Annotated in this window: 50 protein-coding genes and 1 pseudogene (2 of these 51 running past the window's edge); 14 read left to right on the top strand and 37 right to left on the bottom strand. The window is 73.4% G+C overall.

The window, feature by feature from the left end:
- A protein-coding gene (locus ACZ514_RS05895) for a LuxR C-terminal-related transcriptional regulator (protein ID WP_468174787.1) crosses the window boundary here: on the bottom strand, positions 1–96 show its start. It extends 600 nt beyond the left edge of the window; only the first 96 of its 696 coding nucleotides appear in the window; its start codon is at positions 94–96; the stop codon falls past the left edge of the window.
- Positions 93–1,388 (bottom strand): PspC domain-containing protein, encoded by a 1,296-nt coding sequence (locus tag ACZ514_RS05890; RefSeq protein WP_468174790.1) that lies wholly within the window; start codon positions 1,386–1,388, stop codon positions 93–95. The genes ACZ514_RS05895 and ACZ514_RS05890 overlap by 4 nt, the downstream gene beginning before the upstream one ends.
- Before the next feature lie 131 nt (positions 1,389–1,519).
- Between ACZ514_RS05890 and ACZ514_RS05885 the strand changes: the two genes are divergently transcribed.
- Complete coding sequence (locus tag ACZ514_RS05885; RefSeq protein ID WP_469124215.1) at positions 1,520–2,815, top strand: PspC domain-containing protein; 1,296 nt, start codon at positions 1,520–1,522, stop codon at positions 2,813–2,815.
- A complete protein-coding gene (locus tag ACZ514_RS05880; RefSeq protein ID WP_468698861.1) occupies positions 2,802–3,026 on the top strand; it encodes a hypothetical protein in 225 nt (74 codons plus the stop codon). The genes ACZ514_RS05885 and ACZ514_RS05880 overlap by 14 nt, the downstream gene beginning before the upstream one ends.
- On the opposite strand, the gene ACZ514_RS05875 is transcribed toward ACZ514_RS05880, so the two are convergent.
- The 4 genes from ACZ514_RS05875 to guaA all read right to left on the bottom strand — a co-directional run bounded on the left by ACZ514_RS05875 (position 2,990) and on the right by guaA (position 7,397).
- A complete protein-coding gene (locus ACZ514_RS05875) occupies positions 2,990–3,478 on the bottom strand; it encodes a DoxX family protein (RefSeq protein ID WP_468698859.1) in 489 nt (162 codons plus the stop codon). The genes ACZ514_RS05880 and ACZ514_RS05875 overlap by 37 nt on opposite strands.
- 19 nt (positions 3,479–3,497) lie before the next feature.
- A complete protein-coding gene (locus ACZ514_RS05870; protein WP_468174802.1) occupies positions 3,498–4,754 on the bottom strand; it encodes a hypothetical protein in 1,257 nt (418 codons plus the stop codon).
- A gap of 94 nt (positions 4,755–4,848) precedes the next feature.
- On the bottom strand, positions 4,849–5,634 hold the full coding sequence (locus ACZ514_RS05865; protein ID WP_468174805.1) for a class II aldolase/adducin family protein: 786 nt from the start codon (positions 5,632–5,634) through the stop codon (positions 4,849–4,851).
- Between the two features lie 170 nt (positions 5,635–5,804).
- On the bottom strand, positions 5,805–7,397 hold the full coding sequence (guaA, locus tag ACZ514_RS05860) for a glutamine-hydrolyzing GMP synthase (RefSeq protein ID WP_468174808.1): 1,593 nt from the start codon (positions 7,395–7,397) through the stop codon (positions 5,805–5,807).
- Between the two features lie 257 nt (positions 7,398–7,654).
- Between guaA and ACZ514_RS05855 the strand changes: the two are divergent.
- Positions 7,655–7,966 (top strand): annotated as a pseudogene (locus ACZ514_RS05855) (chorismate mutase); the annotation flags it as partial.
- Between the two features lie 283 nt (positions 7,967–8,249).
- On the opposite strand, the gene ACZ514_RS05850 reads toward ACZ514_RS05855, so the two are convergent.
- From ACZ514_RS05850 to ACZ514_RS05820, 7 genes are all read right to left on the bottom strand, one after another.
- Complete coding sequence (locus ACZ514_RS05850) at positions 8,250–9,869, bottom strand: COG1361 family protein (protein WP_469124214.1); 1,620 nt, start codon at positions 9,867–9,869, stop codon at positions 8,250–8,252.
- 181 nt (positions 9,870–10,050) lie between these two features.
- The gene (locus ACZ514_RS05845) at positions 10,051–11,829 is read right to left on the bottom strand and encodes a GMC oxidoreductase (protein ID WP_469124213.1); all 1,779 of its coding nucleotides are present in this window, start codon (positions 11,827–11,829) and stop codon (positions 10,051–10,053) included.
- Positions 11,830–11,838: 9 nt separating this feature from the next.
- Positions 11,839–13,470, bottom strand: a complete 1,632-nt coding sequence (locus ACZ514_RS05840; protein WP_468174817.1) for a succinic semialdehyde dehydrogenase — start codon at positions 13,468–13,470, stop codon at positions 11,839–11,841.
- 103 nt (positions 13,471–13,573) lie between these two features.
- On the bottom strand, positions 13,574–15,208 hold the full coding sequence (locus ACZ514_RS05835; protein WP_469124212.1) for a serine/threonine-protein kinase: 1,635 nt from the start codon (positions 15,206–15,208) through the stop codon (positions 13,574–13,576).
- Positions 15,209–15,322: 114 nt separating this feature from the next.
- Entirely contained in the window at positions 15,323–17,980 is a 2,658-nt protein-coding gene (locus ACZ514_RS05830; RefSeq protein ID WP_469124211.1) for a protein kinase, read from the bottom strand.
- 60 nt (positions 17,981–18,040) lie between these two features.
- Complete coding sequence (locus ACZ514_RS05825; protein WP_469124210.1) at positions 18,041–20,560, bottom strand: serine/threonine-protein kinase; 2,520 nt, start codon at positions 20,558–20,560, stop codon at positions 18,041–18,043.
- A 247-nt stretch (positions 20,561–20,807) separates the two neighbouring features.
- Positions 20,808–22,514: a glycerol-3-phosphate dehydrogenase/oxidase gene (locus ACZ514_RS05820; RefSeq protein ID WP_469124209.1), complete on the bottom strand. Its 1,707-nt coding sequence runs from the start codon at positions 22,512–22,514 to the stop codon at positions 20,808–20,810.
- Between the two features lie 254 nt (positions 22,515–22,768).
- Between ACZ514_RS05820 and ACZ514_RS05815 the strand changes: the two genes are divergently transcribed.
- Together ACZ514_RS05815 and ACZ514_RS05810 are read left to right on the top strand one after the other, a co-directional pair.
- The gene (locus ACZ514_RS05815; protein ID WP_468174832.1) at positions 22,769–23,998 is read left to right on the top strand and encodes a nucleotide sugar dehydrogenase; all 1,230 of its coding nucleotides are present in this window, start codon (positions 22,769–22,771) and stop codon (positions 23,996–23,998) included.
- Between the two features lie 158 nt (positions 23,999–24,156).
- On the top strand, positions 24,157–24,630 hold the full coding sequence (locus ACZ514_RS05810) for a hypothetical protein (RefSeq protein WP_468174834.1): 474 nt from the start codon (positions 24,157–24,159) through the stop codon (positions 24,628–24,630).
- A gap of 72 nt (positions 24,631–24,702) precedes the next feature.
- On the opposite strand, the gene ACZ514_RS05805 is transcribed toward ACZ514_RS05810, so the two are convergent.
- The 4 genes from ACZ514_RS05805 to ACZ514_RS05790 form a co-directional block, all read right to left on the bottom strand.
- Positions 24,703–25,827: a GuaB3 family IMP dehydrogenase-related protein gene (locus tag ACZ514_RS05805; protein WP_468174837.1), complete on the bottom strand. Its 1,125-nt coding sequence runs from the start codon at positions 25,825–25,827 to the stop codon at positions 24,703–24,705.
- Positions 25,828–25,971: 144 nt separating this feature from the next.
- Positions 25,972–27,471, bottom strand: a complete 1,500-nt coding sequence (gene guaB / locus ACZ514_RS05800; protein WP_468174840.1) for an IMP dehydrogenase — start codon at positions 27,469–27,471, stop codon at positions 25,972–25,974.
- 147 nt (positions 27,472–27,618) lie between these two features.
- Positions 27,619–28,248: a sigma-70 family RNA polymerase sigma factor gene (locus ACZ514_RS05795; protein ID WP_468174843.1), complete on the bottom strand. Its 630-nt coding sequence runs from the start codon at positions 28,246–28,248 to the stop codon at positions 27,619–27,621.
- A gap of 342 nt (positions 28,249–28,590) precedes the next feature.
- Positions 28,591–29,202 carry a response regulator transcription factor gene (locus ACZ514_RS05790; RefSeq protein WP_003948568.1) on the bottom strand — a complete coding sequence of 204 codons (612 nt, stop codon included), beginning with the start codon at positions 29,200–29,202 and terminating at the stop codon, positions 28,591–28,593.
- A gap of 379 nt (positions 29,203–29,581) precedes the next feature.
- Between ACZ514_RS05790 and ACZ514_RS05785 the strand changes: the two genes are divergently transcribed.
- On the top strand, positions 29,582–29,908 hold the full coding sequence (locus tag ACZ514_RS05785) for a WhiB family transcriptional regulator (RefSeq protein WP_388934733.1): 327 nt from the start codon (positions 29,582–29,584) through the stop codon (positions 29,906–29,908).
- A 157-nt stretch (positions 29,909–30,065) separates the two neighbouring features.
- Here the strand turns inward: ACZ514_RS05785 and ACZ514_RS05780 are convergent, their stop codons facing one another.
- Positions 30,066–30,974: a LysR family transcriptional regulator gene (locus ACZ514_RS05780; RefSeq protein WP_468174846.1), complete on the bottom strand. Its 909-nt coding sequence runs from the start codon at positions 30,972–30,974 to the stop codon at positions 30,066–30,068.
- 162 nt (positions 30,975–31,136) lie between these two features.
- Here ACZ514_RS05780 and ACZ514_RS05775 point away from each other — a divergent pair, with 162 nt between their 5' ends.
- Positions 31,137–31,910 (top strand): SDR family NAD(P)-dependent oxidoreductase, encoded by a 774-nt coding sequence (locus ACZ514_RS05775; RefSeq protein ID WP_468174848.1) that lies wholly within the window; start codon positions 31,137–31,139, stop codon positions 31,908–31,910.
- Positions 31,911–31,990: 80 nt separating this feature from the next.
- Positions 31,991–32,704 carry an ester cyclase gene (locus ACZ514_RS05770; protein ID WP_469124208.1) on the top strand — a complete coding sequence of 238 codons (714 nt, stop codon included), beginning with the start codon at positions 31,991–31,993 and terminating at the stop codon, positions 32,702–32,704.
- Positions 32,705–32,797: 93 nt separating this feature from the next.
- Here ACZ514_RS05770 and groL read toward each other — a convergent pair whose 3' ends face one another.
- Together groL and groES are read right to left on the bottom strand one after the other, a co-directional pair.
- Positions 32,798–34,426 (bottom strand): chaperonin GroEL, encoded by a 1,629-nt coding sequence (groL, locus tag ACZ514_RS05765; protein ID WP_468174854.1) that lies wholly within the window; start codon positions 34,424–34,426, stop codon positions 32,798–32,800.
- Between the two features lie 132 nt (positions 34,427–34,558).
- Positions 34,559–34,867: a co-chaperone GroES gene (gene groES, locus ACZ514_RS05760; RefSeq protein ID WP_030230757.1), complete on the bottom strand. Its 309-nt coding sequence runs from the start codon at positions 34,865–34,867 to the stop codon at positions 34,559–34,561.
- A gap of 721 nt (positions 34,868–35,588) precedes the next feature.
- On the opposite strand from groES, the gene ACZ514_RS05755 reads away from it, so the two are divergent.
- Positions 35,589–36,989 carry an FtsW/RodA/SpoVE family cell cycle protein gene (locus tag ACZ514_RS05755; RefSeq protein ID WP_469124207.1) on the top strand — a complete coding sequence of 467 codons (1,401 nt, stop codon included), beginning with the start codon at positions 35,589–35,591 and terminating at the stop codon, positions 36,987–36,989.
- Positions 36,990–37,647: 658 nt separating this feature from the next.
- Here ACZ514_RS05755 and ACZ514_RS05750 read toward each other — a convergent pair.
- Complete coding sequence (locus ACZ514_RS05750; protein ID WP_388934747.1) at positions 37,648–37,956, bottom strand: putative quinol monooxygenase; 309 nt, start codon at positions 37,954–37,956, stop codon at positions 37,648–37,650.
- 106 nt (positions 37,957–38,062) lie between these two features.
- Here ACZ514_RS05750 and ACZ514_RS05745 point away from each other — a divergent pair, with 106 nt between their 5' ends.
- Positions 38,063–38,383, top strand: a complete 321-nt coding sequence (locus ACZ514_RS05745) for an ArsR/SmtB family transcription factor (RefSeq protein WP_469124206.1) — start codon at positions 38,063–38,065, stop codon at positions 38,381–38,383.
- A 649-nt stretch (positions 38,384–39,032) separates the two neighbouring features.
- Complete coding sequence (locus tag ACZ514_RS05740; protein ID WP_468175744.1) at positions 39,033–40,082, top strand: aldo/keto reductase; 1,050 nt, start codon at positions 39,033–39,035, stop codon at positions 40,080–40,082.
- A gap of 45 nt (positions 40,083–40,127) precedes the next feature.
- Here the strand turns inward: ACZ514_RS05740 and ACZ514_RS05735 are convergent, their stop codons facing one another.
- Both ACZ514_RS05735 and ACZ514_RS05730 read right to left on the bottom strand, forming a co-directional pair.
- Positions 40,128–40,997: a polysaccharide deacetylase family protein gene (locus ACZ514_RS05735; protein ID WP_469124205.1), complete on the bottom strand. Its 870-nt coding sequence runs from the start codon at positions 40,995–40,997 to the stop codon at positions 40,128–40,130.
- Between the two features lie 14 nt (positions 40,998–41,011).
- Positions 41,012–41,959, bottom strand: a complete 948-nt coding sequence (locus tag ACZ514_RS05730) for a polysaccharide deacetylase family protein (protein ID WP_468175738.1) — start codon at positions 41,957–41,959, stop codon at positions 41,012–41,014.
- Between the two features lie 90 nt (positions 41,960–42,049).
- Here ACZ514_RS05730 and ACZ514_RS05725 point away from each other — a divergent pair, with 90 nt between their 5' ends.
- Positions 42,050–43,222 (top strand): class I SAM-dependent methyltransferase, encoded by a 1,173-nt coding sequence (locus tag ACZ514_RS05725; protein ID WP_468175735.1) that lies wholly within the window; start codon positions 42,050–42,052, stop codon positions 43,220–43,222.
- Positions 43,223–43,226: 4 nt separating this feature from the next.
- Here ACZ514_RS05725 and ACZ514_RS05720 read toward each other — a convergent pair whose 3' ends face one another.
- The 5 genes from ACZ514_RS05720 to tsaB form a co-directional block, all read right to left on the bottom strand.
- Entirely contained in the window at positions 43,227–43,889 is a 663-nt protein-coding gene (locus ACZ514_RS05720; RefSeq protein WP_469124204.1) for a hypothetical protein, read from the bottom strand.
- Positions 43,890–43,981: 92 nt separating this feature from the next.
- Positions 43,982–44,257 carry a hypothetical protein gene (locus ACZ514_RS05715; RefSeq protein WP_388934762.1) on the bottom strand — a complete coding sequence of 92 codons (276 nt, stop codon included), beginning with the start codon at positions 44,255–44,257 and terminating at the stop codon, positions 43,982–43,984.
- Positions 44,254–45,414 carry a tRNA (adenosine(37)-N6)-threonylcarbamoyltransferase complex transferase subunit TsaD gene (tsaD, locus tag ACZ514_RS05710; RefSeq protein WP_469124203.1) on the bottom strand — a complete coding sequence of 387 codons (1,161 nt, stop codon included), beginning with the start codon at positions 45,412–45,414 and terminating at the stop codon, positions 44,254–44,256. The genes ACZ514_RS05715 and tsaD overlap by 4 nt, the downstream gene beginning before the upstream one ends.
- The gene (gene rimI / locus ACZ514_RS05705; RefSeq protein ID WP_468175726.1) at positions 45,407–45,928 is read right to left on the bottom strand and encodes a ribosomal protein S18-alanine N-acetyltransferase; all 522 of its coding nucleotides are present in this window, start codon (positions 45,926–45,928) and stop codon (positions 45,407–45,409) included. The genes tsaD and rimI overlap by 8 nt, the downstream gene beginning before the upstream one ends.
- Positions 45,925–46,587: a tRNA (adenosine(37)-N6)-threonylcarbamoyltransferase complex dimerization subunit type 1 TsaB gene (gene tsaB, locus ACZ514_RS05700; RefSeq protein ID WP_468698809.1), complete on the bottom strand. Its 663-nt coding sequence runs from the start codon at positions 46,585–46,587 to the stop codon at positions 45,925–45,927. The genes rimI and tsaB overlap by 4 nt, the downstream gene beginning before the upstream one ends.
- A gap of 135 nt (positions 46,588–46,722) precedes the next feature.
- Here tsaB and ACZ514_RS05695 point away from each other — a divergent pair, with 135 nt between their 5' ends.
- A complete protein-coding gene (locus ACZ514_RS05695; RefSeq protein ID WP_468175722.1) occupies positions 46,723–47,280 on the top strand; it encodes a L,D-transpeptidase in 558 nt (185 codons plus the stop codon).
- Positions 47,281–47,411: 131 nt separating this feature from the next.
- Here ACZ514_RS05695 and ACZ514_RS05690 read toward each other — a convergent pair whose 3' ends face one another.
- From ACZ514_RS05690 to ACZ514_RS05650, 9 genes are all read right to left on the bottom strand, one after another.
- Positions 47,412–47,588: a hypothetical protein gene (locus ACZ514_RS05690; RefSeq protein WP_468175720.1), complete on the bottom strand. Its 177-nt coding sequence runs from the start codon at positions 47,586–47,588 to the stop codon at positions 47,412–47,414.
- Positions 47,589–47,853: 265 nt separating this feature from the next.
- Complete coding sequence (gene tsaE, locus ACZ514_RS05685) at positions 47,854–48,408, bottom strand: tRNA (adenosine(37)-N6)-threonylcarbamoyltransferase complex ATPase subunit type 1 TsaE (protein WP_468175718.1); 555 nt, start codon at positions 48,406–48,408, stop codon at positions 47,854–47,856.
- Entirely contained in the window at positions 48,365–49,540 is a 1,176-nt protein-coding gene (locus tag ACZ514_RS05680) for an alpha/beta fold hydrolase (RefSeq protein ID WP_468175716.1), read from the bottom strand. Before ACZ514_RS05680 ends, tsaE begins: the two co-directional genes overlap by 44 nt.
- A gap of 56 nt (positions 49,541–49,596) precedes the next feature.
- Positions 49,597–50,733 (bottom strand): alanine racemase, encoded by a 1,137-nt coding sequence (gene alr / locus ACZ514_RS05675; protein ID WP_468175713.1) that lies wholly within the window; start codon positions 50,731–50,733, stop codon positions 49,597–49,599.
- A gap of 139 nt (positions 50,734–50,872) precedes the next feature.
- On the bottom strand, positions 50,873–52,279 hold the full coding sequence (locus ACZ514_RS05670; RefSeq protein ID WP_468175710.1) for an NAD(P)H-hydrate dehydratase: 1,407 nt from the start codon (positions 52,277–52,279) through the stop codon (positions 50,873–50,875).
- A gap of 145 nt (positions 52,280–52,424) precedes the next feature.
- Positions 52,425–52,793, bottom strand: coding sequence for a holo-ACP synthase (locus ACZ514_RS05665; RefSeq protein ID WP_468175707.1), 369 nt, complete (start codon positions 52,791–52,793; stop codon positions 52,425–52,427).
- A gap of 24 nt (positions 52,794–52,817) precedes the next feature.
- Positions 52,818–54,680 (bottom strand): glutamine--fructose-6-phosphate transaminase (isomerizing), encoded by a 1,863-nt coding sequence (gene glmS / locus ACZ514_RS05660; RefSeq protein ID WP_468175703.1) that lies wholly within the window; start codon positions 54,678–54,680, stop codon positions 52,818–52,820.
- Between the two features lie 156 nt (positions 54,681–54,836).
- Positions 54,837–55,610: a hypothetical protein gene (locus ACZ514_RS05655; RefSeq protein WP_468698802.1), complete on the bottom strand. Its 774-nt coding sequence runs from the start codon at positions 55,608–55,610 to the stop codon at positions 54,837–54,839.
- On the bottom strand, positions 55,607–56,380 hold the full coding sequence (locus tag ACZ514_RS05650; RefSeq protein ID WP_469124202.1) for a hypothetical protein: 774 nt from the start codon (positions 56,378–56,380) through the stop codon (positions 55,607–55,609). The genes ACZ514_RS05655 and ACZ514_RS05650 overlap by 4 nt, the downstream gene beginning before the upstream one ends.
- Before the next feature lie 305 nt (positions 56,381–56,685).
- On the opposite strand from ACZ514_RS05650, the gene coaA reads away from it, so the two are divergent.
- On the top strand, positions 56,686–56,937 hold the 5' portion of the coding sequence (coaA, locus tag ACZ514_RS05645) for a type I pantothenate kinase (RefSeq protein WP_388934800.1). The gene runs 768 nt beyond the window's last position; 252 of the gene's 1,020 nt are visible here — the first part of the coding sequence; the start codon lies at positions 56,686–56,688; the stop codon falls past the right edge of the window.

The raw sequence follows: 56,937 nt of genomic DNA, 5'->3' as shown, positions 1-56,937 counted from the left end.
GGCCTGGACGCCGGTGCGGAACATCCGGTGGTCGTCGACGAGCACCACCCGGACCCTCCTGCTCGCGCCGCCGGTGGTCGCGTTGTCCTCGGTCATGCTGTCTTCGCCGCCCTCTCCGTCTCCAGCTCGACTACCGTGCCGCCGTCGGGCGCGGACCGCAGCACCGCGGTCCCCCCGTTGCGCTGCATCCGGCCGATGATCGATTCTCGTACGCCCATGCGGTCGTCCGGTACCGCGTCCATGTCGAAGCCGGGACCCCGGTCGCGTACGGACACGAACACCGTCCCGCCCTCGACCTCCGCGTACACCTGCACGGGGCCGCCGTCGCCACCGTACTTGGCGGCGTTGACCATCGCCTCGCGCGCGGCCTGGACCAGTGCCCCGAGCTTCTCGTCGAGGGGGCAGTCGCCGACCACGACGACCTCGATCGGGACGCCGTGGTGATCCTCGACGTCGGCGGCGGTCTTCTTCACGGCCTCGGCGAGGGTGGCCGGCTCCTCCGCCTCCTCCTTGCCGGTGCCCTCGGGCCGGTAGAGCCAGTTGCGCAGCTCCCGCTCCTGGGCCCGGGCGAGGCGGCGCACCTCGCCCGCGTCGTCGGCGTTGCGCTGGATCAGGGTGAGGGTGTGGAGCACCGAGTCGTGCACGTGGGCGGCGACCTCGGCGCGCTCCTGGGCGCGGATGCGCATCAGGCGCTCCTCGGAGAGGTCCTGGGTCATGCGGATCAGCCAGGGCCCGGCCAGCAGGGCGATGCCGACGAGGACGGCGAGGACGGCGGTGAGCAGGTTGCCGAGCTGGGCAGCGGAGCCGCGTACGACGATGAAGACGGTCAGGCCCACACCGACCAGCACGACCCCGGCGAGGGCGCGGGCGGCCTGCAGGAGGCCCTTCTGCCGTCCGGCGGCGGCGCTCCAGTGGGCGCGGCGGGCGTTGTCGGCCTGGCGCCAGACGAGGACGACGCCGGCCCCGACCAGCAGGGTGGGCCAGATGTAGCGGCCGTTCTCGCCGCCGACGCGCAGCTGGGAGACGAAGATGCCCGCTCCGACGGCCAGCGCGATCAGGCCGGAGACGGCTCCCTTGTCGGGTTTGCGCAGCCGGCGGGTGCCGTCGGCGAGGGTCTCGAAGAAGGAGTGGTGCCCGGTCTTGCCGCCCTGGCCCAGCGGTACGAAGACCCAGAACGCCGCGTAGAGCAGTACGCCGAGCCCGTCGCCGAACATGAACATGCCGAGGAAGGCGAGCCGGACCCAGAGCACGGGCAGCCCGAGGTGCCCGGCGAGACCGCGCGCGACCCCGCCGAGCATCCGGCCGTCGGCGCTGCGGTAGAGCCTGCGCTGCGGGACGTCCTCCGGGTCGGGTGCGTGCGGGATGCGGGGAGCGGCGGCTGCGGGCATGGCACCAAGGGTCACACGCCCCGACGCGCCCCGGCATCAGGGCATCCCCCCAATCCGGCCGGGGTGATCTCAGGGTCGCGCCAGGGTAGGACCCGGTGCCGCGGGCCCGCACCGCCCGTCACCATGGACGCATGACCGACGTACACGACGCCCCGCCGGCGGCTCCCGGGGCACCGGCCCCCGCCGAGCGGCCACCCCTGCGCCGCAGCAAGCGCGACAAGGTCCTCGCGGGCGTGTGCGGCGGTCTCGGCCGGTACTTCGACCTGGACCCGGTGGTGTTCCGGATCGTGCTCGGGGTGCTCGCCGTCACCGGCGGCGTCGGCCTGATCTTCTACGGCTTCGCGTGGCTGCTGCTGCCCCTGGAGGGCGACGAGGACAGCGAGGGCAAGCGGCTGCTGACCGGCCGGGTCGAGGGCGCCACGCTGGCCGCCGTGTTCAGCGCGCTGGTGGGCTGCGCGCTGTTCCTGTCGATGCTGGACAACGGGGTGATGGGCGCCTTCTCGGTGCTGGTCGTCCTGGCGCTCGGCGGGGCCTCGTACTGGTCCCGGCGCCACCGCGACGCCGCCGCGCCCGAGGCCCAGGCCCCGGCCGCCCACCGTCCGGCACCGCCCGAGACGCAGGCGCCGCCGGTGCCCGGCAGCCCTTCCTGGTGGCGGGACCCGCTGGTCAAGGACGGCACCACCGGCCCGGTCGGCTCGACGGGCTACCTGTGGGGGCCGGACGACGCCGTCCCCGCCGGGGACCGGCCGGGCCCCGCCCCGCACGTCCCGCGGCCCGGGTCGCCCGCGCCGCCGCGCGGCGGCATCGGAGGCCGGGTGTTCGTCCTGGCCCTGCTGGCGGGAGGGGCCGGTACCGCCGCGGTGTGGGAGGGCAGCACGCTCGGGCACGCCCTCCAGGTCGGGCTGGCCTGCGCGCTCGCCGTCTTCGGTCTGGGCCTCGCGGTCAGCTCCGTCAAGGGCCGCACGGGCTTCGGCACGGTCCTCCTCGGCCTGCTCACCGCCGGCCTGCTCGCGGGTGCGGCCGCCCTGCCGCGCGAGATCGGCACCGACTGGCGGGACGTGGCCTGGCGCCCGGCGGCGGTGGCCGACGTACGGCCCGCCTACGCGGCGGGGACGGGGCTGGCGACCCTGGACCTGAGCCGCCTGGACGTACCCAGGGGCGCCACGGTGGCCGTCCGGGCGTCCATCGAGGCGGGCCGGCTGAAGGTGGTCCTCCCCCGGGAGGTCACCGCGAACGCGGACGTCTCGATCCGGCTCGGTGACATCGAGCTGCCCGGGGAGACCGGCCCCGGCATCCGGATCAGGAGCGAGGGGGAGACCCGGCGGGCGACCCTGCCCCCGGCCGCCGGCACCGAGGCCGGCGGGACGATCGAGCTGCGCCTGCACGCGGGCGTGGGACAGGTGGAGGTGGCCCGTGCGGCGTCATGAGTTCCAGCCGGGACGGCTGCTGGCGGGGCTGGTCCTGACCGCCGCGGGCGTGCTCCACCTGCTCGACGCGTCCGGCGGGACGGACGTGCCGTGGTTCCTGGTGGTCCCGTTCGCGCTGGGCGGGCTGGCACTGGCCGCCCTGGTCGGGATGGTCACGTACGCGGTGCGCCGGGATCAGCGCGACCGGATCACCGAGTCGAACGACCAGTAGGGCGCCCCCGCGAGGACCAGCGGGGTCCAGGCCATCAGGTAGGCCAGGTCGTTGCCGTAGTAGTACGGGGTCACCGCCCAGGAGACGGTGAGCCACAGGCTGAGCGAGATCAGCAGTCCGCCGGCGGCGGCGAGCCGGGTCAGCACCCCGGCGAGCACGCCGAGGCCCACGAGGAGTTCCCCGATGGCGATGGCGGCGCCGAAGCCGACGGGGGCCTTCAGGGCCAGGTCGACCAGGGCGGGGATCGCGGAGGTGTCGCGCACGCCGCGCATCATCTCGCCGACCGAGCCGCTGCCGGCCTCGGCGAGGAAGCCCCCGGCCGTCAGCTTGTCGATGCCCGCGTAGACGAAGGTCACGCCGAGGAAGATCCGCAGCGGGAGGAGCGCGTAGCGGGTGGCCTGCTCCTTGAGCGGGGTGGTCCGCTGCCCGGATGGGGCGTCAGTTCGGGTCACGCCCCCATGTCTACCCCGTTCACTCGGCCACGTCGATGACGCAGCGGTTGGATTCCACCCCCGCCGCCGTGACGACCTGCACGTCCACCCGGCCGGGCTCCACCTCCGCCGGCACGGGGACGGTGAGCACCGCGTCGGAGGGGTTGGTGAACCCGCCGGCCACCGGGACCAGCGGCACGTGCACGTGGACCGCGCCGATCCGCACGACCAGCCGGGCGAGCATCTCCGGGGTCTGCGCCCCGGGAGGCACGAAGCCGACGCCGCGGATCTCGATGTCGTCACCGGGACGGACGGCCGCGTCGATGTCCCCGGGCTCGCGCCTGCGGACCACCGAGAGCACCAGCGGGCGGCTCCCCTCGGCGTACTTCGCCGCGAGGTACACGGCCGCGGACAGCGCCACCAGCAGGGCCAGCGCCCACGGCAGCTGTGGCAGCCGGTCGGGGAAGCGGGCCAGCGACACCGCCGCGTAGGCCAGCACCACGGTGGAGACGAGCACGTACTGCGCGTCCGGGAAGCTGCCGCGGCCGTCGTCGTCCGTGAGCAGGTCCACCCCGCGCGGGCGGTCCGCCGGCAGCTTCTGCAGCCGCTGCCCCAGGATGCGTACGGAGACCACGCGGCGCACCAGCACCGCCACCCCCGAGGTCAGCGCGACCACCGACAGCAGCGGCAGCGCCCGCCCCAGCGCGAACCCCTGGTACAGGGCCTCGCGCTCGGGGCCGGGTGAGGAGGCGGCCAGCCGCAGTGCGGGCAGCAGGGCCGCGAAGGCGGTCAGCACCAGCCAGGCGCTCGGCACCGCCTTGGAGGTGGACAGCCGGTTGTCCTCCCCGACGACGGGGGCCAGCAGTCCGCCCCGCAGCGACTGGGCGCGGGCGGCGGCGGTGAGCAGTCCGGCCAGGGCCAGCGCGGCCAGCAGCGCCGCGGTGCGGGCGGTGGACCAGCCGGTGCCGAGCGCGGTGCCGACCTGGACCACCAGCAGCAGCCCGGCGGCGATCCACAGGGCGAGAACGGCCCGCCGCGAGAACAGGTACAGCCAGGAGTGCCCGGCCTCCCGGCCCCGGTCCGCGACGGTCCGGGCGGACAGGGCCAGCTCGTCGGACACCCACTGGCGGGAGGCGCCGAGCGAGTGGGCCACCGCGGCCGGCACCCCCTGCCCGGCGGCGAACTCGTCCCGTTTCTCGAGGAAGGCGGCGACCGCTCTGCGGTGCCCCTCCCGTGCGCAGTCGTCGCAGGCGCAGACGGCGGTATGGGTACTCCGGGACATCTCTTGGACAGCCACGTGCGTGCCGCCTCTCTGAACTTCGGTGCAATGCCAGCGAATTGTGCACCACTGCGACAGTGCTCCGGATTGCGCACGATGTCAGAGCAGGTGATTAACGGTTCATGATGTTGACGCCACCCTCCGTGACGGTCTGCCACAGCGGCTGGTAGCTCACCCACGCGGCGAGGTCACCGCCGAACCGCTCCCGGGTGGCCACGGCGGCGCGGTGGCCGACGGGGACCGGTTTGCCGGCGGCCCGCGCGATGAGCTGCGCCTGGGCGGCCCGCTCCGCCGCGATGAACCACCAGACGGCCGCGTCCACCGAACCGCCGACCGTCAGCAGCCCCTGGTTGCGCAGGATCAGCGCCTTGTACGGGCCGAGGGCGCGGGCGGTCCGTGCCGGGTCGGGGACGCCGTCCCCCGGGTACTCGTCCAGCAGCGCGTGGTCCTCGTAGAAGGCGCAGGCCTCCTGCGTGACCGGGGCCAGCAGCTCGCCGAGGCAGGCCAGCGCCCTGCCGTACGGGCCCTGGGTACGGACCACCGCGACGGCGTCGGGGCGGGCCCGGTGCACGGCGGCGTGCACGGCGAAGGCCAGCTCGTTGAGCCGCCGGCCGCCCTCCCGGACCCGCCCGTCGCCGTCGGCCAGCAGCAGGTCCTCCGGGCGGAGGCCGGTGAAGGCCCGGCCGAAGGGGTTGACCCAGTAGCAGTCGTCGTATTCGGGGTCCCGGGCGGTGACGTGCCCGCCGACGCCGTCCTCGTACCCGAGGCGCCCCAGCAGCCGCAGCGCCCCGGCGAGCCGCTCCTTGCGGTGGGCGCGCTCCTCGGCCGGGTCCTCGTACGCGGGCGGCATCTCGAAGGCCAGCCGGTCCACCGGCACGGGTACGGGCTGGTCCGGCATGCGTGCCTCCTCCGGGTCGCGGGCCGCGTGGCCGTGCGCCGGGGCAAGCTACCGGCGCGGCCCCGAAGTGACCAGAGGCAGGCCCGGGAAAGCCCCGGAAGGCCCCGGGAAAGGCGGGAGCCGCCGCCCCCCGAAGGGGGCGGCGGCTCCGTCGGCACCGCGGGCGGGGACTACTCCCACTCGATGGTGCCCGGGGGCTTGCTGGTGCAGTCCAGGACCACGCGGTTCACGTCCGGCACCTCGTTGGTGATGCGGGTCGAGATCCGGGCCAGCACCTCGTACGGCATGCGCGTCCAGTCCGCGGTCATGGCGTCCTCGGAGGAGACGGGGCGCAGCACGATCGGGTGGCCGTAGGTGCGGCCGTCGCCCTGGACGCCCACGCTGCGGACGTCCGCGAGCAGGACGACCGGGCACTGCCAGATCTCCCGGTCCAGGCCGGCGGCGGTGAGTTCCTGGCGGGCGATGGCGTCGGCCTCGCGCAGCAGGTCCAGGCGCTCCTTGGTGACCTCGCCGACGATGCGGATGCCGAGGCCGGGGCCCGGGAAGGGCTGGCGCTGGACGATCTCCTCCGGCAGGCCGAGTTCCTGGCCGACCATCCGGACCTCGTCCTTGAACAGCTGGCGCAGCGGCTCGACGAGCTCGAACTCGATGTCGTCGGGGAGGCCGCCCACGTTGTGGTGGGACTTGATGTTGGCGGTGCCGGTGCCGCCGCCGGACTCGACGACGTCCGGGTACAGGGTGCCCTGGACGAGGAAGGCGACCGCCGGGCCGTCCTCCTGGAGGATCTCCATCTGGGCCTGCTCGAAGACGCGGATGAACTCGCGGCCGATGATCTTGCGCTTGGTCTCCGGGTCGGAGACGCCGGCCAGCGCGTTCAGGAAGCGCTCCTGGGCGTCGACGACCTTCAGCTGGACGCCGGTGGCCGCGACGAAGTCCTTCTCGACCTGCTCGGTCTCGCCCTTGCGCATCAGGCCGTGGTCGACGTACACGCAGGTCAGCTGGGAGCCGATGGCCTTCTGGACGAGGGCCGCGGCGACCGCCGAGTCCACGCCGCCGGACAGGCCGCAGATGGCGCGCTTGTCGCCGACCTGCTCGCGGATGGCCGCGATCTGCTCCTCGACGATGTTGCCGGTGGTCCAGGTGGGCTTCAGGCCCGCGCCCCGGTACAGGAAGTGCTCCAGGACCTGCTGGCCGTGCGTGGAGTGCATCACCTCGGGGTGGTACTGCACGCCGAACAGGCGCTTCTCGTCGTTCTCGAAGGCCGCGACCGGGACGACGTTCGTCGACGCGGTCACCGTGAAGCCCTCGGGGGCGGCGGAGCAGGCGTCGCCGTGGGACATCCACACCGACTGGTTCTCCGGGGTGCCCTCGAAGAGGGTGGAGCCGCTCTTGGAGACGGCCAGCGGGGTGCGGCCGTACTCGCGGGCGCCGGTGTTGTCGACGGTGCCGCCGAGGGTCGTCGCCATCAGCTGGAAGCCGTAGCACATGCCGAAGACCGGGACACCGGCCTCGAAGAGGCCGCGGGCGTCGTCCAGGCGCGGGGCACCCTCCTCGTACACGGAGGACGGCCCGCCGGAGAGGATGATCGCCTTGGGCTCCTTGGCGAGCATCTCGGCCACGGGCATCGTGCTGGGCACGATCTCGCTGTAGACCCGGGCCTCGCGGACGCGGCGGGCGATGAGCTGGGCGTACTGGGCGCCGAAGTCGACGACGAGAACCGTGTCCGGGGCGCTGTCGTGGGCGGCGGAGGGTGCTTCTGGCACGGGACGGCCTTCCGGCGGAAGAGGGTGTGTTTTGTCGATTCTAACGGGGGGCGGCACCTCCCTTTCGTCTCACCATCCGAACCCGGTTGGCCGGGAGCGGGGGCCCGTGGTCATAATCCGTACCGTGCGCAAGCAGCTGAGCTTCCTCTTTACCTATGGCACCGGCCGGTCCGGTCGCCATGGGTCCGTGTGATGCTCGCTTGAGCCGCTGACTTCCCAGAGCGCCCCGGTCCGACAGGACCGGGGCGCTCCGCGTTTCCGCTCCTGCCGGGCCACCGCCCACCACCCACCACAGGAGAGATGCCATGAACACGATCACCACCACCCCCGAGCAGCTGATCGCCGGTTCCCGCGAGCGCATCGACGCCCTCGACGACCGGATCATCGGGCTGATCCAGGAGCGGATGGCCGTCTCGGCCGTGATCCAGGAGGCCCGCATCGGGGCGGGCGGGCGGCGGGTGCACCTCTCGCGCGAGATGGAGGTGCTCTCCCATTGGAGCGACGCCCTCGGCAAGCCCGGGACCGCCCTCGCGATGACCCTGCTGGAGCTGTGCCGCGGCCGCGTCTGACCGCGCGGGCGCCCGTTCGTCACCCGTCCGGGCCGTGACCGGCCCGGGGAGCCTTCGTTGGGGAGGTTGTCCGTGCCAGCCAGGCGCGGGACGCAGCACCACGCGTGGATCCACGGGAGCGATGAGGCGCGACGCCCGACGGCGCGCGTCGTGGGACCTCGCTCCCCCGTGTGGCCGGACCGCAGGGGACAGCGGCCCGGTCACCCATGAGAACGGCCGGTCCGGGGGACGCCCCGGGCCGGCCGTTCGTCTTTCCGTCGTCCGGGTGCCGCCCGCTACGCCCTCACGCGTGCGCTCCGCCACCGCTGCGGCGGCGGAACGACAGGTAGAGCGCGGCGCCGACCGCGACCAGCCCGGCGCCGGCGACGCCGACCAGGCCCGCCGTGCTGCCGGTGGAGGCCAGCGGGCCGCCGCCGCGGCCGGCTGCGGCCGAGGCACCGGCGCCTGCGGTGGATCCGGTGGTGCCGCTCGGGCTGGCCGAGGCGCTCGCCGAGGTGCTCGCCGAGGGGCTGCCGGAGGTGGAGGCGCTCGGCGACGTCGTGGGGGTGACCGCCGGGTTGGCCGTGAAGGCGGCCTGGTTGTTGGCGAGCACCGGGTCGAAGCCGTGCTTCTCGAGCTCGCCCTTCTCGCCGAGGCGGCCGACGGTGACGGCGCCCTTGGCGTCCTTGACCGCCTTCTCGATCCTCAGCTCGAAGGGGAACGTCAGCTTCTCGTTCTCCAGCACGGACCTCCCGGTGGCGCAGCGGTACTGCGCCGGCTGCACGGCGCGGCAGGCCGCCGGAGCCGTGAGGACCTTGACGCCCTTCGGGAGGGCCACGTCGATCACGGCCGCGGGGCCGGTGCCGGTGCCGGTGACCCAGGCGGGACCGTTGTTGCGTGCGGCGACGACGGCCTTGACCTGGCTCCCGGCGGCGCCCTTGACCGTGAGGGGCTCGGCCGCGAAGTCGGCCCGGTTCGGCACGGCGAGCGTGAGGACGCGCTTGTTGTCGGCCGGGTTGAGGTCGGGCCCGTACGGGGACACGGCGGCGGGCGCGGCCTTCTTGCGGGCGACGAGCTTGCGGCCGGAGGCGGTGGGGCCGTTGGCGGCGGGGCCCTTGGCGTCGGTGTCCGCCGCCTGCTTGGGGGAGCGCGCCGGGTAGATGCCGTAGCCGAACCGCTCGTCGAGGGCGTGCGGGCCGGCCTTCAGGTGCAGCGGGCTGTCGCCGGCCAGTTCGTAGGCGGCCTTGGCCTCGAACTCCCCCTCGACGGTGCAGACGGCGGTGGTCGAGGTGCGGGTGGTGCGGTAGGTGCAGTTGTCATACCGCTCCGGGAACTCCAGCCCGTGGGTGGCCTCCAGTTCCAGGACCACCCCCTTCGCCGGCTGCGTGCCCTCGTTGCTGAAGACCAGGGGCAGGGCCTGGCTGTCGCCCGGCTTCGGGTCCGTCTTCAGGTCCAGCTTCCGCATGACCAGGTCGGGGCCGCCCACCGAAACGGTGGTCGAGGCGGGGGTGATGGTGGCCCCGGCCGCCGTGCCGGTCACCGTGAGCTCGCCCGAGGCGCCGTCCTTGGCGTCCTTCACGGCGACGGCCTCCAGGTCCACGCCGGCGTGGGGGCCCGTGTCCTTGCAGACGAGGGTGGTCCCCTTGTCCTCGCACTTCTTGCCCCCGGCCGCCTCCTTCACGGACGCGACGCCGGCGAGCCCGGTCAGGTCGAAGGTGAGGGTGGACGCGCCGCCGAAGGCGTCGGCGTCGAGCAGTCCGTAGTGCAGGGTCACCGGCTGCGGGGAGCCCGGCCGCAGGGCGAGGGCGGCCGGACCGGACAGGCGGAAGACGGGGTCCGCGGTTTCGGCGGCCATCGCGGCGGGGGTGGTCAGCCCCACGGCCACCAGGCCGCACGCGGCCAGCAGGGAGATGCGCTGTCTCATGCCCCCCTTGACCCCCGGACCGCCGTCGCGGTTGCGCACTTGGGTGTGTGACCGACACCACAGACCACCGCAAAGGATTCCGGTACAACCTTTTTCGGCGACCGCCAGTCCACTCATGTACCGCGGTGAGTACCGCGCTCGGAGGGGGAGCGCGGTACTCACCGTCGTGACCTTGCCGGTGTCAGTGCCCGGGTTCCGGTTGCCGGGGCGGGACTTCGGGGACCGCGAGGAAGGGCAGCCGCAGCGCGCCGAAGGCCTCCTTGGGCACGGCCGGACGGATCGGTTCCACCGCCTCCAGCCGCTGGTACGCCGCCCCCTGCGCGGGCCGCCGGTCCGCCTCGCCCTTGTTCGGCCAGTACGACATCGCCCGCTCCGCCTGCGCCGTGATGGTCAGGGACGGGTTGACCCCGAGGTTGGCGGAGACCGCCGAACCGTCGACCACCGAGATCCCCGGGTACCCGTACAGCCGGTGGTACGGGTCCACCACGCCGTCCTCCGCCGAGGCGCCGATCGGGCAGCCGCCGAGGAAGTGCGCGGTCAGCGGGGTGCCCATCAGCTCGCCGATGTTGCTGCCCGGGAAGCCGTTGATCTCCTCGGCCAGCAGGGTCGCCGCCCGGGTGGCCTCCGCGATCTGCACCGGGTTGGGCGCGCCGTGGCCCTGGCGGGCGGTCAGCAGGCCCTTTCCGGGGCCGCCGGGCCTGCGGTAGGTGGTCAGCGAGTTGTCCAGGGACTGCATGACCAGGCCGATGATGGTCCGCTCCGACCAGCGCCGGTTCGACAGGGAGCGCAGCAGCTGCACCGGGTGGGTGGCGGTGCGGGCGAACCAGGCCCGTACCCGGTGCCGGGCGTGGGGCACCTGGAGGATCGTCAGGAACCCCATGGCGTTGGAGCCCTTGCCGTAGCGGACGGGCTCGATGTGGGTGTCGGCGTCGGGGTGCACGGACGAGGTGATGGCCACGCCCCGGGTGAAGTCCGCCCGGGCACCGCCGTGTCGCCTGCCGTAGCGGCGGTCGTCGGTCTGGGCCCCGACCAGGCCCTCGGAGTTGGTCCGGGTCAGGTCGCCGAGCCGGCCGGAGATCCGGGGCAGCTCGCCGAGGTCCTTCATGGTGTGCAGCAGGGTCTGGGTGCCGTACGTGCCCGCCGCGACCACCACGTACTGGGCGCGCAGCACCCGGGCGCGGCCGGTGCGGCGCCGGTCGGTGGGGACGGTGCGGATCCGGTAGCCGCCGTCGGGGTGCTCGGCGAGCGCGGTGACGGTGGTCATGGGGTGGATGACGGCGCCGGCCCGCTCGGCCAGGTACAGGTAGTTCTCGTTGAGGGTGTTCTTCGCGCCGTGCCGGCAGCCCGTCATGCACTCGCCGCACTCGGTGCACGCCTTGCGGGCGGGTCCGGCGCCGCCGAAGTACGGGTCGGCGACCTCCTGGCCGGGGCGGACCTTCGGCTGCCCGCCGGCGTCCTCGCCGTCACCGAAGAAGACGCCGACCGGCGCCATGTGGAAGGAGTCCCCGACGCCCATCTTCTCCGCGACGGCCTTCAGGTGGACGTCGGAGGGGGTGAGCGTCGGGTTGAGGCGCACGCCGAGCATCCGCTTGGCCTGCTCGTAGTACGGGGCGAGTTCCGTCCGCCAGTCCGTGATGGAGGCCCATTGCCGGTCCTCGAAGAAGGCGGCGGGCGGCACGTACAGGGTGTTGGCGTAGTTGAGCGAGCCGCCGCCGACCCCGGCGCCCGCGAGCACCATCACGTTCCCGAGGAGGTGGATGCGCTGGATCCCGTACAGCCCGAGGGCGGGGGCCCACAGGTAGTTGCGCAGGTCCCAGCTGGTGCGGGGCAGTCCCTCGCGGGTGAAGCGGCGTCCTGCCTCCAGGACGCCGACCCGGTAGCCCTTCTCGGTGAGGCGCAGCGCCGAGACGGAGCCGCCGAAGCCCGATCCGATGACGATGACGTCGTAGTCGTACGGCACGGATGCCCCTTAGCGCAGTCGGAGGGCCTTGAGGACCTTGAGGCTGGTGGTCATGAAGCGGGCGTACTGCTCGTCGTCCATGCCGAGCGAGGGCGCCATGGGGAGCAGCCGCTGGTGGGCGACGGTCTGCGCCTCGGTGTACTTGAGGATGCCCTCGGAGCCGTGGCGGCGGCCGAGGCCGGATTCCTTCATGCCGCCCATGGGGGCCTGGGCGCTGCCGTAGGCGGGGGCGTAGCCGTCGTTGATGTTGACGGTGCCGGTGCGCAGCCGGGCGGCGACCGCGTGGCCCCGGCGGGCGTCCTTGGTCCAGACGCTGGCGTTGAGTCCGTAGGGGGTGGCGTTGGCCCGGGCGACGGCCTCGTCCTCGTCGGTGAAGCGGTAGACCGAGACGACCGGGCCGAAGGTCTCCTCGGCGCAGACCGCCATGGGCGCCTCGACCCCGTCGAGGATGGTGGGCTCGTAGAAGAGCGGTCCGATGTCGGGGCGGGCCACGCCGCCGGCGACGAGGGTGGCGCCCTTGGCGACGGCCTCGTCCACGTGCCGCCGTACGGTCTCCAGCTGGCGTTCGCCGACGAGCGAGCCCATGTCGGCGCCGTAGGCGAGGGAGTTGCCGAGCCGCATCGCCTTGGTGCGGGCGGCGAAGCGCTCGACGAAGGCGTCGGCTATGGAGTCGTGGACGTAGAGGCGCTCGATGGAGATGCACAGCTGGCCGGCGGAGGAGAAGCAGGCGCGGACGGCGCCGGCGGCGGCCTTCTCCACGTCGGCGTCGTGCAGGACGAGCATGGCGTTCTTCCCGCCGAGTTCGAGGGAGACGCCGACCAGGCGGGCGGCCGCGCCCCGCGCGACCTCGCGGCCGGTGCGGGTGGAGCCGGTGAAGGACACGTAGTCGGCGTGCCGGACCACCTCGGGGCCGACGACGGGGCCCTCGCCGAGGACGACCTGGAAGACCTCGGCGGGCAGCCCGGCCTCGATGAGCAGGTCGCGGGCCCACAGGGCGGTGAGCGCGGTCTCGGTGTCGGGCTTCATGACGACGGCGTTGCCCGAGACGAAGGCGGGCAGGGCGTCGCCGACGGACAGTTCGAGGGGGTAGTTCCAGGGGGCGATCTGGCCGACCACGCCGCGCGGCTGGCGGAGCTCGGTGACCTTGGTGAGGGTGGGCATGGCACCGGTGTGGCCCTTGGGGCGCAGGTACGAGGGCGCCTTGCGGCCGTAGTGGCGGGCGGCCACGGCGACGGCCTGGACCTCCTCGTGGGCGTGCAGGCGGGCCTTGCCGGTCTCCAGCTGGATGAGGTCGAGGACCTCGGCCTGGCGGGCGAGGACCAGGTCGTGGAAGCGCAGCAGTACGGCGGCCCGCCGGCGCACGGGGACCGCGGCCCAGGCGGGCTGGGCGGCGCGGGCCCTCGCGAAGGCGGTGGCCACGTCCTCGGGGGTGGCCTCGGGCAGGTCCGCCAGCACGGCCCCGGTGAAGGGGGTGTGGTTGGCGGTACGGCCGGAGCCGATCACTCCGCGGGTGAGCCGGGTGACCAGGTCGGGGGTCACCACGTCGGCGGCGGTACGGGCGCCTGCCGGGGCCGGGGCGACCGGGTTGGTGGGCTGCGGTGCGGTGCGGAGGGGGGCGGCGGGGGCCTGCGAGTCCGTCATGGCCGTGAGCGTATTGCGCGGGCGCACCTTTGGGTACCCGTGGGTAACCGGATTTTGCCAAATCTGCCAGTGATCGCTGGCAGGATGGCCGGGGGCGGTCGGCTCAGCTCCCCTTCGGGGCCGGCTCCCAGCCGCTGAGCACGATGTCGAACTGCTGGCGGGTGGTCGCCCAGTCGGCGGTGGGGCCCGACATGTAGATCGCGTACTCGGTGCCGTTCGGGGCGACGTACATCTGCTCGATGGCCCGCCGCGGTCCGGCGTGCACGCCCTTCTCGGTCCACGTGAAGTCCCACAGCACGGCGTCGGTGCTGTCCCGGAAGGTGTTCGGGTTCAGCTTCTGCCGCTTGTAGTCCGTCCGCTTCTGCACCTGCTTCTCCAGGTCCAGCACGTGCGCGTACGGGTCCTTGTAGTCCGGGGTGCGGTCCGCCGCGATCCGGATGAAGTGCTTGCCGTTGTCCGCCGTGTAGTCGATCTGGTTGCCGTCCGTCTGGCGCGTCCAGCCCTGCGGCACGAACAGCGTGAAGCCCGACGGGTCCACGACCTCGTTCCACCCGGCCGGCGGCCCGGCCGGGTCCTTGTGGCCGGCCTGCCCGCCGGTGGCACCCGCGCCCTTGTCCGAGCCGCCGCCCCGGCCCGCGTCCCCGTCGTCACCGGTGTACTTCAGCAGGCCGAAGACGGCGCCGCCGCCGAGCAGCGCCGCCACCAGCGCCACCACGGCCACCCGCCGCAGCCGGCCCGGCGGGCGCCCGGCGGGGGCCGCCGGCCGCTCGGGCAGGGCGGTGGTGGCGCCCTGCGCGGGCGCGGGGGCGGGCTCGGGCTCGGATGCCGGGGGCAGGGCGGCCCGGGCGGAGGCCCGCTCCTCGCCGCTCACCGCGCGGGTGGGCACGTACGCCTGGGCGGCCTTGGGCTCGCGGCCCTCCATCGCCTCCAGCAGCATCCGCTCGGCCTCCGCGGCCGAGGGCCGCTCGGCGGGGTCCTTGCGCAGTAGCGCGGTGATGACCGGGCCCAGGGGGCCGGACTGGCGCGGCACGGGCGGCTCGTCGTTCACCACGGCCTGGAGGCTGGAGATCGGCGAGGTGCGGCGGAAGGGCGAGCGGGCCTCGACGGCCGTGTAGAGGGTGGCGCCCAGCGACCACAGGTCGGAGGACGGGTCGGGGGCGCCGCCGGTGACCCGCTCCGGGGCCAGGTAGTCGATGGAGCCGACGAGTTCACCCGTACGCGTGATCGAGGAGTCCCCCTCGATCGCGGCGATCCCGAAGTCGGTCAGCAGCACCCGGCCGTCCTTGGCCAGCAGCACGTTGCCCGGCTTCACGTCCCGGTGCAGCACGCCGACCGCGTGCGCCGCGCGCAGCGCGCCCAGCACGTGCAGGCCGATCCGGGCCGCCTCGCGGGGCTCGATCCGGCCGGCCGCCTTGGCCGCCTCCGCGAGGGAGGGACCGTCGATGTGTTCCATCACGATCCACGGCCGGTCGTCGTGCTCCAGCACGTCGTGGACGGTGACGACCGCCGGATGCTGGATCCGGGCCGCCGCCCGCGCCTCCTTCTGCGTACGGGCGTGCAGGACCTCCCGGTCGGCCTGGGCGACGTACAGCCCCGCCGTCAGTTCCTTGACCGCGACCGTCCTGTGCAGCAGCTCGTCATGCGCGCGCCACACCTTCCCCATGCCGCCGCTGCCGATGGGCTCCACGAGCCGGTACCGGCCCGCGAGCACCGCACCCGCGCCTGTCTGCTGTTCCACGAATTCCCGCCGCTCTGTGCACTCCACGCCAGATTACGGAGCCCGCGGGCGCTGCCGGAACCGGGCGGGGCCCGTAAGACAGCACTGTGACGCAATCGCCGTACTGATCGCCCGTCAGCCGCCGGCTTTGTAACTCGCCGTTGCCTTCTCGAAGACGTCGGTGACCTTGTCCTGGTTGTCCTCCGGACCCGTGACCATGACGACGTGGTAGGCGCCGCCGAGCGCCACGACGAAATTACGGGCGAAAAGGGACCGGCCCGCCGCGTCGATCCAGGTGTAGCGGCCCGTGACCCGCAACTGCTGCCCCACCTTGGTGGACTTGACGTCCCCGCCGGAGGCCCAGGTGGAGTTGCGGTACGGGGCCAGCTCGGGCTCCTTGTCCTTCTGGTAGCCCAGCGGATCCGGACCGCCGCCCTCGACCCGGTCCCGGCCGGGTACGACGATCAGGGTGAACTGGCCCTGGGTGTAGCGCACCTGACCGGCCTCGTTGAGGGACTGGCGCTCCCAGCCGTCGGGCACGGCGATGCTGAAGTGCGCCGGGTCCTGCTGGACGGTGTAGCCCGCCGGCGCGGGCGCGTCACCCTGCGGGGCGGGCTTGGACTCCGGGGTGCCGCCCGGGGTGCCGCCCGACGGCCGCGCGCTCCCGGACGCGGGGTCCGGCCGGGGACCGGGCTGTGCCGGGGCGGATGCCGCCGGGCTCTGGGCGGCGGTGGGCTGCTGCCCCGGGTCCGTCGCGCGCGGCATGAAGAGCATCGCGTACGCCACCCCGCCCGCGAGCAGGGCCAGGACGCCGACCAGCAGGAACCGGCCGAGGGAGCGCGGCCCTCGGGGCGTGGCGGCGTTGCGGTGGCGCCCGTGCAGGTCGCCGCGGCGGCGTACGACGGGCAGCCGGGCGGGGTCCGGCTCGGGCAGCGGCAGCCCGGCGAAGTCCCCCTCCGGCTCCGGGGCGGAGCGCACCAGCGAGCGCAGCCAGCCGCGCAGCTCCTCGAAGTCGGGCCGCTCGGTGGGGTCCTGGCGCAGCAGCGATTCCACGACGGGGCGCAGCGGGCCGCAGTCCTCGGCGAAGGCGGGCGGCTCGGCGCAGACCATCTCGACGAGCTCCGCGACGCTGTCCTCGGGGTAGGGGGCGTGTCCCTGGACGGCGCGGTACAGCAGGGCTCCGAGGGCCCAGAGATCGGTCGCGGGGCCGATGGGCGCGGCCAGCTGCCAGTTGCCCTGGACGGGGCCGGCGGCCTGCTCGGGAGCCCAGCGCTCGGTGAGGGGGCCGACGACGGCCATCCGGGTCTGGCGGGCCCGCTCGGCGTCGAGGCCGGTGCGGGGGCCGCCCCAGGCACCGGCCTCGCGGGGACGGGGCGCGGGGGCGGCGGGGCCCGTGACGGCTGCGGACGCGACGGGGGCGGGCGCGACGGGTGCGGGCGCGTGCGGCGGACGGGGGGCCGGCGGACGGGGGGCCGGGGGGCGCGGCGGCTCCGGCGGCGCGGGGGCCTCGGCCTGGCGGAAGCCCTGCGGAAGGGCCAGCTGGGCGGGCAGCACGGGCTGGGCCGGCCCGGCGGGGGGCTCGGCGGACGGCGCCGCATGCGGCGCGGAAGCCGGCTCCGCGGCGGCGGCCCGCGACGGCCCGGGCCGCGGCTCGGGCTCGGGACGCGGCTCGGGTTCCGGCTCCGCCGGGCGGCGGGGGGCGACCCCGTGCCAGGGGGTGGCGGCGGTGCCGGGTCCCCCGTACGGGTACGCGTACTCCTGGGGCAGGTTGGCCCCGGTCGGCGGCAGCACCGGCACGACCACGGGACCGCGCTGGCCGCGCTGGCGCGCCACCTCGGCGGTCGCGGCCCGGGTTCCCGCCCGGTACGCGGCGACGGTCCCGGCGCGGGCGGCGGCCTCGGCGGCGGCCCGGTCCTGCGCGGGCGGGGCGGGCGCGGACGGGGCGGGCGGGGGCGGCGCCGCCCGCCGGACCTGCTGCGGCGGCGCGGAACCGGCCGGCTCCGGGGTGATGTGGTCCGTGTAGCGCGGGCCCGTGTCGTAGCCGGGCGCCACCAGCGGCGCGTACCGGGGCCCCTCGTCACGGATGCCGGGCGGCGCGGGCTCCGGCGGCGGCACCGGCCGCGCGGGCGGCGCCTGCCCCGGCGACGGCGGCGGGGTGCCCCAGGCGGCGTCGGCGTCCGTGCCCGGCTCCCCGGTGTCCGGCGGCGGCACCGGGTCGTACCCGCACAGGGCGTCCTCGGCGGCGCCGGCCGCCAGACCCGTCAGGACGACCCGACCGTCCTCGCATATCAGCACGGTCCGCGCGGTGATGTTGCGGTGCGTCCAGCCGTGCGCGTGCAGCACGCGCAGCGCGGTCAGCACGTCGGAGGCCACCTCAGCGGCCCGGTACGGGCTCAGCGGTTCGTCGGCGATCAGCGCGGCCAGCGGCCTGGCGGGGACGAGTTCGCTCACTATCCACAGCGAGCCGTCCTCCGCGAACACGTCGAAGACCTGGTCGAGGCGCGGATGGTCGGGCACGGAGGCGGCGGCCTGCGCGGCGGCGATGGCCCGCCGGACTCCGGGCGGTTCCCCGGCGGCCACGGCCCGCGCACTGGTTCCGTCGAGCAGCTCCGCGTCCACGACCTCGGGCAGCGGCACCTGCCGCACGAGGACTTCCTGCCCGCTGCGCGTGTCGAAGGCGCGGGTCTCCATCGGCTCGTACTCGTCGGACGGCGGAATCGGCAGGCGGTAGCGGTCGGACAGGATCCGGCCGGCGTAGTCCTCCACATCGCCTCCCCCGAGTGCGGTCCCCATGGCCCCCGCTGGACACGATACGTCGCCGGGGCCGCCCGCGTCCCGGGCTTGGAGAGCCCGTCAGCCCAACTGCTGGAAGGTCTCGAACGCGGTGTTGCGCAGCTGCGTGCATTCGGGGCCGTCCCACTGGTCGGCCGCGCAGCTGATCATGATGGCGTAACCGTGCGTGGAGTCGGTCTTGAAGCCGCGGTCGAGGACGCGGACGCGTACGCCCTGCTGCTCCCGCTCGAACTCCCAGTCGGCGACGGTCGGGTAGCCCCGGTAGTCCACCGTGTCCAGGCGGATCTGGCGGTACCCCTTGCTGCTGCCCGCCACGGCCGGGGCGAGCTTGGCCCAGGCGAGGCGGGCGTCGTTGCCGGGGCTGTTGGTGTAGTCGACCTGGATCCGGGGGAAGCCGCCGTCGCGGCTGTATATCGCGCCGGAGTCGGCACCGGCGGTGTCGGTCTGGCGGAAGCCCTCGGGCATGGCCATCGAGAAGTGGTACCGGAGGTCCGTCACGGTGGCGAAACCGGCCGGGAGCCCGGCGGCGGGACCACCGGGGCTGGCCCCCTGCCCCTGGCCCTGGCCCTGGTTCTGCCCCTGCCCCTGCCCCTGGCTCTGGCCCTGGTCGGCGCTGCCGCCGGGTGCGGGCGTGCCGGGCGTGCCGCTCGGGTTCGGGCTCGGCGAGGAACCGGCCGAGGCGGGGGCGTTGCCGGCGGAGCCCCCGGGCGTGGGGCTGCCCGTCACGGCCGGGCCGGGGCCGCCCTTGCCCTGGTCGGTACGGCCGTCCTCGTCGTCACCGTTGACCATGTACGCGATGAGCGAGCCGACCACCGCGAGGACCACGACCACCCCGGCTATGGCCAGCACGATCGTGCGGCGCGACATCACGTCGGTGAGCGGCGCCACGGGCTGCGCGGGCCGGGCCGGCGGGGCCGTGGAGGCGGCTTCGGCGGCGGCCGCCTTGCGGGCGGCCTTCAGCGCGGCGCGGGTCCGCTCGCGCTGCTCGCGCTCACGGCGCTCGCGTTCCCTCTTGGCCGCCTTCTCGGCGGCCGCGTCGGCCTTGGTGAGGGAGATCGGCCGGGTCTCCTCGACCGGCGGGACCGGCTGCGGGTCCGGCTCCACGGCCACCGGCTCGGGGGCGTTGACCACGGCGGTGAGCATCGCCCGCGCCTGGTCGTCACCGAGGCGCCGGGCCGGGTCCTTGACCAGCAGCCCGTAGATGACCTCGGTCAGCGGGCCGGCGTTGCGCGGCGGGTCCACGGGCTCGGTCATCACGGCGGTCAGGGTGGCGAGCGCGTTGCCCTTGTCGTACGGGGGCACGCCCTCGACGGCCGCGTACAGCAGCCCGCCGAGCGACCACATGTCGGCGGGCGGGCCGGGCTTGCTGCCGCGGGCACGCTCCGGGGAGATGTACGAAGGGGCACCGACGAGCATGCCGGTGGAGGTGATGGACGGGTCGCCCTCCACCTGCGCGATCCCGAAGTCGGTGAGCACGACGCGGCCGGAGGCGGCGATGAGCACGTTGGACGGCTTCACGTCGCGGTGCAGGATCCCCTGCCGGTGCGCGGCGCGGAGCACGTCGAGCACGGCGAGGCCGACCTCGGCCGCGCGGCGCGGGGTCAGCGGGCCGTTCTCACGGACGAACTCGGCGAGCGAGGGGCCCTCGATGAGCTCCATGACGATCCAGGGCCGGGCGTCCTCGTCGACCACGTCGAAGACGGTGACGGCGCCTTCGCTGCGGATGCGCGCGATGGCCTTGGCCTCGCGGAGGGTCCGGGTGATGAGGCGGCGCTTCTCGTCCTCGTCGACGCCGTTGCCGAAGCGGAGTTCCTTGACGGCGACCGTCCGGCCGAGGACCTCGTCCTCGGCGCGCCACACGGTGCCCATGCCGCCCTTGCCGAGTACGGCGCCCAGCCGGTACCGCCCGGCCAGCAACCGCCCTGCGCGCCGGGCGTCTTCGGCCGTCTCGCCGGCGTCGCCGTCGTCGCCGTCCGCCGCCGCGGCCTTCGCGGGAACGGCCTTGGCGGGGACGGCCTTCGCCGCGGCCGCCTTGGCGGGCGCGGCACCGGAACCGGCGTCCTCCGCCTTCGCGGCGCCGGCCTGCGGCCTGGCCGCCGGCTTCACGGCGCCGGAACCCGCCTTGCCCGCGCCCCCGGGCTTCGCGTCCTGAGGCGCCTTCACGTCCTCCGGAGCGGCGCCCTTGGCCGTCTTCGCGTCCTCGGGCTTCTTCACACCCTCGGGCTTCTTCACGTCCTCGGGCTTCGCGTTCTCGGGCTTCTTCACATCCTCCGGAGCCGTGCCCTCGGGCTGCTTCGCGTCCTCCGGAGCGGATTCCGCTTCGGCGCTCGCGCCCTTCGCGGCGTCAGGATCCGCCTGGGCGCCGGGCGCCGGTGCGGGCCCGCTCCCGGTCGTGCCGGACCGCGGCGGAGGAACGGCGGCCGGCCCGGTCGTCGCGGGACCGGCGTCGTCGGCGGACCCCGCGTCCTCGGTGTGCCCGGGTTCCTCGGCATGCCTGTCCGCCGGAGCAGCCGCGGCCCCGCCATCCAGCTTCGCCGCAGGCGCCCCGGCAGACGACTCGGTGTGCTCCGGCTTCGACATGCGTCCCCTCTGCGATCGTGCAGCCTGCCCCGGCTGCATCGGCAGCCGCCGGGGGGCACGGTAATCCACCCCGGCGGAAACCTCATTGTTGCTCACTCCGCATCCGACGGGAGCCCCGGGTCCGGCGGTTCCCTTCGCCGTCCGACTACAGGATGCCCAGGCCTCCGGGCCGCGAAGACGCCCGTGCGCACACGGACCTCCGGTCCGTCAGACGGTGTGGGGCGCAGCGCGCTTCGCGCGCGGGGCGTCAGGACGGAACGATGTCGGGCGCCCCCAGCCGTGCCGCGTCCGCGGTCTGGTCGTCGGGCTGGCGCTGCGATTCCCGCTCCGCCTGGACCCGCTTCCCGTAGTGCTCGACCTCCTTCTCGATCTGCTGCTCGTCCCAGCCCAGCACCGGAGCCATCAACTCCGCGCACTCGCGCGCCGATCGCGTGCCCCGGTCGAAGGTCTCGATGGAGATCCGGGTCCGCCGCGTCAGCACGTCGTCCAGGTGCCGCGCCCCCTCGTGGGAGGCGGCGTAGACGATTTCCGCCCGCAGGTAGTCGTCCGCCCCGGTCACCGGCTCCCCCAGCCCGGGGTCGGCGGCGATCAGGTCGAGCAGTTCCTCCGTCAGCGATCCGTAGCGGTTCAGCAGGTGTTCCACCCGCACCACGTGGAGCCCCGTCCGGGCGGCGATGCGGGCGCGGCCGTTCCACAGGGCCCGGTAGCCCTCCGCCCCCACCAGCGGCACGTCCTCCGTCACACACTCCGCGACCCGCTGGTCCAGCCCGTGCACCGCCTCGTCGACCGCGTCCTTCGCCATGACCCGGTACGTCGTGTACTTGCCGCCCGCCACCACCACCAGGCCCGGCACCGGGTGGGCCACGGTGTGCTCGCGGGACAGCTTGCTGGTCGCGTCCGACTCCCCGGCCAGCAGCGGCCGCAGGCCCGCGTACACGCCCTGGACGTCGTCCCGCGTGAGCGGCACGGCCAGTACCGAGTTCACGTGCTCCAGCAGGTAGTCGATGTCCGCGCTCGACGCCGCCGGGTGCGCCTTGTCCAGGTCCCAGTCCGTGTCGGTGGTCCCCACGATCCAGTGCCGGCCCCACGGGATCACGAACAGCACCGACTTCTCGGTCCGCAGGATCAGTCCGGTGTTCGAGTGGATCCGGTCCTTCGGGACCACCAGGTGGATCCCCTTCGACGCCCGTACGTGGAACTGCCCGCGCTCCCCGATGAGTGCCTGGGTGTCGTCCGTCCACACCCCGGTCGCGTTCACGATCTGCCTCGCGCGGATCTCGTACTCGCCGCCGCCCTCGACGTCGCGCACCTTCGCCCCGACGACCCGCTCGCCCTCGCGCAGGAAGCCGACCACCCTCGCCCGGTTGGCGCAGTGCGCCCCGTACGCCGCGGCCGTCCGGACCAGCGTGGCGACGTAGCGCGCGTCGTCCATCTGGGCGTCGTAGTACTGGAGGGCGCCCACCAGGGCGTCCTTGCGCAGGGCCGGCGCGATGCGCAGGGCCCGTTTGCGCGAGAGGTGGCGGTGGGTGGGCAGCCCGCGCCCGTGTCCGCTGGAGACGGACATGGCGTCGTAGAGGGCCACGCCCGAGCCGGCGTAGAACCGCTCCCAGCCCTTGTGCTGGAGCGGGTACAGGAAGGGCACCGGCTTGACCAGGTGCGGGGCGAGCCGCTCCAGCAGCAGCCCGCGCTCCTTGAGCGCCTCGCGCACGAGCGCGAAGTCGAGCATCTCCAGGTAGCGCAGGCCGCCGTGGATCAGCTTGCTCGACCGGCTCGACGTCCCGGACGCCCAGTCCCGGGCCTCCACCAGCCCCGTCGACAGGCCTCTGGTGGCCGCGTCCAGTGCGGTGCCCGCGCCGACCACCCCCGCGCCGACGACCAGCACGTCCATTTCCCGCTCGGCCATCCGGGCGAGCGCCTCCGAGCGCTGCTCCGGTCCCAGTGTCGCTGTCCTCACGGCTGCCTCCCGTTGGTGCGGGCCGTACCCGCTCGGTGCGGGTGATCCCGCTCACATCCCCCGCCCCACGATTCTGACCGGCCGCACCCACATCAGCCACCGCCTGTGGACAACACAACGGCGACGACCACCCCACAATGCGACATATCTGTCATATATACGCCTAGTCTGACATTGCGCCAGCTCCAGTCGTCCACAGGACTTGCGCGCACCGCCCCCTCATGCATGCCAGGGAAGGGAAGGGACGGCCCCCCATGCCCGCAGATCTCGCCGTCATCGGACTCGGCCACCTCGGCCTCCCCCTCGCCCAGGCGGCCGTGGCCGCCGGAATCGAGACCGTCGGCTACGACAGCGGCCCCGCCACGGACAGCACCCTCACCGCCGCCGAGATCCGCCGCATGTCGGCGGCCGGCTTCCGGGTCACCACCAACCCCGCCGAGCTCGGCCGGGTCCGCACCGCCGTCATCTGCGCCCCCACCCAGCTCGGCGCCGACCGCGCGCTCGACCTCGGGGCCGTCGGCGAGGCCGGCCGCACCCTCGCGGCCCGGCTGCGCCCGCACACCACCGTGATCCTCGAGTCCGCCGCCCACCCGGGCGTCACCGAGGACTACCTGCGGCCCATCCTCGAGGAGGGCTCGGGCCTGCGGGCGGGCCGGGACTTCCACCTGGCCTACTCCCCCAGCCGCCTGGACCCGGGCAACCGGACCCACACCATCTCCAACACCCCCCGGGTGATCGGCGGCCTCACCCCCGCCTGCACCGAGTCCGCGCACGCCTTCTACGCCCGCCTCACCGACAAGGTCGTCCGGGCCCGCGGCCTGCGCGAGGCGGAGACGGTGCAGCTCCTGGAGACCAACTACCGGCACGTCAACATCGCCCTGATGAACGAGATGGCCGTCCTCTGCCACGACCTCGGCGTCGACCTGTGGGACGTCATCCGCTGCGCCGAGACCAAGCCGTACGGGTTCCAGGCCTTCCGTCCCGGCCCGGGCGTCGGCGGCCACGGCGTCCCCCTCGACCCCAACTACCTCCCCCACACCACCCGCACCCCCGGCCACCCCCTGCGCATGGTCGGCCTGGCGCAGGAGATCAACAACCGGATGCCGCAGTACGTCATCCAGCGCTGCGCCACCCTGCTGAACGAGCACGGCAAGTCCGCGCGCGGGGCCCGCGTCCTCCTGCTGGGCGTCACCTACAAGCCCGACCTCGCGGACCAGGAGGGCTCCCCGGCCGGCGAGATCGCCAGCCGGCTCCTCGACCTCGGTGCGCTGATCAGCTACCACGACCCGTACATCGCGGGCTGGCGGGTCCGCGACCGGCCCGTGCCGCGCGCCGACTCGCTCTACGAGGCCGCCGCGAACGCCGACCTCACGATCCTGCTCCAGCACCACCGCACGTACGACATGCAGGGCCTGGCGGTGAAGGCCCAGCTCCTCCTCGACACCCGCGGCGCCAGCCCCGCCGGCGCGGCCCACCGCCTCTGACCGGCCCCTTCCTAGGATCACGGGCCGGTCCCGGTTCGATCATCCGACCGGAAACCCCGGGGGGAATGTCATCGTCCCCTGTTAGCCTGCGGCGTCACTTATCCCGCACTTACGCCTGACGGCCGCGGTGCGCCCGAATCCCTGGGGGGGATTTCCCGATGAGCCAGAACTTCCAGCCTCCCGCGCCCTCGCCCTACACCGAGGCCCCCGCCCCGGCACCGGCCCGCGGCGGCAACGTCGGCCTGGGCGTCGCGGCCGCGGTCGTGGCCGCCCTGCTCGCGGCGGCCGCGTACGGCGGCATCATGAACGCCCTCGACCGCGAGTTCGGCTACGCGGCCGCGGGTGTCGGCCTGCTCGTGGGCCTGGCCGCCGGAAAGGCGGGCGGCCGCAACCCCGTCCTGCCCGTGGTCTCCGCCGTGGCGGCCCTCGGCGCCGTCTACCTCGGTCAGATGTTCTTCATCGCGCTCGCCATGGCCAAGATCGGCAACACCGGCGTGCTCGACGTACTCGACAAGGTCGGCGTCACCGGTCTGAACAGCGTCTGGAAGGAAGGCGCGGGCTTCATGACCCTCGTCTTCCTCGCCATCGGCGCCTTCGTCGCCTTCGGCTCGGCCAAGAAGGTCAACGACTGACGGGCACCCCGCACGCCGGAGGGCCGGCACCCTGCCTGGGGTGCCGGCCCTCCGGCTTCGTACGGGGGGTGGTCAGCGGCTGTGCTGCGAGTCCGCGACCGTGACCTCGACCCGCTGGAACTCCTTGAGCTCGCTGTAGCCGGTGGTGGCCATCGAGCGGCGCAGCGCGCCGAAGAGGTTCATCGAGCCCTCCGGGTTGTGCGCCGGGCCGGTGAGGATCTCCTCGGTGGTGCCGACGGTGCCCAGGTCGACCTTCTTGCCGCGCGGCACGTCCTCGTGGACGGCCTCCATGCCCCAGTGGTTGCCCTTGCCAGGGGCGTCGGTGGCGCGGGCCAGCGGGGAGCCCATCATCACGGCGTCGGCACCGCAGGCCACGGCCTTCGGGATGTCGCCGGACCAGCCCACGCCGCCGTCGGCGATGACGTGGACGTAGCGGCCGCCGGACTCGTCCATGTAGTCGCGGCGGGCCGCGGCCACGTCGGCGACGGCGGTGGCCATCGGGACCTGGATGCCGAGCACGTTGCGCGTGGTGTGCGCGGCGCCGCCGCCGAAGCCGACGAGGACGCCCGCGGCACCGGTGCGCATCAGGTGCAGGGCCGCCGTGTAGGTGGCGCAGCCGCCGACGATGACCGGGACGTCCAGCTCGTAGATGAACTGCTTGAGGTTCAGCGGCTCGGCGGCGCCGGAGACGTGCTCCGCGGAGACGGTGGTGCCGCGGATGACGAAGATGTCCACGCCCGCCTCGACGACGGCCTTGGAGAACTGCGCGGTGCGCTGCGGGGAGAGCGCGGCGGCGGTGACGACGCCCGAGTCGCGCACCTCCTTGATCCGCCGGCCGATGAGGTCGGCCTGGATCGGCGCGGAGTAGATCTCCTGGAGGCGGCGGGTGGCCCTCGCCTCGTCCAGCTCCGCGATCTCGTCCAGCAGCGGCTGCGGGTCCTCGTAGCGGGTCCACAGACCTTCGAGGTTCAGCACGCCGAGGCCGCCGAGCTCGCCGATGCGGATCGCGGTCCGCGGGGAGACCACGGAGTCCATGGGGGCGGCCAGGAAGGGGAGCTCGAAGCGGTACGCGTCGATCTGCCAGGCGATCGAGACCTCCTTCGGGTCCCGCGTACGCCGGCTGGGGACGATGGCGATGTCGTCGAAGGCGTACGCCCGGCGGCCGCGCTTGCCGCGCCCGATCTCGATCTCAGTCACGTGTGGTGGCCTTTCCTCTGGGTCTGCCCGTCCAGTATCCCCGAAGGGCGGGGGCCCGCGTCCCGGTGACCGCTGTACGGACGGCCCGGGCACGCCCGAGGGGGCGGACCCGGCCGGGTCCGCCCCCTCGGGCGATCGTCGTGCTCAGCCCTTGCGGCTGTAGTTGGGTGCTTCCACCGTCATCTGGATGTCGTGCGGGTGGCTCTCCTTGAGGCCCGCCGAGGTGATCCGGACGAAGCGGCCCCGGTCCTGGAGCTCGGGGACGGTGCGGCCGCCGACGTAGAACATCGACTGGCGCAGACCGCCGACCAGCTGGTGGACGACCGCGGAGAGCGGGCCGCGGTAGGGGACCTGGCCCTCGATTCCCTCGGGGATCAGCTTGTCGTCGCCGCCGACCCCCTCCTGGAAGTAGCGGTCCTTGGAGAAGGACTTGCGGTCGCCGCGGCTCTGCATCGCGCCGAGCGAGCCCATGCCGCGGTACGACTTGAACTGCTTGCCGTTGATGAAGAGCAGCTCGCCCGGGGACTCCTCGCAGCCCGCGAGCAGCGAGCCGAGCATGACCGTGTCGGCGCCCGCGACGAGGGCCTTCGCGATGTCGCCGGAGTACTGGAGACCGCCGTCGCCGATGACGGGGACGCCCGCGGCCTTGGCGGCGAGGGCGGCCTCGTAGATGGCGGTGACCTGCGGGACGCCGATGCCGGCGACGACGCGGGTGGTGCAGATGGAGCCGGGGCCGACGCCGACCTTGATGCCGTCGCAGCCGGCGTCGATCAGCGCCTGGGCGCCGTCGCGGGTGGCGACGTTGCCGCCGATGACGTCGACGGACCCGTTCGACTTGATCTTGGCGACCATGTCGCCGACCAGGCGGGAGTGACCGTGGGCCGTGTCGACGACGATGAAGTCGGCGCCGGCCTCGATCAGCGCCTGGGCGCGCTCGTACGCGTCGCCGGCGACACCGACGGCCGCGCCGACGAGCAGTCGGCCGTCCTTGTCCTTGGCCGCGTTCGGGTACTTCTCGGCCTTGACGAAGTCCTTGACCGTGATGAGGCCCTTGAGGATGCCCGCGTCGTCGACCAGCGGCAGCTTCTCGATCTTGTGGCGGCGCAGCAGCTCCATGGCGTCCACACCGGAGATGCCCACCTTGCCGGTGACCAGCGGCATCGGGGTCATGACCTCGCGCACCTGGCGGCTGCGGTCCGACTCGAACGCCATGTCGCGGTTGGTGACGATACCGAGCAGCTTGCCGGCGGAGTCGGTGACCGGGACGCCGGAGATGCGGAACTTGGCGCAGAGCTCGTCGGCCTCGCGCAGCGTCGCGTCCGGGTGCACCGTGATCGGGTCGGTGACCATGCCGGACTCGGAGCGCTTGACCAGGTCGACCTGGTTGGCCTGGTCGGCGATGGAGAGGTTGCGGTGCAGTACGCCGACGCCGCCCTGGCGGGCCATCGCGATGGCCATGCGGGACTCGGTGACCTTGTCCATGGCGGCGGACAGCAGCGGAACGTTCACCCGGACGTTGCGCGAGATGAGGGAAGAGGTGTCGATCTGGTCGGGGGCCATGTCCGACGCGCCCGGCAGCAGCAGCACGTCGTCGTAGGTCAGTCCGAGCGTGGCGAATTTGTCGGGCACTCCGTCGGCGGTCATGACACCTTCCCAAATGGTCTTGCTCAGCGCGGATGTCCATGCTAACGGGATCCCGGGGCGTCTCATTCCACGACCAAGGTCAACCGGAAGTTTCGTCGTTTCCTACGACGGGGGCGGGACGAAAGGGAACGCGCGGCTCCGCGGCGGTCACTGTTCGGCGAGCGCGCGCAGCCTGCTGAGGGCCCGGTGCTGGGCGACGCGGACCGCGCCCGGGGACATGCCGAGCATCTGGCCGGTCTCCTCGGCGGTCAGTCCGACGGCCACCCGCAGGACGAGCAGCTCGCGCTGGTTCTCCGGCAGGTTGGCGAGGAGCTTCTTGGCCCAGGCGGCGTCACTGCTGAGCAGCGCCCGCTCCTCGGGGCCCAGCGAGTCGTCCGGCCGCTCGGGCATCTCGTCGGAGGGCACGGCCGTGCTCCCCGGATGCCGCATGGCGGCCCGCTGCAGGTCGGCGACCTTGTGCGCGGCGATGGCGAAGACGAAGGCCTCGAAGGGCCGGCCGGTGTCCCGGTAGCGGGGGAGCGCCATCAGCACGGCGACGCAGACCTCCTGCGCGAGGTCTTCCACGAAGTGACGGGCGTCACCGGGGAGCCGCGACAGCCGGGTGCGGCAGTAGCGCAGGGCGAGGGGGTGCACGAAGGCCAGGAGGTCGTGCGTGGCCTGCTCGTCCCCGTCGACGGCGCGGCGTACGAGCGCGCCGACGGCCCCGGCGTTGCCGCCCTTGGCGGCGCCGGTGGGGCCTGTGGCCGTGGGTGACCCCGGGGCCTCGTCGTCGCGCATCAATCCATGGTGCCTTGGCGCGGGAGCGTTCGCGGCATCGCGGTCCGTGTTGTGCATCGAAGCGTTATGAGCGGGTGCGCCGGAACTCGTCATCTGCGCCCTCCCCTCCGCTCGGCCCGAATCGTCGTCCCGGAGGACTCGACCTCTCCAAGAATGCGGCACACCATCAAGGATGCGGCATCGCGCCCGAAGCGACACGTCCCCCGGATTGTGCCCCGCCAATCCCCGGCGGAACACCGGGCGCCGGCGGGACCTCCGCCGCGGCGGCGCCGGCGGACGCCTGCCGCCCCGCCCGCCGGAGGCGGACGGGACCGCGCCGGCCGCCGGCCGCCGGTACGGCGGTCAGCGGACGAGGCCCCAGCGGAAGCCGAGTGCCACGGCGTGCGCCCGGTCGGAGGCGCCGAGCTTCTTGAACAGCCTGCGGGCGTGCGTCTTGACCGTGTCCTCGGAGAGGAAGAGCTCGCGCCCGATCTCCGCGTTGGACCGGCCGTGGCTCATGCCCTCCAGCACCTGGATCTCGCGCGCGGTCAGGGTGGGGGCGGCCCCCATCTCGGCCGAGCGGAGCCGGCGCGGGGCCAGTCGCCAGGTGGGGTCGGCGAGCGCCTGGGTGACCGTGGCCCGCAGCTCGGCGCGCGAGGCGTCCTTGTGCAGGTAGCCGCGGGCGCCGGCGGCGACCGCGAGGGCCACGCCGTCCAGGTCCTCGGCGACCGTGAGCATGATGATGCGGGCACCCGGGTCGGCGGACAGGAGCCGGCGGACCGTCTCGACACCGCCCAGCCCGGGCATCCGTACATCCATCAGAATCAGGTCGGAGCGGTCGGCACCCCAGCGGCGGAGGACTTCCTCGCCGTTGGCAGCCGTCGTCACACGCTCGACGCCGGGCACGGTGGCAACCGCGCGACGGAGCGCCTCTCGGGCAAGCGGGGAGTCGTCGCAGACGAGGACGGAAGTCATGACCGCCCTCCGCAGCTGCTGATGCGCGTCACCTTGAGCCTCCAGGCTGGTACGTATCGTCACCTGTGCGATCGATGCCCTCGGACACCTGTCCGGGAACCTCTCGTTTCAACCGCACTCGCTCTCTCAACGATGGTCACTCGAAAGAGTTACGGGTCGGACGGACACCTTCGGCACTCTACGTGAGGAAGCGATCACGGCGCCGGAGCCACGAGGCAACTGTCCTCCATCTGGAGCTATGCCCTATTTGGCGGCTTTCCTTCCGTTTGCCATGTGTCTGAGGCTAGATTCCCAATGAGTCATATTTACATCTACTACGACAGTAGGTGTGGAGACATGGACCGTATCCGCGTAGTACCCGGCACCAAGAGGACTACCAATGGCAGATTTCTCCCGCCTCCCCGGACCGAACGCCGACCTCTGGGACTGGCAGCTACTGGCCGCCTGCCGCGGAGTCGACAGCTCCCTCTTCTTCCACCCGGAGGGCGAGCGGGGCGCGGCCAGGAGTGCGCGCGAGGCCTCGGCTAAAGAGGTCTGCATGCGCTGCCCGGTGCGTTCGGAATGCGCCGCTCACGCACTCGCCGTCCGCGAGCCCTACGGGGTGTGGGGAGGGCTCACCGAGGACGAACGCGAGGAACTGATGGGCCGCGCGCGGCACCGGCTGATCCCCGCCTCCAGTACGACCGGTACCGTCCCGCCGCACTGACGGCCGGCCCGCCCGGCCCGTCCCCTCGGCCACCCATCCGGAAGGACATCCGGAAGAACATCCGAAGGAACGTTCCCTCAGATCCGCGCGCCCGCCCGGGCGTGTCGCCGCAACCCAGATCCGGGCCGCCACCCGTCCGGCCGTACGCCCCGTACGGTCAGCGCGTGGCGGCCCGCACCAGTTCGCCGAGGGTCGCCGCCACCGCCGGTACGCGCGCCAGGTCCGGCAGGGTCAGCGCGACGACCTCCCGCTCCACGGCCGGCTCCACGGCCAGGGTGCTCACGCCCTTCGCCCGCACGGACTCCACCGCCAGCTCCGGCAGCACCGCCACCCCCAGCCCCGCCCCGACCAGCCCGACCACCGCCGGGTAGTCGTCGGTGGCGAAGTCGATCCGCGGGGTGAATCCCGCGCCCTCGCACACCTCCACCAGATGGCGGCGGCAGCGCGGGCAGCCCGCGATCCACGGCTCGTCGGCCAGCTCGGCCATGCCCACCCGTTCGGCACCGGCCAGCCGGTGCCCCTCGGGGACCAGCCCCACGAGCCGGTCGGTCAGCAGCGGGGTGACCACCAGGTCCTCCCACTCAGCCGCGCTCCCCGCCGCGGGCCCGTCCCCGCCGTAGCGGAAGGCCAGCGCCACGTCGCAGTCGCCCTCGCGCAGCATCTCCACCGACCTCGGCGGCTCCGCCTCGACGAGGGAGATGCGCGTCCCCGGGTGCGCGGCGCGCATCGCGGCGAGCGCGGTGGGGACCAGCGTGGAACTGCCGCTCGGGAAGGAGACGAGCCGGACCCGGCCCGCGCGCAGCCCGGCGATGGCCGCGACCTCCTCCTCGGCCGCCGTCAGCCCGGCCAGGATCCCGGCGGCGTGCCGCACGAGGGCCTCACCCGCCTGGGTCAGCCGCATCTCCCGGCCGGTGCGCACGAGCAGCGGGGTTCCGGCCGACTGCTCCAGGGCCTTCATCTGCTGGGAGACGGCGGGCTGGGTGCAGCCGAGCTCGCGGGCGGCTGCGGAGAAGGAACCGGTCCCGGCGACAGCGCGCAGGATCCGGAGGTGGCGTGCCTCGATCACCCTTCGAGCATAAGACCGCCTTTGACCGCGACGCCAATCCCCCAGTAGCCCCTTTGAGGAGGCCGCTGTCGCACCCCCTCGCGCCCACCCCGGCGGAGCGCCGGATCGCACGCGCGTGCCCGCGGAAGCACGCAAGCCGGCGCGGGCGGCTATTTTGCGCACATGACGACTGCGCTGATCACTGGATCCACGGCGGGCATCGGCGCCGCCTTCGCCCGGCGGCTCGCCTCCCAGGGCCACAACCTCGTACTGGTGGCCCGCGACACCGAGCGGCTGGCCGAACAGGCCACCGAACTGCACGACCGGCACGGCATCGAGGCCGAGGTGCTGGCCGCCGACCTCTCCACCGACAAGGGCATCGAGTCCGTCGAGAACCGCCTCGGGGACCGCAAGCACCCGGTGGACCTGCTCGTGAACAACGCGGGCTTCGGCAACAAGGGCCGCTACCTCGAGGTGTCGATGGCCGACGAGCTGACCATGCTGAAGGTGCACATCGAGGCGGTGCTGCGGCTGACCTCGGCGGCTACGGAGTCGATGCGCTCCCGCGGCAGGGGCGGCGTCATCAACGTCGCCTCGGTGGCGGCCTTCGTACCGCGCGGCACCTACGGCGCCAGCAAGGCCTGGGTGGTGCAGTTCACCCAGGGCGCGGCGCGGGACCTCGGCGGGTCCGGGGTGCGCCTGATGGCCCTGTGCCCCGGTTTCGTGCGGACCGAGTTCCACCAGCGGGCCGGCATGGGCACCGACAACATCCCGGGCTGGCTGTGGCTCGACGCGGACAAGCTGGTGGCCGCCGCGCTGACCGACCTGGCCCGCGGCAGGACCGTGTCGATCCCGGACCCGCGCTACAAGGCGCTGATGGGCGTGGTGAAGCTGACGCCGCGCGGGCTGCTGGGCGGGGTGTCCTCGCGCACCGGGCGCAAGTACGGGCCCCAGTAGTCCTCCTGTCGCCGGCGGAGCGGCCGACCGGGACGAATCTCCCTAAACTGGAAAGGCCCCTTCCAGCCCGGGAGACCGCCATGACATTCGTACAGATAATCGATTACAAGACGAGCCGGCAGGACGACCTCAACCAGCTGCTGGACCGGTACGTCTCGCAGAGCCAGGGCAAGCGCACCGTCACCCACAGCATCGTGGCCCGGGACCGCGACAACGACAACCACTACGTGGACGTGGTCGAATTCCCCTCGTACGAAGAGGCCATGAGGAACTCCCGGCTCCCGGAGACGGACACGATGTTCCAGGAGATGGTGGCCCTGTGCGAGGGGATGCCGACCTTCACCAACCTGGACGTGGTCCGCGACGAGAACCTCAACAAGATGCTCGTGGACCGCATGTTCGACGAGCTGGCCATGTCGGGCGACCGGTCGGTCGCCGAGGAGATCTTCGCCTCCGACTACGTCGACCACGACATCTTCCAGGCCGACCCGGACGCCGACGGCATCGACGGCCTGCTGGCGGACCTCGCCATGTGGCGCTCCGCCTTCGAGTTCACCTTCACCAAGGACCACCAGCTCGCCGAAGGAGACCTCGTCACCACGCTCTGGACCTGGAACGCCACGCACACCGGCGACTTCATGGGTCTCGCGCCCACCGGCAAGAGGGTCAGCGCGACCGGGCAGACGACCTTCCGCTGCAAGGACGGGATGATCGTGGAAGGCTGGTGGCACTACGACGTCATGGGCATGATGCGCCAGCTGGGGATGGACCCGATGGGGTCGGCGGGTTCATGAGCCCGCGGCCCTGAACCGGGGTGACGGGAAGGCCCCCGCCCCGCCGTACGGAACGGCGGGACGGGGGCCTCTCGTGTGCCTGCGGCGTCAGCGTCAGTGGCTGTGGCCGTGACCGTGGCCGTGACCGGCCTCGGCCTCCTCCTCCGCCGGCTTCTCGACGACCAGGGTCTCGGTCGTAAGCAGCAGGGAGGCGATGGAAGCGGCGTTCTCCAGGGCGGAGCGGGTGACCTTCACCGGGTCGATGACGCCGGCCTTGACCAGGTCGCCGTACTCGCCGGTGGCGGCGTTGAAGCCCTGGCCCTTGTCGAGCTCGGCGACCTTCGAGGTGATGACGTAGCCCTCGAGGCCGGCGTTCTCGGCGATCCAGCGCAGCGGCTCGACCGCGGCGCGGCGGACGACCGCGACGCCCGTGCCCTCGTCGCCGGTCAGGCCGAGGTTGCCCTCGAGGACCTTGACGGCGTGGACGAGCGCGGAGCCACCGCCGGAGACGATGCCCTCCTCGACCGCGGCGCGGGTCGCCGAGATGGCGTCCTCGAGGCGGTGCTTCTTCTCCTTGAGCTCCACCTCGGTAGCGGCGCCGACCTTGATGACGCAGACGCCGCCGGCGAGCTTCGCCAGGCGCTCCTGCAGCTTCTCGCGGTCCCAGTCGGAGTCCGTGGACTCGATCTCGGCCTTGATCTGGTTGACGCGGCCGGCGACGTCAGCGGCGTTGCCGCCGCCGTCGACGATGGTCGTGTCGTCCTTGGAGATGGTCACGCGGCGCGCGGAACCGAGGACGTCCAGACCGGCCTGGTCGAGCTTGAGGCCGACCTCCTCGGCGATGACGGTGGCACCGGTGAGGGTGGCCATGTCCTGGAGCATCGCCTTGCGACGGTCACCGAAGCCGGGGGCCTTGACGGCGACCGCGTTGAAGGTGCCGCGGATCTTGTTGACGACGAGGGTGGAGAGGGCCTCGCCCTCGACGTCCTCGGCGATGATCAGCAGCGGCTTGGAGCCACCCGCCTGGATGACCTTCTCCAGCAGCGGCAGGAGGTCCTGGATGGAGGAGATCTTGCCCTGGTTGATCAGGATGTACGGGTCGTCGAGGACGGCCTCCATACGCTCCTGGTCGGTGACCATGTACGGGGACAGGTAGCCCTTGTCGAAGGCCATGCCCTCGGTGAACTCGAGCTCCAGACCGAAGGCGTTGGACTCCTCGACGGTGATGACACCGTCCTTGCCGACCTTGTCCATCGCCTCGGCGATGAGCTCGCCGACCTGGGCGTCCTGCGCGGAGAGCGCGGCCACGGCGGCGATGTCGGACTTGTCCTCGATCGGGCGGGCGGTCGCGAGGAGCTCCTCGGACACGGCCTTGACCGCGGCGTCGATGCCCTTCTTCAGGGCGGCCGGGGAGGCGCCGGCGGCGACGTTGCGCAGACCCTCGCGGACGAGCGCCTGGGCCAGCACGGTCGCGGTGGTGGTGCCGTCACCCGCGATGTCGTTGGTCTTGGTCGCCACCTCCTTCACGAGCTGCGCGCCCAGGTTCTCGTACGGGTCGTCCAGCTCGACCTCGCGGGCGATGGTGACACCGTCGTTGGTGATGGTGGGGGCGCCGAACTTCTTGTCGATGACGACGTTGCGGCCCTTGGGGCCGATCGTCACCTTGACCGTGTCGGCAAGCTTGTTGACGCCGCGCTCAAGGGCGCGACGGGCGTCCTCGTCGAACTTCAGAATCTTGGGCATGGGAGCGGTTCCGCCCTCTCGTTGCGATCCTCGGCCGCTCACCGCGACCGCCTGAAACGAACTACGCCCCTCGCCGCCCGGCATCAGCAGGGTGACCAGGGGCGCAGCTCAAAGCAAAACTGGAGAAGAGAATTACTTCTCGACGATCGCGAGGACGTCGCGGGCCGAGAGGACGAGGTACTCCTCGCCGCTGTACTTCACTTCGGTGCCGCCGTACTTGCTGTACAGCACGATGTCGCCGACGCTGACGTCCAGCGGGAGACGCTGGCCGTCCTCGAAGCGACCCGGACCGACCGCAAGGACGACGCCCTCCTGGGGCTTCTCCTTCGCGGTGTCCGGGATGACCAGGCCGGAGGCCGTGGTCTGCTCGGCGTCGAGCGGCTGGACCACGATGCGGTCCTCAAGCGGCTTGATGGCAACCTTGGAGCTGGCGGTCGTCACGATCCGACCTCCCCCTTCGGAGATCCGGGGTTAACTGTCTGAGGTGGCGACCAGGTCGATCCGTCGTCGCGGGTGCCGGACCTGCCTGTCGCTGTGTTGGCACTCACCAGGGGCGAGTGCCAGGTGCGAGACTATTCCGGCGATTAGCACTCGGTCAAGCGGAGTGCCAACACGGTCCACCGGTTCCACGTATTCCGGCCGCCGAACCCCCCGTTCGGCTGAACCCCGACGCCGCCGGGACCGCCCGGCCCCGCACCGGTACGCCGGGGCACCTCCGCCCGGTATGCGGCGCTTGGGGCGGGGCCGCCCTCGCGGCCGAAGACGCGCGCAAGCTGGCCGAATACCTCCGCAGGAGCCCGCCGGGTTGGGGGGCCCGCGCGGCGGAGGGGCCGGCGCGGCGAGGGGCCGGCGCGGCGAGGGGCCGGCGCGGCGAGGGGCCGGCGCGGCGAGGGGCCGGCGCGGCGAGGGGCCGGCGCGGCGAGGGATTCGGAATGAGGCATTCCGAAAGCAACCTCGGGGAGGGCGTCGACGTCGTAGAAGATATGAAGATAAAGCGCCTCATTGCCGAGCAGATCGGCCCCCGGCCGACCACTGTGACGACCCCGGGTGCGCCGGACGCCGCGCCGTCCTCTTCTCCTTCCCCCGCCGCCGCCCGGTCATCCGCCCCGCCGCCGCCCCCTCCGCGGCGGGAGCGGAACGCCCTCGGCGGCGGCGGCGTCCCGTGCGCGGACTGAGGCCGCTGACGGCGGCGGGCGCCCGCCGCCGCACCGAAGCACTGCTGCTCGTCCTGGTCATCGGCATCGCCGTCTTCGGCCACGTCAGCGCCGGACTGGCCATGAACGGCGAGCTGCCGCAGCACCTCGCCGGCTTCGTCATCAGCCTGACCCTGCTGTCCCTGGTGGGACACCTGGGCATCCGCCGGTTCGCGGCGTACGCGGACCCGCTGGTCTTCCCGCTCGCCATGCTGCTGACCGGGCTCGGGCTGGTCCTGATCCACCGGCTCGACCAGGGCTACATCGAGCGGTTCGACTCCACGGCGAACGCACCCGACCAGCTGATGTGGACGGTGGTCGGGGTCGCCGCCTGCATCCTCGTCGTGGCGCTGCTGCGCGATCACCGGCTGCTCCAGCGGTTCATCTACATCACCATGGCCGTCGCCCTGGTCCTGCTGATCGCACCGGCGTTCTTCGGCGCGGACACGTACGGCGCGAAGCGGTGGATCATCCTCTTCGGCTTCTCGCTCCAGCCGGGCGAGTTCGTGAAGATCATGATCGCGATCTTCTTCGCGGGCTACCTGGTCGTCCACCGCGACTCCCTGGCCCTGACCGGCCGCAAGTTCCTGGGCCTGCGCCTGCCCCCGATGCGCCAGCTCGGCCCGATCATCACCGTGTGGATCCTGTCGCTGCTCGTCCTGGTCTTCGAGCGCGACCTCGGCACCTCGCTGATCTTCTTCGGCGTCTTCGTGGTGATGCTGTACGTGGCCACCGAGCGCACCAGCTGGATCGTCTGCGGCCTGCTCATGGCGGCCGCGGGCGCCTTCGTGGTCGGCTCGACGGAACCCCACGTCAAGGCACGTGTCGCCGCCTGGCTGAACCCCCTGGCGATCTACTCGCCGAACCCTCCGCAGGGCCTCAACTCGGAGCAGTCCGCGCAGGCCCTGTTCAGCTTCGGCACCGGCGGCGTCTCCGGCACCGGCCTCGGCATGGGCCACCCGGAGCTGATCAAGTTCGCCGGCCGCAGCGACTTCATCCTGACGACGGTGGGCGAGGAACTCGGGCTGGCCGGGGTCATGGCCGTCCTGTTCGTCTACGCCCTGCTCGTGCAGCGGGGGCTGCGCATGGCGCTGGCCGCGCGGGACCCGTTCGGCAAGCTGCTGGCGGTGGGCCTGGCCGCGGCACTGGCGCTCCAGGTCTTCGTGGTCGCCGGCGGCGTGACGGGCCTGATCCCCCTGACCGGCAAGGCCCTGCCGTTCCTGGCGAAGGGCGGCTCGTCACTGCTGGCGAACTGGATCATGATCGCCCTGCTCCTGCGCATCAGCGACAGCGCGGAACGCCAACGCGAAGCCGACGCCCACGACCCGGCGGAGACGACGATCACCCCGGTGGTGGGGGCGGGGGTGTAGGCGGGGTCGGATGTGGCGGCGGGTTTCGGGGGCGGGGGCTGCGGAGGTGGGCGGGGTTTCGGGGGCGGGGGTTCGGCGGGGCGGTATCAGGGCTGGTTTGGGGGTTTCCCGTCAGTCCCATCGTCCTTCCGTGTCGGGCCGGTCCCTCAAGGGCGCTCCTTCGTCGCGTCGCTACGCGATGGCCTTCGGCCACCCTTGACCGACCGTCCCGCCCCGGAAAGACAAGGACTGCCGGGAAGCCCCCAAAGAAACGGGACGGTCCAGAGGGGAAGGGCTCCCGTATCACTGATGAGGCGGGGTGGTCGGGCGTCGGTCCGCCGGGCATCCGGGCCCCTCAGAGACCCTCGGCGGTCCACCCCCACGCGCCTGATCGCTACGTGCTCCCCATGGCTTAGCGTCTGGCGACCGGCCGGGGCCGATCCCTGCACGAAATGTCGATCAGAGCCCCATCGGGGAGCGGTGGGCGCGTCAGATCGCTACGCGCTCCCGTCGGCTTGGCGTCTGGCGACCGTCCGGGGCCGATCCCTGCAGGAAATGACGATCAGGACCTCATTCGGGAGCGGTGGGCGCGTCAGATCGCTACGCGCTCCTCCCGGCATAGCGTCCGGCCCGCGTCCTGGGCTGGTACCCGCACCACATGTCGATCAGGACCACACGACTAGTGACCATGGGGGCTGCGCATGTTCACGAAGCGCAGTTCCAGGTCAGTGGCCAGGTAGTCCATCCGGTGTTCCCAGAAGTCCCGCAGGTGCGGCAGCGCCAGGTGGGCGTCCAGGTCGGCCTGGCTGCGCCACACCTCGTAGAAGACGAAGACGCCCGGCTCCTCGCAGTCCTCGTGGAAGTGGTACTCCAGGCAGCCGGGCTCCTGCCGGGTGGGCTCGACGAAGGAGAGCAGCAAGTCCATGAGCTCCCCGGCGCGTTCGGGCTTGGGGCGGGCGACGCCCACGACGGTGACGAGCTGATCCATCAGAGTTCTCCCCCAGAGATAGGTACGACTGAGTTCGTACCTATCGGACGCTAGCAGCCCGCAAAGGTAAGATCCAATCCATACCTACGGAGAGGAGGTGGCCGCCATGCCCGACGACGAGGGCCACCCGGCCGTCGAGGAAATCGAGCTCGGCAAAGTGCTGTCCGCGCTCGCCGACCCGCTGCGCCGCCGGGTGGTGCGTGAGCTGGCGGCCGCCCCTGACGGCACGGCGCGCACCTGCGCTTCCTTCGCCCTGCCCGTCTCCAAGGCGACGGTCACCCACCACTTCCGCACCCTGCGGGAGGCTGGACTGGTCCGCCAGGTCGACCGGGGCAACAGCCGGATGGCGGCACTGCGCCGAGCCGACATCGAGACCCGCTTCCCGGGACTGCTCACCCTCCTGACGGCCGAGCCCGCCGAGAAATGAGGAGTGCGTAGCGATCTCACGCGCCCACCGCTCCCGAATGGGGTTCTGATCGACATTTCATGCAGGGATCAGCCCCCGACGGCGGCCGGACGCTATGCCGGGAGGAGCGCGTAGCGATCTGACGCGCCCACCGTTCCCGAATGGGGCCCTCATCGACATTTCGTGCAGGGATCGGCCCCGGACGGTCGTCGGACGCTATGCCATGGGGAGCGCGTAGCGATCTGGTGCGTGGGGGTGGCCCGCCGAGGGTCTTTGGGGGCCCGCATGGGGACACGGGCGACGCCCGGTCGCCCCGTCTCATCGCTGATTCGGGAGTGCTTCTCCTCTGGACCGTCCCGTTTCTTTGGGGGGTTCTCGGCAGTCCTTGTCTTTCCGGGGCGGGACGGTCGGTCAAGGGTGGCCGAAGGCCATCGCGTAGCGACGCGACGAAGGAGCGCCCTTGAGGGACCGGCCCGACACGGAAGGACGATGGGACTGACGGGAAACCCCCAAACCAGCCCTGATACCGCCCCGCCAGGACCCCGCCCCCAAAACCCCGCCCACCTCCGCAGCCCCCGCCCCCGAAACCCCGCCCCGCCGGAACAGCCCCGCCCCCGAAACCCCCTTGACCTAGAGCGCGCTCCAACTCCTACAGTCCGCCGGTATGACCATGCGATATCGAAACCTGGGTGGGACCGGCATCGAGGTGAGTGCGTACTGCCTCGGCACGATGATGTTCGGTGCGATCGGCAATCCGGATCACGACGACTGCGTCCGGATCATCCACACCGCCCTCGACCACGGCATCAACTTCGTGGACACCGCCGACATGTACTCCGCCGGCGAGTCGGAGACGATCGTCGGCAAGGCGCTCAAGGGGCGCCGGGACGACGTCGTGCTCGCCAGCAAGGTGCACTTCCAGATGGGTGAGGGCCGCAACCGCAGCGGCAACTCGCGGCGTTGGATCACACGGGCCGTGGAGGACAGCCTGAGGCGCCTCGACACCGACTGGATCGACCTCTACCAGGTGCACCGTCCCGACCCCTCGACCGACATCGAGGAGACCCTGTCCGTCCTCGGTGACCTGGTCCGGGCCGGGAAGATCCGGGCCTTCGGCTGCTCCACCTTCCCCGCCGAGCAGATCGCCGAGGCGCACCACGTCGCGGAACGCCGCGCCCTGCCGCGCCCGCGCACCGAGCAGCCGCCGTACTCGATCCTCGCGCGCGGCATCGAGCGGGACGTGCTGCCGGTCGCCCGTCGCTACGGCATGGGCGTGCTGACCTGGAGCCCGCTGGCGTCCGGCTTCCTGAGCGGCAAGCACCGGCTGGGCCGCGACATCGACATGACCACCGGCCGGGCCGCGTTGCACCCCGCGCGCTTCGACCTGTCGATCCCGGGGAACGTCGCCAAGCTGGAGGCCGTCGAGCGGCTGGCGGAGGTGGCGGACGGGATCGGCCGCACGGTGCCGGAGCTGGCCCTCGCCTTCCCGCTCGCGCATCCCGCCGTCACCTCGGTGATCATCGGTCCGCGTACGGCCGAGCAGCTGGAGGCGGCGCTCAAGGGGGCCGATCTGGTGCTGGACGACGCGGTGCTGGACCGGATCGACGAGATCGTGCCGCCGGGCACCAACCTCTACCACCCGGACGGCGTCTGGCAGCCGCTGTCGCTGACCGATCCCGCGCAGCGTCGCCGTCCCCTCGCGGACCGCAGCGCCGGCTAGCCCGCCCGGCCCGCCCGGCCCCTGCGCGTACTCCTCCAGGGAGTCCTAGAGGTAATCCTCCAGGCGCCCGATCTTGTATCCCTGGTCCTGTATCCGCTGGAGCATCCGCGCCGTCATCTGGGTCTCCGTGGTGCCCTTGAGCTCCGACGGGCCGCGGAAGTGGGCCAGGATGATGTCACCGGGCCTGAGGGCGGAGCCCTCGGCGTACTGGAAGTCGTTGACCTGCATCGACGCCCGCCACAGGACCACCGTCGGGGCCCCGCACTCGGCGGCGGCCTTGAGGGTGTCGTCGTTGTAGTTCCCGAACGGCGGGCGGAAGAGCGGGGGCCGCTTGCCGAAGCGCTTCTCCAGGCGGTCCTGCTGCCCGCATATCTCCTTCTTCTGCGCCGCGAAGGGGAGGGTGCGGAGGTTCGGGTGCGTCAGGGTGTGGTTGTTCACCGTGCTGCCGGAGCCGTTGTCGCGGAGCTTCTCGAAGTGGCCGTAGTCCGAGGAGGCGACGTTGTCCGTCAGGAACATGCTGATCGGCAGCTTCAGGTCGGCCGCCATCTTCAGGAACTCGGGGTCCTTCTCCGCGCCGTCGTCGAAGGTCAGGAAGACGACCTTCTCCGTCGGCGCGACGGGTATTCGGTCCACTACGGCCGCCCTGCCCGCGGCGGTCTTGGGGAGCTGGGGCTTCTGGGCGGGCTTGGGGGCGTACTGGACGGGGGCCTTCAGGCCCCACTTCCGGTACGCCTCGTCCCCCGCCGTGCCGCCCTGTGCGGAGCTCGCCGCGGGGGCCGGCGCGGACGGGGGGACCGAGGGGGAGGCGGTCTCCTGGGCGGTCTTGCGGCCCAGCCGTTCGATGGGATCCACGCTGTTCCCGCAGCCCGTCAGGGACAGCGCGAGCGCGCCGGCCGTCAGCGTCCCGGCTACCAACCGGCGCGCGTACCTCACAAGTAGTCCTCCAGGCGTGCCACGGCGTATCCCTTGTCCGTGACGGTCTTCATGACATGACGGATCATGTCAGGCATCGTGCCCTTCCAGTCCTCCCGGCCCCGGAAGTGCGTGAGGATGATGTCACCGGGGTGGAGATCGCGGTCCCATTCACGGTATTCCATCCGGTTCACGAACGCCTCGGCGTTCCACAGCGGGACCGCCTTGATGCCGCAGGACTTGGCGGCGCGCAGCGTGTCCTGGTTGTAGTTGCCGTACGGCGGGCGGAAGAGCGAGGGCCGCTTGCCGAACTGCTTCTGGATGATGTCCTGCTGTCCGCAGATCTCCTCGCGCTGCTGCTCGTAGGAGAGTCCGGGCATGTAGCGGTGGTTGACGGTGTGGTTGTTGAGGGTGACGCCCGCCGCCTGCATCTCCTTGAAGTAGGGGTAGTTCTCGCGCACGAGGTAGTCGCTGAGGAAGGCCGTGTACGGGATCTTCAGCTCGCTCATCATCCTGATGAACTCGGGGTCCTTCTCGGCCCCGTCGTCCACGGTCAGGAAGACGACCTTGTCCTCGGTCGGGATGGTGGTGAAGACCGGGGGCAGTTCGTCCTGGTCCTCGACCTCGAAGCCCTCGCGCGTGGTGATCTCGGGCTTCGTCTTCGGTGCGGCCGGGGCCAGGAGGGGCGTCTTGGCCAGCCGCCACTTCTTGGCCGCGGCGACGCGGGCCTGCTGGGCGGCTTTGAGCTTCTCGGCGGGGTTGGCGAGCGCACCGGCCGCGCCGCCCGCTTCCGTCCCCTGGCCGGGCCCGCCCTTGGCGGGCTTCCCGGACTCCGCGGCGCCGCACCCCGTGCCCAGGGCGGCGACCAGCAGCGCGGCCAGGGCCACCCCGAACCGGCCGCGCGGGCGTCCCGCGAGCCGGTGACCATACTGCGAAGTATGTGACGTTTGTCGTACAAGCTGCATAGCAGCGGATCCTTGCACCACGCGGCGCCGCGCCCCGGACGACACCACGGCCGGACCCGCCCCTTCCACCGGCTGGCCCACAATGAACCGGTGACCCCCGAAGACTTCGCCGCGCTCCTCACCCCCGAGGGCCGCGCCCTCCTGACCTCGCTCCGCGATCACGACCCGGCCCAGGAGCTGGCCGTGGCCACCCGGCTGCGCCGCGAGCACCCCGCCCCGCTGGTGTCGGCCGCGCTGGGGCAGGCCCGGCTGAGGCAGCGGGCGGTGGCGAAGTTCGGGGCCGAGGACGCCTTCCGGATGTACTTCACCCCCGGCGGCGGGGAGATGGCCACCCGCGCGCCGGTGGCCGCGTACCGCGCCGAGCGGCTCGCCGGGCTGGGCGTGCGCGGGGTCGCGGACCTGTGCTGCGGCATCGGCGGGGACGCGCTGGCGCTGGCCCGGCGCGGGATCCGGGTGCTGGCCGTGGACCGCGACCCGCTGACGGTGGCCGTCGCGCGGGCCAACGCCGAGGCGCTGGGGCTGGCGGACCTGATCGAGGTCCGGGAGGCCGATGTGACGGCGGTGGACGTGTCCTCGTACGACGCCGTCTTCATCGACCCCGCGCGGCGGGGCGGCCGCGGCCGCGTCTTCGACCCGGAGTCGTACTCGCCGCCGCTGTCGTGGGCGGTGGAGACGGCCCGCGCGGCCCGGTTCGCGGCCATCAAGATCGCGCCCGGCATCCCGCACGAGGCGGTTCCGGCGGAGGCCGAGGCCGAGTGGATTTCCGACCACGGGGACGTGAAGGAGGCCGTCCTGTGGTTCGGCACCGCCCCCGGCACGGTACGGGCCACCCTGCTGCCGGGGCCGCGCGGGCTGGAGACCGCCGAACCGCTGCCGGACCCGGAGGCCGGGCCGGTCGGGCGCTGGCTGTACGAGCCCGACGGAGCCGTGATCCGGGCGCACCTGGTCGCGGAGGTGGCCGGGCAGCTGGGCGGGCGGCTCATCGACCCGACCATCGCCTACATCACCGCCGACGAACTGCGCCGGACCCCGTACGCGACCGCGTACGAGATCACCGACGTGCTGCCGTTCGGGCTGAAGAAGCTCAAGGCGCTGCTGCGCGAGCGGGAGGTCGGGATCCTGACGGTGAAGAAGCGGGGGTCCGCGATCGAGCCGGAGGAGCTGCGCAGGAAGGTGAAGCCGCAGGGCCCGAACTCGGCGACGGTCTTCCTGACGCGGGTGGCGGGGGCGCCGTCGATGCTGATCGGCCACCCCGCCCCCTAGGTCGTCACACGCCCGCGAGGCGCGACTCCGCCACGCGGAGCCGGGGCCGGCCGTCCGCCGCCGGGGCCGGGGGCCGGGTCCAGCGGGAGTACGCCGCGGCCTTGGCGAGCCCCAGCAGGGCGGTGGTCCACAGGATCATGCCGAGGCCCGTGAAGTACGCCACCTCCCCGTACGTGTCCGTGCCCGGCCGCGCCCCGGCCGCCGACGCGAAGGCCAGCCAGAGGCCGAACCCGCCCAGCGTCAGGGAGGCCGCCAGCCACATCGCCCTCCGTGCCGGGGCCCGCAGGCGGGCATCGGCCCCGGGGTCCCGGCCCGCCAGGACCCACGCGCACAGCAGCTGCCGCACCCGCCGCTCCTGCCGGGCTCCGCGCGCGCAGCACAGCCCGGCGCGCAGCAGTACGGCGGTCCCGGCCGCGGCGCAGACGGCCCCGGCGAGACAGCCGGCCGGGCCGCCCGCCGCGAAGGCGGTCACGGCCAGCCCGGCGAAGGTCCAGCCCAGCGCGAAGGCCGCCGCGACGCCCCAGAGCGACAGCAGCCGGCCGAGGCCCAGGCTGCGCCGGCTCAGGTCCGCGAGGAAACGCGCGCGGTCGGCCCGTACGACGCCCTCGTCCAGCCACTCGCGCAGGTGCGCGGGCGGCGGCGGGGGCGGGAGGTCACGGCGAGGCATGCGCACGACCCTAGCGGCGGCCCTTCGAGCTTCGCCGCAGAGCTCCTCGACCGCCGCTCCGACCAGGGCCGCAGCGCGCCGCGGCGGGCGCCTCAGCCCGTCCCGGTCGTCTCCACCGACTCGAACCGCCAGCGGTGCACCGCCCGGGTGATCAGGTCCGCGGCCGGCTCCGGCAGCTCGGGCAGCTCCGCCGCCAGGCCTTCGGGGACCTCCCACCAGGTGATCACGAGCACCCGTTCCTGCGGGGCGCGCAGCACTTCGCGGCGCACCGGCTCCCGGGCCAGGACCTGCGCCCGGGCCCACTCCAGGAGCTCGTTGCCCCGGCCGTCGACGGCCCGGGCCTCCCACATCAGGGCGACGGTGCTCATGAGTAGAGGTTGTCCTTGCTGAGCTCGTGCACGTGGTCGTGATCGTGCGCGTGGCCGTGACCGTGGCCGTGGCCGTGGCCGTGACCGTCCTCGTGCTCGTGTCCCTGGGAGGACGTGCCCGGCACGTGCGGGTCCGTCACCGGCAGCGAGGAGTCCGCCGACAGGTCCCAGTCGGAGGCCGGCCGGTTGCGCCTGACCATCTCCGCGCCCAGCGCCGCCACCATGGCGCCGTTGTCGGTGCACAGCTTCGGCCGCGGCACGCGCAGGACGATCCCCGCGGCGTCGCAGCGCTCCTGCGCGAGCGAGCGCAGCCGCGAGTTGGCCGCCACACCGCCGCCGATCATCAGGTGGTCCACGCCCTCGTCCTTGCAGGCGCGGATCGCCTTGCGCGTCAGCACGTCCACCACGGCCTCCTGGAAGGACGCCGCCACGTCGCGCACCGGCACCTCCTCGCCCGCGTTGCGCTTGGCCTCGATCCAGCGGGCCACCGCCGTCTTCAGGCCGGAGAAGGAGAAGTCGTACGCCGCGTCGCGCGGCCCCGTCAGACCGCGCGGGAAGTTGATCGCCGTCGGGTCGCCCTCCTTCGCCAGCCGGTCGATGACCGGACCGCCGGGGAAGCCGAGCTGGAGCACGCGGGCGATCTTGTCGAAGGCCTCGCCCGCGGCGTCGTCGATGGTCGCGCCCAGCGGCCGTACGTCGCTGGTGATGTCGGGGGCCAGCAGCAGCGAGGAGTGCCCGCCGGACACCAGCAGCGCCATGGTCGGCTCGGGCAGCGGCCCGTGCTCCAGCTGGTCGACGCAGATGTGGGAGGCGAGGTGGTTGACGCCGTACAGCGGCTTGCCGAGCGCGTACGCGTAGGCCTTCGCCGCCGAGACGCCCACCAGCAGCGCCCCCGCGAGGCCCGGGCCGGCCGTGACGGCGATGCCGTCGAGGTCCCGGGCGCTGACCCCGGCCTCCTTCAGGGCGCGCTCGATGGTGGGGACCATCGCCTCCAGGTGGGCGCGGGAGGCCACTTCGGGCACGACCCCGCCGAAGCGGGCGTGCTCGTCGACGCTCGACGCGATCGCGTCGGCCAGCAGGGTGGTGCCGCGGACGACGCCGACGCCGGTCTCGTCGCAGGAGGTCTCGATGCCGAGGACGAGCGGTTCGTCAGCCATTGCTCTCACTGCTCTCAGGGTTTTCGGTTCTGGTCTGTGCCGGGTCGGTCAGGCGCATCACGAGCGCGTCGACGTTGCCGGGCTGGTAGTAGCCGCGCCGGAAGCCGATCGGTTCGAAGCCGAACCGCTCGTAGAGTCGCTGGGCACGGGTGTTGTCCACCCGTACCTCCAGCAGCACCTCGGCGCATTCGAAGGCGGTCGCGGCGCGCAGCAGCTCGGTGAGCAGCCGGGCGCCGAGGCCCGTGCCCCACTGGTCCCTGGCCGCGGCGATGGTCTGCACGTCGCCCAGGTCGCCCGCGGCGGCCAGTCCGGCGTAGCCGACGACGCGGCCGGTCCCGGGTTCCTCGGCGACGACGTAGCGGCGGGTGGCCCGCGGGCCGCGCGCGTGGGCGAGTTCGGACCAGAACATCCCGGCCGACCAGGCGTCGTCGGGGAACAGCTCGTGTTCCAGTTCCAGCACCGGTTCGATGTCCCACCAGCGCATCTCGCGGAGCACTGCGGTCGGGGCGGTCACTGCGGGGTGACCACCTTGTAGTTCTTGGGCACCTGCGCGTCGGGGCGGCGCAGGTAGAGGGGGGTCGGGGGGAGGAACTCCGCGCCGGCCGCGATGCGCTCGGCGGCCAGGGCCGCCAGGGCGGCGGCCGACTGGTGCTCGGGGCCGCGGGCGTCCGGGAAGACCTCCGGGTACAGCAGGGCGCCCTGGCCGACGGCCGGGAGGCCGGCGACGCGGTCGGCGATGTCGGCCGGGCGGTCGACGGCGGGCCGGCCGACGCGGGTGCGCGGGTCCTCGTAGCGCGCCCAGTAGACCTCCTTGCGCCGCGCGTCGGTGGCGACGGTGAAGGGGCCCTCGATGCCGGCGGCCCCGGCGGCGTACGCGAGCCCGTCGAGGGTGCACAGGCCGTGCACCGGGACCCCGAGGACGGCGGCGAAGGTGGATGCGGTGACGAGGCCGACGCGGAGCCCGGTGTAGGGGCCGGGGCCGACGCCGACGACGACGCCGGTGACGGCCTCGAGCTTCACCCCGGCTTCGGCGAGGACCTCGTCCACGGCGGGCAGCAGGAGCTCCCCGTGGCGGCGGGCGTCGACCTGGTTCGACTCGGCGAGGACGGATTCCCCGTCGTGCAGGGCGACGGTGACGGCGGGCGTGGCGGTATCTACGGCGAGCAAGAGCACGCGAACAGCCTACGACTCCCCGGCCCCAGGGCCTTGCGGCCGGTCGGTGCGGGGCCCGGCTGCTACCTTTCGACCGGGGACACACCCGGGTCGGCCGGGAGTTCGACGACCCATGGCGCGGAGAGGTGGAGCAAGGTGGCACGCAGCAGCTCGGGAATCGTGGCCGGGCTCACCGCGGCGGCGCTCGCCGCGATCGGCTTCCTGGGTTACCAGGCCTCCGCGACCGCGCCCGCGCACCCCGCCAGGACGGGCCCGCAGGCCTCTGCCGCGCCGCAGGGACAGGCCCCCGCGAAGCAGGACCCGGCGAAGCCCGCCGCGGTGCCGGCCGACTCCGGGACGGGGCCGCGGGTCGTGTACTCGGTCTCCCAGAAGCGGGTCTGGCTGGTCACGGAGGACGGCAAGGAGCCGAGGACGTTCACGGTGGTGCCGAGCACGGTGCACCCGGCGCCGGGCAGCTACGTGGTCGGGTCGCGCGCGGGCGCGGTGACCGGCACGGACGGGGTCCCGATCGAGCACGTCGTGCGGTTCGCCAGCACGGACGGCATCGCGATCGGTTTCAGCGCCCGGGTGGACGGTTCGATGCCGGAGCCGGACACCACGAAGAAGACCGGCGGCATCCGCATGGCACGGGCGGACGGTGACGCGGTCTGGGCCTTCGCGACGATCGGCGCGAAGGTCGTCGTCGTCGCCTGACGGCCACGCCGCCGACGTCCTGCCCGGGCCCTCCCGAGGACTCCCGTAGGACCTCCCGTGGGGTTCCCCGTGGCGGGGCGCCTCACACGGTGTGACGCGCCCACGCAGCGTGATTCACCCGAAGGTGGGTATCAGGCCGCTTCCGACTCGGGGGCGGCCCGTTCCGGTTCCGCTCCGGGCGCGGGCTCCTCTTCCGGTTCCGCCGCGCCGCGCGCGGGCGGCGTGGACACCGCCGTGGCGGCCGCGCCCGCCGCGAGCAGGGCCCGCATGGAAACGACGGGCGCTCGCTCTGCTCCTGCTGCCGACATGGCTGCCTCCTGAGACCCGGGACGCGTACTTAGGTAGACCTAACCAGCGCTGGGTACCATGTCATCACGCGAGCCCACGCCAACGCAATATCTTGCCGACGACTTGTCGGTACGTTGTCGCCACGTCGTCGGCCGCGCGGCCGGAACCACGGCGGTACGGCCGCCGGAGGGGCTTCCCGCCGGGCCGTCCCTTCCGGATCTCGGCCCAGGCCGTCTCTTCCGGATCTTGCCTGACCCGCGTCGCGGCAAGATCCAAAGGGACGGCCTAGCGCCGCGCCAGGGCCGCCAGCTCCGCGCCGGCCCATCGCGCGCCGATGCCCCGCACCGCGACCTCGCGCACGTCGTCCAGGACCTCCTCGTGGCCGACCGCACGCCCGATCACCACGTGCAGCCGGTCGTCGGAGAGCTCCTCGACCTTGCCGTCGCCCCACTCCACGACGACCACGGACTCGGGCAGCGAGACGTCGAGGTCCAGGTCCTCCATCTCGTCGAGCCCGCCGCCGAGGCGGTACGCGTCCACGTGCACCAGCGCCGGCCCCCGGCCCAGGGACGGGTGCACCCGGGCGATCACGAAGGTCGGCGAGGTCACGGCCCCGCGCACCCCCAGCCCCTCCCCCAGCCCCCGGGTCAGGGTGGTCTTGCCCGCGCCGAGTTCGCCGGTCAGCAGGACCAGGTCGCCGGGGCGCAGCAGGGCGGCGATCCTGCGGCCCAGGTCCTGCATGGAGGCGGGCGAGTCGACGGTGATCAGGGTTTCGGCGGCGGCGTCGGCCAGGGCCTCAGCGGCCGGGCTGCGCGGCGCTTCCCGCGGTACTTCTTCCATGTCCCCCAACGTTAGCCGTTGCGGGGACGGCTCCGGTGCGCGCCAGCAGGCCGGTGAGCAGCCCGGTCACGAGTTCGGGGCGTTCCAGCATCATCAGGTGCCCGGTGTCCTCCAGCACCACCAGCTCGGCGGCCGGCAGCGCCTCCTTGACGGCCACGCTGTGCCCGGCCGGCGTGATCATGTCCCGGTCCCCGGCGACGACGGTGACCGGGATGTCCGCGAACCGCTGGAGGGCGGCGCTCTTGTCGTGGGTCTGGAAGGCCGGGTAGAACTCCGCGACGACGTCGATCGGGGTGGCCTCGATCAGCCGTTCGGCGAACCGCGCCACGCCGGGGTCCACGTCCCGGGAGCCGAACGAGTACATCTTGATCATGCCGGCGAAGAGGTCGGCGGTGGCCCGGCGCCCCTTCTCCACCAGCTCGACCTGGGAGCCGAGCGCCTTCAGCACCCCGGGCAGGATGCGGCGCACCGCGCCCAGTCCGACGGAGGGCAGCCCGTACGTCACCTCGTCGAGCCGGCCGCTGGAGGTGCCGATCAGGGCCACCCCGCGGACGCGGTCGCGCACCAGCTCGGGGAACTGCTCGGCGAGGGCCATGACGGTCATGCCGCCCATGGAGTGGCCGACGAGGACGAGCGGGCCCTCGGGGGCGGCGGCGTCGATGACGGCCTTCAGGTCGCGGCCGAGCTGGTCGATGGTCACCGGTTCGCCGTCGGCCTGGGCCAGGCCCCGGGCGCTGCGGCCGTGGCTGCGCTGGTCCCAGTAGACGGAGCGGACGACCCCGCGCAGGGCGGCGCGCTGGAAGTGCCAGGAGTCCTGGGAGAGGCAGTAGCCGTGGCAGAAGACGACGGTGGTGCCGGCCGCCGGGTCCTTGCGCCGCAGCCGGCGTTTCGTACCGTCCTCGGGCAGTTCGTCGGTCTCGTAGTAGAGCTCGGTGCCGTCCTCGGCGCGGCACGCGCCCTCGGTCCCGCGCAGGGAGCCGAAGTCCCCGGCGGCGTCGAGGGCGAGGCGCGCCTTCATCCGGATGCCGCGCCCCACGGTGATCCGCTCGACCGCGACACCGGCCGCGGCACCGGCCGCCAGCACACCGATGGCGGCGCCGGCCCAGCCGGCCTTGCGCCAGTTCTCGCTCACGACGTCGCCGTCCTCACTCAGCACTCGCACGCGGCACGCGGCCCGTGAGGGCCGTGTCAGCCGCCGAGGTACACCCGGGGAACCCGGCTTCCGATACGGGTGACGATCTCATACGCGATGGTGTGTGCCGCTTGAGCCCAGTCCTCGGCGGTCGGTTCGCCGCGCCCGGCGTCGCCGAGGAGGACGGCCTCGTCTCCGGCCCGGGCGAGGTCCTCGCCGAGGTCCACGACGAACTGGTCCATGGCGATCCGTCCGGCGGCCCGGCGGACCTTTCCGCCCACGAGCACCGGCCCGCGGCCGGAGGCGCTCCGGGGCAGGCCGTCGGCGTAGCCAGCGGGGACGAGCGCGAGGTGCGTCTCGGTCCCGGTGACGTAGTGGTGGCCGTAGCTGACGCCGTGCCCGGCGGGGACGGTCTTGACCAGCGCGAGGGAGGCCTTGAGGGTCATGGCGGGGCGCAGCCCGAGCTGGGCGGGGGTGCCGAGCTCGGGCGACGGGGAGACGCCGTAGACGGCGAGCCCGGTGCGCACGAGGTCGAAGTGGCTCTCGGGGAGGGTGAGCGTCGCGGGCGAGTTGGCGATGTGCCGGACCTCGGGGTCGACGCCCTCCTTCTCCGCGTAGGCCAGCATGTCGCGGAACGCGTCGAGCTGGAGCCCGATGGAAGGGTGGCCGGGCTCGTCGGCGCAGGCGAAGTGGGACCACACGCCGGTGACCCGCACGGTGCCCTCGGCCTGGGCGGCGACGGCCGCGCCGACCAGTTCGGCCCAGTCGGCGGGCTGGCAGCCGTTGCGGCCGAGGCCGGTGTCGGCCTTGAGCTGGACGCGGGCGGTACGGCCGGCCGCGCGGGCGGCGGCCCGGACCTCCTCCAGGGCCCACATCCCGCTGACGGACACGTCGATACCGGCCTCGACGGCCTCCCGCCAGGGCCCGCCGGGGGTCCAGAGCCAGCACATGACGCGGCCCTCGATGCCGGCGGCGCGCAGGGCGAGCGCCTCCTCGGGGGTGGCGGTGCCGAGCCACGTGGCACCGGCCTCCTGGGCCGCACGGGCGCACTGGACGGCACCGTGCCCGTAGGCGTTCGCCTTGACGACGGCCATCAGCTCGGCCCGGGGTGCCCGCGCGCGCAGGGCGCGTACGTTGTGCCGCACCGCGTCAAGATCGATCTCGGCGTACACGCGCATCGGTGTCTCGTTCATCGCCCACAGTGTCTCAGAACCCTCTCCCGGCCTCCGCTCTGCCCGCCGCGCGCCCCCGCGGCCGGCCCCGCCGGTGCGGGGGCTCGTCCCGGGGAGGACCGCGTCCGGGAGCCCGGCGGCCGGACGGGACGGCTCCGGGTCAGGCCCGTACCGACCGCCACGCGGCCGGCAGGGCCTCGGCCACCTCGTGGGCCGCTGCCGGCGCGCCGGCGGCCGCCGTCCGCCCCGCGAGGCCGTGCAGGTACGCCGCCACCGACCCGGCGTCCATCCCGTCCAGGCCCCCGGCCAGCAGGGCTCCCGCCAGCCCCGACAGGACGTCCCCGCTCCCGGCGGTCGCCAGCCAGGGCGTGCCCGTCGGGTTGGCCCGTACCGCCCCGCCGGAGGCCACCAGCGTCGTCGACCCCTTCAGCAGCGCCGTCGCCCCGTACCGCCCGGCCAGCTCCCGCACGGCGGCCAGCCGCCCCGCCTCCACCGCGTCCCGCGCCGCCCCCAGCAGCGCCGCCGCCTCTCCCGCGTGCGGGGTCAGCAGGGTCGCCGCCCGGCGGGCGCGCACCGCCGCCGGGTCCAGCCCGCGCAGCCCGTCCGCGTCGACCAGCACGGGCACGTCCCGGTCCGCCAGCGCCCGTTCGACCTCGTCGGCCCGCCCGGAGCCGAGCCCCGGGCCGACCACCCAGGCCTGCACCCGGCCCCGCCCCACCAGCACCTCCGGGTAGCGCGCCAGCACCGCGTCCGCGGCCGGCCCGACGTACCGCACCGCGCCCGCACCGCCCCGCAGCGCCCCGGCCACGGCGAGCACGGCAGCGCCCGGGTACTCCTGCGACCCGGCGACGACCCCGACCACGCCCCGCCGGTACTTGTCGCTCGACGCCGTCGGCACCGGGAGTAGCCGGGCCGCGTCGGCGTGCTGGAGCGCCTCCAGCTCCGCCGGGTCCGGCAGTTCCAGCCCGAGGGGGACGAGCCGCACCGCGCCCGCCCGCGAGGCCCCGGGGTCGATCAGCAGCCCCGGCTTGTACGCGCCGAAGGTCACCGTCACGTCGGCCGACACCGCCGGGCCCGCGACCTCCCCGGTGTCGGCGTCGACCCCGCTCGGCAGGTCCACGGCGACCACGAGCGCCCCCGCCGGGATCCGCTCGACCAGCGCGGCCGCCGCGGGCCGCAGCCCGCCCCGGCCGCCGATGCCGACGAGGCCGTCCACTACGAGGTCCGCCCGGGCGGGCACCGACTCCGCGACCCGGCCCCCGGCGGCCCGCAGCGCGGCCAGCCCGCCCGGGTGGATCCGCGCCGGGTCCATCGGCACCGCCGTCACCCCGGCGCCGCGACGGGCCAGCCGGGCGCCCGCGTACAGGGCGTCGCCGCCGTTGTCCCCGGGGCCGGCCAGCAGCACCACCCGGGCCCCGTAGACCCGGCCCCGGCGCCGGGCCAGCGACTCGGCGCACACGGCGGCCAGTCCGGCCGCCGCCCGGGACATCAGTGCGCCTTCCGGCAGCCGCGCCATCAGCTCGCGCTCGGCTGCCCGTACGGTCTCCACGCTGTAAGCAGTACGCATGTCCCCCAGCCTGCCCCACGGCGGGCGCGGACCCCCCGCGGTCACCCCCCGCGGTCACCCCCCGCGGTCACCGCCGGCGGCGCGGCCCCGGCACCCGCGGCCGCTCCGGGCCGACACGGGCCGCCCCGGACCGGCCGCGCCCCCGTCAGCCCTCGGCGATCACCACGGCCGACGCGATGCCGGCGTCGTGGCTCAGCGAGATGTGCCAGGACGTGACGCCGAGCGCCCGCGCCCGCGCCTCGACCGTGCCGGACACCCGCAGCCGGGGCTGCCCGGTGTCCTCCACGTACACCTCGGCGTCGGTCCACAGCAGCCCGGCGGGCGCACCCAGGGCCTTGGCCAGGGCTTCCTTGGCCGCGAACCGGGCGGCGAGCGAGGCGATGCCGCGCCGCTCGCCGCTCGGCAGCGTCAACTCGGAGTCGAGGAAGAGGCGCCGGGCCATCTGCGGCGTCCGCTCCAGCGCCGCGCCGAACCGCTCGATCTCGGCAACGTCAATCCCCACACCGACAATCACAGGAACAACCCGCCCACTCTTCGCTCACTCCACCGTCACCGACTTGGCGAGGTTACGCGGCTGGTCCACCTCGTTCCCGCGCGCCGTCGCCAGCTCGCACGCGAACACCTGGAGCGGCACCGCCGCCACCAGCGGCTGGAGCAGCGTCGGGGTCGCCGGGATGCGGATCAGGTGGTCGGCGTACGGGACCACGGCCTCGTCACCCTCCTCCGCGATGACGATGGTCCGCGCCCCGCGCGCCCGGATCTCCTGGATGTTCGAGACGATCTTGTCGTGCAGGACCGAGCGCCCGCGCGGCGACGGCACGACGACCACCACCGGCAGGTCCTTCTCGATCAGCGCGATCGGCCCGTGCTTGAGTTCGCCCGCCGCGAAGCCCTCGGCGTGCATGTACGCCAGTTCCTTCAGCTTGAGCGCGCCCTCCAGCGCCACCGGGTACCCGACGTGCCGGCCCAGGAAGAGCACGGTGTTCTTGTCGGCGAGGGAACGCGCCAGGGCCCGTACCGGCTCCATGGTCTCCAGTACGGTGTCCACCGCCGCGGCGATGTCCGACAGCTCCCGGATCACCGCCCGGATCTCGTCGCCCCACTTCGTGCCCCGCACCTGCCCCAGGTAGAGCGCGACGAGGTAGCAGGCGACCAGCTGCGTCAGGAACGCCTTCGTGGACGCGACGGCCACCTCCGGACCGGCGTGCGTGTACAGCACGGCGTCCGACTCGCGGGGGATGGTCGAGCCGTTCGTGTTGCAGACGGCCAGCACCTTGGCGCCCTGCTCGCGCGCGTGGCGCAGCGCCATCAGGGTGTCCATGGTCTCCCCGGACTGCGAGATCGCGATCACCAGCGTCCGCTGGTCCAGGATCGGGTCGCGGTAGCGGAACTCGCTGGCCAGCTCCGTCTCGCACGGGATGCGGGTCCAGTGCTCGATGGCCAGCTTCGCGATCATGCCCGCGTGGTACGCCGTACCGCAGGCCACGATGACGACCTTGTCGACCTCCCGGAGCACCGAGGCGGGGATGCGCACCTCGTCGAGGGTCAGCAGGCCGCTCGCGTCGATCCTGCCCAGGAGGGTGTCGGCGACGGCCTTCGGCTGCTCGGCGATCTCCTTGAGCATGAAGTAGTCGTAGCCCCCCTTCTCGGCCGCCGAGGCGTCCCAGTCCACGTGGTACGCCCGCACGGTCGCGGGCGCACCGTCGAAGCCGGTCACCGTGACCCCGTCGCGGCGGAGTTCGACGACCTGGTCCTGCCCCAGCTCGATCGCGGCGCGGGTGTGGGCGATGAACGCGGCCACGTCCGAGGCGAGGAAGTTCTCACCCTCTCCAACGCCCACCACCAGGGGGGAGTTCCGGCGCGCGCCGACCACCACGTCCGGCTCGTCGGCGTGCACCGCCACGAGCGTGAACGCGCCCTCCAGCCGCCGGCACACCCTGCGCATCGCCTCCGCGAGGCCGCCGCCCCCGGCACCGCCGGCCGCCTCGAAGCACTCGGCCAGCAGGTGCGCCACCACCTCGGTGTCCGTCTCGGACTCCAGCCGGTGCCCGCGCTCGGCGAGTTCGGCGCGCAGCGCGGCGAAGTTCTCGATGATGCCGTTGTGGACGACCGCCACCCGGCCGGAGTTGTCCAGGTGGGGGTGGGCGTTGACGTCGGTGGGCCCGCCGTGGGTCGCCCACCGGGTGTGCCCCAGGCCCGTGGAGCCGGCCGGCAGCGGCCGAGTCACCAGTTCCTTCTCCAGGTTGACCAGTTTTCCGGCCTTCTTGACGTTGGCGAGCGCCCCGTCGGCGAGCACGGCGACCCCGGCCGAGTCGTAGCCGCGGTACTCGAGCCGCTTCAGTCCGGCGATGACCACATCGAGCGCTGACTGCGCCCCTACGTAACCCACAATTCCGCACATAGGCGGCAGCGTACGCCGTGGCCCCCCGTCCGCCCCGTACCCGAACAGGACGAAAACCCCGCCCCGGCGAATCCACCGGAGCGGGGTTGACGACGTTTTCGAAGCGGCCGTTCGACGGTCCGGGCCGCCGGCCCGACGGCCGTCGCCCCGCTGCCCTCAGCCGAGCTTGCGCAGCTGCGCCTCGACCACCGGAGCCGCGAGTTCGGCCGCCCCGGAGGAGCGTCCGGCCGCGAGGTTCACGAGGGTGCCACCCTTGCGCACCACCATCAGCTCGGTGGCGTAGCGCTCGCCGTCCCGCTCGGCCTCCACCGTGTACGCGACCGCCTCGTCACCGCCGTGCGCGGCGTGCGGGACGACCCGGGTCACCTTGACGGTCTCCCCGTTCGCCGTCGCGGAGTAGCCGGCGCCGCACGCCTCGCCCGCGGCGCGCACCTCGGCGAAGTGCCCGCCGGCGGTGTTCCCCGCGTACGAACCGAGGGTCACCACCGTGACGGTCGAGCTGGCCGCGTCCAGGGCGGCGGCCCGTTTCTGCCGCTCCGTGGCCTCCTGCGGCAGCGGCGCCGGCTCGGCCACCACCGAGGCCCTGGCCCAGCCGGTCCGCCCGGCCGGCAGGAAACCGGTGGCCGCGTACGCCAGCTCCCGGCACTCGGGCCGGTCCACGCTCACCAGGGCGCTGTCCGCGCCCTCGGGGCTGACCGTGTGGTCCGCCAGGTCCCCCTGCGCCACGATCAGCCGGGCCGGCAACGGCTGCGCCCGCCCCTTCGCGGCGTGGTCGGCCGCCCCGGAGGGCGACTCGTCCGCCGCCGGCACGATCTCCACCACCATGGCGGGCCGGGCGGTCCCGCATCCCGTGGCCAGCAAGGCCAGCGTCAGCCCCGAGAGGGCCGAGGCGCCCCGTGCGGCCGCGCGCCGCGCGCGGGCCGCTCTCATCCGAGCTTCTTGGCCTGCGCCTCCACGACCGCCTTCGGCTGGGCGGCCTCACCGGTCAGGTTCAGTGCGTAGAAGGTGGCCAGGGTGCTGCCCTTGCGCACGACCACGAACTGCATCGTGGCCCTGTCGCCGTCCTTCAGGTCCATCACGGTGCTGTAGGCCAGGGACTCGTCCCCGGCGGTGACCGCCGGGGAGGACCCGACCTTCTCGATCCGGGTGGACTCGGCACCGTCCTGGACCGTGTAGCCGCCCGCGCAGGCCGTGGTGGCGGCCTTCAGCGTGCCGAAGGCCTCCTCGGCGCCCTTGCCGTCGTAGGAGGCGAGGCCGACCGAGGTACGGGTCACGCTCAGGCCGTCCTTGAGGGCGTCGAGCTTGTCCTCCACCGACGCGCCCTCGCCCGGCTTCTTGGGCTTCTGCCGGGCGGCGACGGCCGCCGTGCCGGCGGGCTTGCCCAGGGGCACGAAGGACTGGAGCTGGACCAGCGGCTTGCACTCGGCCTTGTCGGGAGCGGCGCTCTGCCCGCCGCCGGCCTTCGCGGCCGGGTCCGCCTCGACCTCGTACTCGGGCAGGTCGGCCTGGGTGACGAGCAGCGGGGCCAGCTCGGCGGCCGACTTCCCCCTGGCCGCCGCCGGGGCGGACGCGGACCGCTGCGGGTCCGCCCCGCCGCCGGCCTTCGCCCCGGAGTCACCGGAGCCGCAGGCCGTGGCCAGCAGGCCCAGGGACAGTGCCGAAGCGGTCAGGACGGCACGACGGACGACAGTGGTACGCACGAACGATCTCCCCCATGGAACAGAAGCCGTCAGGGCGCAGGTCGGCGCCGCGGCGACGAACAATGTACGGCTCGCGATCGATCACGCGAACGGGTTTTCGGACGACGGCCGGAATCGTGATCCGCACGAGACCGGGTGGGCTCCCTATCGAGACGTGCGCGTGGTCCACCCCGCCATGAGCCCGCCCCGCCGCCGGCCCGCCGCCGGCCCGCCCCGCCCCGATCACCCGGCGTTCCCCCGCCAGCCGTCCGCCACGTGACCGACCCCACCACCCACGAGCGCCCCCGAGCCCCGACAATGGCGGTGTGATCACCTCGCCGACGCGTTGTACGCCGGACCGCGCAACGGAGCGCCCCGGTGCCCGCCGGGCCCAGGACGCCTCTCCGTACGTCGACCTCACGCGGGCCGAGTGGAGCGCCCTGCGCGAGCGGACCCCGCTGCCGCTGACCGCGGAGGAGGTGGAACGGCTGCGGGGCCTGGGCGACGTCATCGACCTCGACGAGGTGCGGGACGTGTACCTGCCGCTCTCCCGTCTGCTCAACCTGTACGTCGGCGCC

It is taken from the genome of Streptomyces sp. NPDC034086 (assembly GCF_055575515.1).
The sequence above is the reverse complement of the archived record's forward strand: the minus strand, read 5'-3'. Positions and strand labels throughout refer to the sequence as shown.

Excerpts from the sequence above, each read along its gene's own strand:
- ACZ514_RS05740 (WP_468175744.1), top strand. The coding sequence starts at position 39,033 with ATGCGATATCGAAACCTGGGTGGGACCGGCATCGAGGTGAGTGCGTAC.
- ACZ514_RS05770 (WP_469124208.1), top strand. The coding sequence starts at position 31,991 with ATGACATTCGTACAGATAATCGATTACAAGACGAGCCGGCAGGACGAC.
- ACZ514_RS05795 (WP_468174843.1), bottom strand. The coding sequence starts at position 28,248 with ATGCGCGACGACGAGGCCCCGGGGTCACCCACGGCCACAGGCCCCACC.
- ACZ514_RS05775 (WP_468174848.1), top strand. The coding sequence starts at position 31,137 with ATGACGACTGCGCTGATCACTGGATCCACGGCGGGCATCGGCGCCGCC.
- ACZ514_RS05720 (WP_469124204.1), bottom strand. The coding sequence starts at position 43,889 with ATGCCTCGCCGTGACCTCCCGCCCCCGCCGCCGCCCGCGCACCTGCGC.
- ACZ514_RS05890 (WP_468174790.1), bottom strand. The coding sequence starts at position 1,388 with ATGCCCGCAGCCGCCGCTCCCCGCATCCCGCACGCACCCGACCCGGAG.
- ACZ514_RS05730 (WP_468175738.1), bottom strand. The coding sequence starts at position 41,959 with ATGCAGCTTGTACGACAAACGTCACATACTTCGCAGTATGGTCACCGG.
- ACZ514_RS05715 (WP_388934762.1), bottom strand. The coding sequence starts at position 44,257 with ATGAGCACCGTCGCCCTGATGTGGGAGGCCCGGGCCGTCGACGGCCGG.
- ACZ514_RS05830 (WP_469124211.1), bottom strand. The coding sequence starts at position 17,980 with ATGGGGACCGCACTCGGGGGAGGCGATGTGGAGGACTACGCCGGCCGG.
- ACZ514_RS05865 (WP_468174805.1), bottom strand. The coding sequence starts at position 5,634 with ATGCCGGACCAGCCCGTACCCGTGCCGGTGGACCGGCTGGCCTTCGAG.
- ACZ514_RS05670 (WP_468175710.1), bottom strand. The coding sequence starts at position 52,279 with ATGCGTACTGCTTACAGCGTGGAGACCGTACGGGCAGCCGAGCGCGAG.
- tsaE (WP_468175718.1), bottom strand. The coding sequence starts at position 48,408 with ATGGAAGAAGTACCGCGGGAAGCGCCGCGCAGCCCGGCCGCTGAGGCC.
- ACZ514_RS05790 (WP_003948568.1), bottom strand. The coding sequence starts at position 29,202 with ATGACTTCCGTCCTCGTCTGCGACGACTCCCCGCTTGCCCGAGAGGCG.
- ACZ514_RS05850 (WP_469124214.1), bottom strand. The coding sequence starts at position 9,869 with ATGAGACAGCGCATCTCCCTGCTGGCCGCGTGCGGCCTGGTGGCCGTG.
- alr (WP_468175713.1), bottom strand. The coding sequence starts at position 50,733 with ATGAACGAGACACCGATGCGCGTGTACGCCGAGATCGATCTTGACGCG.
- ACZ514_RS05655 (WP_468698802.1), bottom strand. The coding sequence starts at position 55,610 with ATGAGAGCGGCCCGCGCGCGGCGCGCGGCCGCACGGGGCGCCTCGGCC.
- groL (WP_468174854.1), bottom strand. The coding sequence starts at position 34,426 with ATGCCCAAGATTCTGAAGTTCGACGAGGACGCCCGTCGCGCCCTTGAG.
- tsaD (WP_469124203.1), bottom strand. The coding sequence starts at position 45,414 with ATGGCTGACGAACCGCTCGTCCTCGGCATCGAGACCTCCTGCGACGAG.
- ACZ514_RS05690 (WP_468175720.1), bottom strand. The coding sequence starts at position 47,588 with ATGTCGGCAGCAGGAGCAGAGCGAGCGCCCGTCGTTTCCATGCGGGCC.
- ACZ514_RS05745 (WP_469124206.1), top strand. The coding sequence starts at position 38,063 with ATGCCCGACGACGAGGGCCACCCGGCCGTCGAGGAAATCGAGCTCGGC.
- guaB (WP_468174840.1), bottom strand. The coding sequence starts at position 27,471 with ATGACCGCCGACGGAGTGCCCGACAAATTCGCCACGCTCGGACTGACC.
- ACZ514_RS05810 (WP_468174834.1), top strand. The coding sequence starts at position 24,157 with ATGAGCCAGAACTTCCAGCCTCCCGCGCCCTCGCCCTACACCGAGGCC.
- ACZ514_RS05750 (WP_388934747.1), bottom strand. The coding sequence starts at position 37,956 with ATGGATCAGCTCGTCACCGTCGTGGGCGTCGCCCGCCCCAAGCCCGAA.
- ACZ514_RS05825 (WP_469124210.1), bottom strand. The coding sequence starts at position 20,560 with ATGTCGAAGCCGGAGCACACCGAGTCGTCTGCCGGGGCGCCTGCGGCG.
- ACZ514_RS05815 (WP_468174832.1), top strand. The coding sequence starts at position 22,769 with ATGCCCGCAGATCTCGCCGTCATCGGACTCGGCCACCTCGGCCTCCCC.
- ACZ514_RS05885 (WP_469124215.1), top strand. The coding sequence starts at position 1,520 with ATGACCGACGTACACGACGCCCCGCCGGCGGCTCCCGGGGCACCGGCC.
- ACZ514_RS05840 (WP_468174817.1), bottom strand. The coding sequence starts at position 13,470 with ATGACGGACTCGCAGGCCCCCGCCGCCCCCCTCCGCACCGCACCGCAG.
- glmS (WP_468175703.1), bottom strand. The coding sequence starts at position 54,680 with ATGTGCGGAATTGTGGGTTACGTAGGGGCGCAGTCAGCGCTCGATGTG.
- ACZ514_RS05785 (WP_388934733.1), top strand. The coding sequence starts at position 29,582 with ATGGCAGATTTCTCCCGCCTCCCCGGACCGAACGCCGACCTCTGGGAC.